At 61.2% G+C, this 57671-nt stretch carries 43 protein-coding genes (2 of these 43 only partly in view); 29 read left to right on the top strand and 14 right to left on the bottom strand.

The features are described from left to right. The 5 genes from GOQ28_RS10945 to GOQ28_RS10925 all read left to right on the top strand — a co-directional run. Positions 1-1468: the 3' portion of an amino acid permease gene (locus GOQ28_RS10945; protein ID WP_272898845.1), read on the top strand. The gene continues 26 nt to the left of window position 1, outside the view; 1468 of the gene's 1494 nt are visible here — the last part of the coding sequence; the start codon falls outside the window, past its left edge; its stop codon occupies positions 1466-1468. Between the two features lie 249 nt (positions 1469-1717). Beyond that, on the top strand, positions 1718-2890 hold the full coding sequence (locus GOQ28_RS10940; RefSeq protein WP_160356453.1) for an efflux RND transporter periplasmic adaptor subunit: 1173 nt from the start codon (positions 1718-1720) through the stop codon (positions 2888-2890). A gap of 9 nt (positions 2891-2899) precedes the next feature. Further along, a complete protein-coding gene (locus tag GOQ28_RS10935) occupies positions 2900-5998 on the top strand; it encodes an efflux RND transporter permease subunit (RefSeq protein WP_160356452.1) in 3099 nt (1032 codons plus the stop codon). After that, a complete protein-coding gene (locus tag GOQ28_RS10930) occupies positions 5998-9057 on the top strand; it encodes an efflux RND transporter permease subunit (RefSeq protein WP_160356451.1) in 3060 nt (1019 codons plus the stop codon). Before GOQ28_RS10935 ends, GOQ28_RS10930 begins: the two co-directional genes overlap by 1 nt. 94 nt (positions 9058-9151) lie before the next feature. After that, positions 9152-10147, top strand: coding sequence for a Bug family tripartite tricarboxylate transporter substrate binding protein (locus GOQ28_RS10925; protein WP_160356450.1), 996 nt, complete (start codon positions 9152-9154; stop codon positions 10145-10147). Between the two features lie 75 nt (positions 10148-10222). On the opposite strand, the gene GOQ28_RS10920 is transcribed toward GOQ28_RS10925, so the two are convergent. From GOQ28_RS10920 to GOQ28_RS10885, 8 genes are all read right to left on the bottom strand, one after another. Beyond that, positions 10223-11200, bottom strand: coding sequence for a threonine/serine dehydratase (locus GOQ28_RS10920; protein WP_160356449.1), 978 nt, complete (start codon positions 11198-11200; stop codon positions 10223-10225). Between the two features lie 30 nt (positions 11201-11230). Next, positions 11231-12517 carry an MFS transporter gene (locus GOQ28_RS10915; RefSeq protein WP_160356448.1) on the bottom strand — a complete coding sequence of 429 codons (1287 nt, stop codon included), beginning with the start codon at positions 12515-12517 and terminating at the stop codon, positions 11231-11233. Between the two features lie 100 nt (positions 12518-12617). Beyond that, entirely contained in the window at positions 12618-13010 is a 393-nt protein-coding gene (locus GOQ28_RS10910) for a RidA family protein (protein WP_236844305.1), read from the bottom strand. A 125-nt stretch (positions 13011-13135) separates the two neighbouring features. Continuing rightward, positions 13136-13819, bottom strand: coding sequence for a nitroreductase (locus GOQ28_RS10905; protein ID WP_160356447.1), 684 nt, complete (start codon positions 13817-13819; stop codon positions 13136-13138). Positions 13820-13898: 79 nt separating this feature from the next. Then, positions 13899-14330, bottom strand: a complete 432-nt coding sequence (locus tag GOQ28_RS10900) for a PaaI family thioesterase (protein ID WP_236844304.1) — start codon at positions 14328-14330, stop codon at positions 13899-13901. Positions 14331-14473: 143 nt separating this feature from the next. Continuing rightward, a complete protein-coding gene (locus GOQ28_RS10895) occupies positions 14474-16603 on the bottom strand; it encodes a TonB-dependent siderophore receptor (RefSeq protein ID WP_442862098.1) in 2130 nt (709 codons plus the stop codon). A gap of 258 nt (positions 16604-16861) precedes the next feature. Beyond that, positions 16862-17989 (bottom strand): zinc-binding dehydrogenase, encoded by a 1128-nt coding sequence (locus tag GOQ28_RS10890; protein ID WP_160356446.1) that lies wholly within the window; start codon positions 17987-17989, stop codon positions 16862-16864. A gap of 111 nt (positions 17990-18100) precedes the next feature. Next, complete coding sequence (locus GOQ28_RS10885; protein ID WP_160356445.1) at positions 18101-20272, bottom strand: malate synthase G; 2172 nt, start codon at positions 20270-20272, stop codon at positions 18101-18103. Positions 20273-20563: 291 nt separating this feature from the next. On the opposite strand from GOQ28_RS10885, the gene glcC reads away from it, so the two are divergent. Beyond that, positions 20564-21328: a transcriptional regulator GlcC gene (gene glcC / locus GOQ28_RS10880; RefSeq protein WP_160356444.1), complete on the top strand. Its 765-nt coding sequence runs from the start codon at positions 20564-20566 to the stop codon at positions 21326-21328. Between the two features lie 36 nt (positions 21329-21364). Here glcC and GOQ28_RS10875 read toward each other — a convergent pair whose 3' ends face one another. The 3 genes from GOQ28_RS10875 to GOQ28_RS10865 all read right to left on the bottom strand — a co-directional run bounded on the left by GOQ28_RS10875 (position 21365) and on the right by GOQ28_RS10865 (position 24018). Then, the gene (locus tag GOQ28_RS10875; protein ID WP_160349817.1) at positions 21365-21781 is read right to left on the bottom strand and encodes a DUF1090 domain-containing protein; all 417 of its coding nucleotides are present in this window, start codon (positions 21779-21781) and stop codon (positions 21365-21367) included. A 34-nt stretch (positions 21782-21815) separates the two neighbouring features. Beyond that, on the bottom strand, positions 21816-22739 hold the full coding sequence (ubiA, locus tag GOQ28_RS10870) for a 4-hydroxybenzoate octaprenyltransferase (protein WP_160356472.1): 924 nt from the start codon (positions 22737-22739) through the stop codon (positions 21816-21818). A gap of 79 nt (positions 22740-22818) precedes the next feature. Beyond that, positions 22819-24018, bottom strand: a complete 1200-nt coding sequence (locus GOQ28_RS10865) for an aminotransferase-like domain-containing protein (protein ID WP_160356443.1) — start codon at positions 24016-24018, stop codon at positions 22819-22821. A gap of 128 nt (positions 24019-24146) precedes the next feature. Here GOQ28_RS10865 and GOQ28_RS10860 point away from each other — a divergent pair, with 128 nt between their 5' ends. From GOQ28_RS10860 to clsB, 12 genes are all read left to right on the top strand, one after another. Then, a complete protein-coding gene (locus GOQ28_RS10860; protein ID WP_160356442.1) occupies positions 24147-24638 on the top strand; it encodes a GAF domain-containing protein in 492 nt (163 codons plus the stop codon). 345 nt (positions 24639-24983) lie between these two features. Next, complete coding sequence (gene dapA, locus GOQ28_RS10855) at positions 24984-25898, top strand: 4-hydroxy-tetrahydrodipicolinate synthase (RefSeq protein ID WP_160356441.1); 915 nt, start codon at positions 24984-24986, stop codon at positions 25896-25898. A 72-nt stretch (positions 25899-25970) separates the two neighbouring features. After that, positions 25971-26753, top strand: coding sequence for a sterol desaturase family protein (locus tag GOQ28_RS10850; RefSeq protein WP_160356440.1), 783 nt, complete (start codon positions 25971-25973; stop codon positions 26751-26753). A gap of 98 nt (positions 26754-26851) precedes the next feature. Continuing rightward, a complete protein-coding gene (locus GOQ28_RS10845) occupies positions 26852-27688 on the top strand; it encodes a fatty acid desaturase (RefSeq protein WP_370519922.1) in 837 nt (278 codons plus the stop codon). Positions 27689-27711: 23 nt separating this feature from the next. Further along, complete coding sequence (locus GOQ28_RS10840; RefSeq protein WP_160356439.1) at positions 27712-29652, top strand: 3-oxoacyl-[acyl-carrier-protein] synthase III C-terminal domain-containing protein; 1941 nt, start codon at positions 27712-27714, stop codon at positions 29650-29652. Beyond that, positions 29652-30557, top strand: a complete 906-nt coding sequence (locus GOQ28_RS10835; protein ID WP_160356438.1) for a DUF6999 family protein — start codon at positions 29652-29654, stop codon at positions 30555-30557. Before GOQ28_RS10840 ends, GOQ28_RS10835 begins: the two co-directional genes overlap by 1 nt. Positions 30558-30636: 79 nt before the next feature. Beyond that, positions 30637-31926 carry a putative Na+/H+ antiporter gene (locus GOQ28_RS10830; RefSeq protein WP_160349824.1) on the top strand — a complete coding sequence of 430 codons (1290 nt, stop codon included), beginning with the start codon at positions 30637-30639 and terminating at the stop codon, positions 31924-31926. A gap of 191 nt (positions 31927-32117) precedes the next feature. Next, complete coding sequence (locus tag GOQ28_RS10825) at positions 32118-32411, top strand: FmdB family zinc ribbon protein (protein WP_160356437.1); 294 nt, start codon at positions 32118-32120, stop codon at positions 32409-32411. A 20-nt stretch (positions 32412-32431) separates the two neighbouring features. Then, positions 32432-33073, top strand: a complete 642-nt coding sequence (locus GOQ28_RS10820; RefSeq protein ID WP_160356471.1) for a DUF502 domain-containing protein — start codon at positions 32432-32434, stop codon at positions 33071-33073. A 41-nt stretch (positions 33074-33114) separates the two neighbouring features. Beyond that, a complete protein-coding gene (gene aspS, locus GOQ28_RS10815) occupies positions 33115-34902 on the top strand; it encodes an aspartate--tRNA ligase (RefSeq protein WP_160349826.1) in 1788 nt (595 codons plus the stop codon). 122 nt (positions 34903-35024) lie between these two features. Then, on the top strand, positions 35025-35888 hold the full coding sequence (locus GOQ28_RS10810; RefSeq protein ID WP_160349827.1) for an endonuclease/exonuclease/phosphatase family protein: 864 nt from the start codon (positions 35025-35027) through the stop codon (positions 35886-35888). Then, positions 35885-37099: a cardiolipin synthase ClsB gene (clsB, locus tag GOQ28_RS10805; RefSeq protein ID WP_160349828.1), complete on the top strand. Its 1215-nt coding sequence runs from the start codon at positions 35885-35887 to the stop codon at positions 37097-37099. Before GOQ28_RS10810 ends, clsB begins: the two co-directional genes overlap by 4 nt. A gap of 30 nt (positions 37100-37129) precedes the next feature. Here the strand turns inward: clsB and GOQ28_RS10800 are convergent, their stop codons facing one another. The 3 genes from GOQ28_RS10800 to GOQ28_RS10790 all read right to left on the bottom strand — a co-directional run bounded on the left by GOQ28_RS10800 (position 37130) and on the right by GOQ28_RS10790 (position 40160). Next, positions 37130-38038 carry a DMT family transporter gene (locus GOQ28_RS10800; protein WP_160356436.1) on the bottom strand — a complete coding sequence of 303 codons (909 nt, stop codon included), beginning with the start codon at positions 38036-38038 and terminating at the stop codon, positions 37130-37132. A 7-nt stretch (positions 38039-38045) separates the two neighbouring features. Then, a complete protein-coding gene (locus GOQ28_RS10795; RefSeq protein WP_160356435.1) occupies positions 38046-39488 on the bottom strand; it encodes an MFS transporter in 1443 nt (480 codons plus the stop codon). A gap of 102 nt (positions 39489-39590) precedes the next feature. Next, entirely contained in the window at positions 39591-40160 is a 570-nt protein-coding gene (locus tag GOQ28_RS10790; RefSeq protein WP_160356434.1) for an SRPBCC family protein, read from the bottom strand. A gap of 410 nt (positions 40161-40570) precedes the next feature. Here GOQ28_RS10790 and GOQ28_RS10785 point away from each other — a divergent pair, with 410 nt between their 5' ends. The 11 genes from GOQ28_RS10785 to GOQ28_RS10735 form a co-directional block, all read left to right on the top strand. Beyond that, on the top strand, positions 40571-42610 hold the full coding sequence (locus GOQ28_RS10785) for an acyltransferase family protein (protein WP_160356433.1): 2040 nt from the start codon (positions 40571-40573) through the stop codon (positions 42608-42610). A gap of 167 nt (positions 42611-42777) precedes the next feature. After that, positions 42778-43797, top strand: a complete 1020-nt coding sequence (waaC, locus tag GOQ28_RS10780) for a lipopolysaccharide heptosyltransferase I (RefSeq protein ID WP_160356432.1) — start codon at positions 42778-42780, stop codon at positions 43795-43797. An 18-nt stretch (positions 43798-43815) separates the two neighbouring features. Continuing rightward, positions 43816-45261 (top strand): 3-deoxy-D-manno-octulosonic acid transferase, encoded by a 1446-nt coding sequence (locus tag GOQ28_RS10775; RefSeq protein WP_160356431.1) that lies wholly within the window; start codon positions 43816-43818, stop codon positions 45259-45261. 298 nt (positions 45262-45559) lie between these two features. Beyond that, positions 45560-46666: an MraY family glycosyltransferase gene (locus GOQ28_RS10770; protein ID WP_160356430.1), complete on the top strand. Its 1107-nt coding sequence runs from the start codon at positions 45560-45562 to the stop codon at positions 46664-46666. Between the two features lie 153 nt (positions 46667-46819). Then, positions 46820-48241: a mannose-1-phosphate guanylyltransferase/mannose-6-phosphate isomerase gene (locus GOQ28_RS10765; RefSeq protein ID WP_160356429.1), complete on the top strand. Its 1422-nt coding sequence runs from the start codon at positions 46820-46822 to the stop codon at positions 48239-48241. Next, on the top strand, positions 48241-49053 hold the full coding sequence (locus GOQ28_RS10760; RefSeq protein WP_160356428.1) for an ABC transporter permease: 813 nt from the start codon (positions 48241-48243) through the stop codon (positions 49051-49053). Before GOQ28_RS10765 ends, GOQ28_RS10760 begins: the two co-directional genes overlap by 1 nt. A 2-nt stretch (positions 49054-49055) precedes the next feature. Further along, positions 49056-50348, top strand: coding sequence for an ABC transporter ATP-binding protein (locus GOQ28_RS10755; protein ID WP_160356427.1), 1293 nt, complete (start codon positions 49056-49058; stop codon positions 50346-50348). Beyond that, positions 50348-51982, top strand: coding sequence for a hypothetical protein (locus GOQ28_RS10750; protein WP_160356426.1), 1635 nt, complete (start codon positions 50348-50350; stop codon positions 51980-51982). Before GOQ28_RS10755 ends, GOQ28_RS10750 begins: the two co-directional genes overlap by 1 nt. Then, complete coding sequence (locus tag GOQ28_RS10745) at positions 51983-56077, top strand: glycosyltransferase (protein ID WP_160356425.1); 4095 nt, start codon at positions 51983-51985, stop codon at positions 56075-56077. It abuts the gene before it with no gap. Positions 56078-56160: 83 nt separating this feature from the next. Further along, positions 56161-57294: a glycosyltransferase gene (locus GOQ28_RS10740; protein ID WP_160356424.1), complete on the top strand. Its 1134-nt coding sequence runs from the start codon at positions 56161-56163 to the stop codon at positions 57292-57294. Beyond that, positions 57291-57671 carry the beginning of a glycosyltransferase gene (locus tag GOQ28_RS10735; RefSeq protein ID WP_336603763.1) on the top strand. 750 nt of this gene lie beyond the right edge of the window, so only the first 381 of its 1131 coding nucleotides appear in the window; it begins with the start codon at positions 57291-57293; its stop codon lies off the right edge, out of view. Before GOQ28_RS10740 ends, GOQ28_RS10735 begins: the two co-directional genes overlap by 4 nt.

Here is a 57671-nt window from a genome sequence, read left to right as displayed (position 1 = left end):
CGTTGATACCCCCGCCGATCCCGCACCCACCGGATTGCGCCGCACGCTTGCCGCCCGTCACCTGACCATGATCGCCGTTGGAGGATCGATTGGCACGGGTCTGTTCGTGGCCTCGGGCAGCACCATCGCTCAAGCGGGTCCCGGTGGCGCGCTGCTGGGTTATGCCTTTATCGGCTTGATGGTGTATTTCCTCATGACCAGTCTGGGCGAGCTGGCGGCGGCGATGCCGGTGTCGGGATCGTTTGCCAGCTATGGCGCCCGTTATGTAGAGCCCGGTTTTGGCTTCGCCCTAGGGTGGAACTATTGGTACAACTGGGCGGTGACGGTCGCGGTGGATCTGGTTGCCGCGCAGCTGGTGATGGCGTATTGGTTGCCGGATGTGCCAGGGGTTTATTGGAGCGCGCTGTTTTTGCTGGTGATCGTGGGGCTCAATGCCTTATCGGCACGCGGCTTTGGCGAAGCGGAGTTCTGGTTTGCCTTGATCAAGGTGATTGCCGTCATTGCGTTTATCGCTATGGGCATATTGATGCTGCTCGGGATCATCCGGGGCGGCGAGACCGGAGGCTGGCATAACTGGACAATTGGCGAGGCCCCCTTTGCCGGGGGCTTTGCCGCATTGATTGGCGTGGCCATGGTGGTGGGATTTTCGTTTCAAGGAACGGAGCTCATCGGCATCGCTGCCGGCGAATCGAAAGACCCCGCGCGCAATCTGCCGCGCGCGGTGCGCAGTGTGTTCTGGCGCATCCTGCTGTTTTACGTGTTGGCCATCGGCGTGATCGGCTTGCTGATTCCCTATACCGACCCGCAACTCTTGCGTAACGATGTTTCCGATATCAGTGTCAGCCCGTTCGCGTTGATATTCGAGCGTGCAGGATTGCTAGCGGCGGCATCGATCATGAATGCCGTGGTATTGACCTCGGTGTTGTCTGCCGGGAATTCGGGCATGTATGCGGCTACGCGCATGCTGTACGCCTTGGCGAGCGAAGGCAAGGCTCCGCGCATATTCAGCCGGGTTGCCGTCAATGGCGTGCCAGTGCTGGCCTTGTTGGCCACGACCGCAGTGGCGGCGTTGTGTTTCTTGTCATTTCTGTTCAGCCCGAAGGCGGTGTATATCTGGCTATTGAACACCTCCGGCATGACGGGGTTTATCGCCTGGCTGGGGATTGCAATTAGTCATTATCGATTTCGGCGGGGCTATGTCGCGCAAGGCGGCAAGCTTAGCGACTTGCCTTATGTGTCGCCGTTTTTCCCATTCGGCCCGATCTTTGCCTTTGTCGTGTGTTTGATCATCACGCTGGGACAGAATTACGAGGCGTTCCTTTCCGATCACATCGAATGGAGTAGCGTCGCGGCGACTTATATTGGCATCCCACTGTTTCTGCTGATTTGGGCGGGATATCGTGTATTGCAGAAATCGCGTTTCGTGCGGTATGCCGATATGACGTTTCCGCTGCGAAAACGGGGCTGATCTGCTCCCCCCGGCGCGCAACCGTCCGCGCCGTCATGGCGGCATTTAGGGGACTGTCCACATAGGACCCGCCTGATTTGTAGTGCGTTGTCGAGACGGCGCGCGTTCCGGGAGGCTACGAGCTGTAGCCTCCCGGAACGGCTAGTGGAAGGGCTGATTCGTCACCCGGTTTCGCGCCACGGCCATCAACGGTATCGCCACTTTTCCAAGTGCGCGGTGATTTTTGGTCGTGTACGGATTCAGACTGGGATGCTTCTCTCATTCTCTGCGGACAAGCTGCGCCATCGACATCTGTGGTGGCTGATGGCCGTCATCGCCATCGCGATTGTCACCGCTATGACGCTACGAACGTTTCGCCCGCTAAGCGAAAGCGCGGGTGACGATAGCAGCAGCGGGCCGCCGCCGGTTCCTGTCCGAGTCATCCCGGTGGTCTCCGGGGCGGTGCAGTCCGAAATGTACGCCGTCGGCACCGTCACGCCGCTTGCCAGGGTCGACATACGCGCCCAGGTCGACGGCGATCTGGTGCGGCTGCATTTTCAAGAGGGCCAGCATGTGTCGGTCGGCGATCTGCTCGCCGAAATCGATGACAGGCCCTATCGAATACGTCTGAACGCTGCGGAAGGCGAGCTGCAGGAAATCCAAGCGCAATGGAACAACGCGGCAGCGGATCTAAAGCGGTACGAACGTCTGGATAAGCAGGACTCCGTCGCCGCCAAGCGTCTGGATGCCGCACGCGCCAAGGAGCAGCAGGAAGCCGCGCGTCTGCGCCGGACGGAAGCCAAGGTCAAAGAGGCGCGGCTGCAGTTGGCGCATACTCGTATCACCGCACCGGTGACGGGGCGTGTCGGCATGCGAGGCATAGATAGGGGAAACCATATCCGCGCAGCCGACCACCGGGCGCTCGCGACGCTCGTGCAGACGGCGCCCACCTCGGTGCTATTCACCATCCCGGCGACACGGTTGAAATGGCTGCAGCAAGCCTGGGAGGCCGAGGAGGATGCAACCGTCGAGGTACAGGCCTGGGATGCCGAGGAACGCCGCCTGCTGGCGCGCGGCACGCTGACCAGCCTGGATAACCGTATCGACACCCGCAGCGCCACGCTGCAGCTACGCGCGTACTTCGACAACGCCGACGAGACGCTGTTTCCGAATCAGTTCGTCAATATCCGCATGGTGCGGGCCCGCCCGATACAGTCGCTGGTCATCCCCGCGGCGGCCGTGCAGCAGGGGCCGCATGGTGCGTACGTTTTTGTCGTGGGCACAGACAATCGTGCGCAGAAGCGGTCCATCGCACTGGGGCCGGATAATGCCTCGCGTGTCTGCGTGGAATCGGGCTTGCAAGCCGGTGAAAACGTGGTGCTCGAGGGGATCGAGGAGCTGGATGAGGGACGCGAGGTATTGATCGTTGCGCCTTCGTATTAAGGGCCGTCGGTGAATCTGTCTCGTCCGTTTATCCTGCGGCCCGTCGCCACGACGTTCTTGATGCTCGCCATCATGCTCTCGGGCTTGCTCGCCTGGCGGCTACTCCCCGTGGCAGCGTTGCCGCAGGTGGATTTCCCGGTCATTCAGGTCAGCACGCAGTACCCCGGCGCGAATCCCAGCGTGATGGCCCGGGCAGTCACCGCGCCGCTGGAGCGGCTATTTGGCAGGATCTCCGGTCTGAAGCAAATGTCTTCGACCAGCGCGAGCGGATTGTCGCTCATCACATTGCAGTTCTCGCTCGATGTGCCGCTGAGCGTGGCGGAACAAGAAGTGCAGGCCGCGATCAGCGCGGGCGCTGCATCGCTGCCGCCAGATCTGCCTGCGCCGCCGGTGTATCGCAAGGTCAATCCCGCGGATGTGCCGATCATCACCCTGGCGGTGAGTTCGGATACCTTGCCTGTCCCGCGGGTGTACGACCTGGTCGATACGCGTATGGCACAGCGCCTGGCGCAGTTGAGCGGCGTCGGCATGGTCAGTTTGGCGGGCGGACAGCGGCCGGCGTTGCGAATACAGGTGAATCCAATGGCTCTGACGGCGTATCAGCTGTCCCTGCCGGATTTGCATGCGGCCATTCGCAAGACCAATTCCAATCTGCCCGTCGGAGGCTTCGACGGCGCATTGCGCACGTTGTCACTGGAACTGAACGACCAACTCCAAAGCGCGGACGAGTACCGCGACCTGATCGTGGCGTGGCGGGGCGGTGCTCCGGTCAGGCTCGGCCAAGTGGCGCACATCGAGGATGGCGCGCAAGATCGCTATCTGGCGGCTTGGGTGAACGATAAACCCGCTGTGCTCATCAATATCCAACGGCAGCCGGACGCCAACGTGATTGAGGTGACGGATCGCGTCAAGGCATTGCTGCCCGAGCTGACGGCCAGCATGCCAGCATCGGTCGACGTGACTGTCTTGACCGATCGCACGCAAAGCATCCGCGCCTCGGTCAAGGGCGTGCAGCGCGAATTGATACTCGCCGTGGCGCTCGTGGTGGTTGTGACCTGGGCGTTTCTAAAGAAGATATCGCTCACCTTGATTCCAAGTGTCGCGGTGCCGTTGTCGCTGATAGGCACATTCGGCGTTATGTATATGGTGGGCTATTCGGCGAATAATCTGACGCTCATGGCGCTCACGATAGGCGCGGGCTTTGTGGTGGATGATGCGATTGTGATGCTCGAGAATATCGCGCGCTATCGCGAACAGGGACATAGCCGTTTGCAGGCAGCGTTGTTAGGTGCCGGGCAAATTGGATTTACCTTGGTGTCGTTGACCGTGTCGCTGATCGCGGTGCTGATACCGTTGCTGTTCATGCAAGACATCGTCGGCCGGCTGTTTCGCGAGTTCGCGGTATGTCTGGCCGTGGCGATTCTGATCTCGCTGGCCGTGTCGTTAACGCTCACTCCCATGCTGTGCGCGCGTTGGATGCCGCCGCTGGGGGAGCATGGCGCCGCCGCGACTGCGACGGCGGCTTGGATGCGCCGTCTGGTGCATGGATATGAGCGCCTCTTGGACCTGACCTTGCGGCATCAACGCCTGACCTTGACGGTGATGCTTGCCACCATTGGCGTGACCGCGCTGCTTTACTGGATCATTCCAAAAGGCTTCTTTCCCAATGAGGATAGTGGCTTATTGCAGGCAATCGTACAGACGTCCGACGATGCCGCGTTCGCGACGGTGGCGCAGCGTCAGCAGGCGATCGGGCGCGCACTGCTGGAAGACCCATCGGTACATAGTCTCGTGTCATTTATCGGCGTGGACGGCGTCAACACCACGCTCAACAGTGGCCGCATGATGATCAATCTCGTGCCCTTTGAGTCGCGTGACGCGTCGCTGGATGTCATCATGGCCAGACTGGCATCGCGTGCGGCGACGGTTGCCCATACCAGCTTGTTTTTGCAGCCCGTACAGGAGTTCAATCTCGAGGACAGGGTGAGTCGGGGGCAATACCAGTTCACGTTATTCGCGCCTGACACTGCCCTGTTGCACGGGTGGGCAGACGCGTTGGTGACCGACTTACGGCAACAGTCCGCTATGGCAGACGTGGCCCTCGATGCGCAGCGCGAGGGCCGGCAGGTTTTTATGTCGGTGCAGCGCGATGTCGCGGCGAGCCTGGGCGTCAGCATGGACGAGATTGTTCAAACGCTCTACAGCGCCTTTGCACAGCGCCAGATTTCCACGTTCTTTACCCAATCGAATCAGTATCGCGTGGTGTTGGAGATCGACGCCCGGCATGCGCCTGACCCCCGTGTATTGGACCGCTTGACCGTGCGCTCTTCGCGTGGAGACTTAGTGCCCTTGTCCGCGATGGCGACCCTGAGCGAACGCAGCTCACCCTTGGCCATTCATCAGGTGGCCCAGTTTCCTTCCGTGAACGTATCGTTCAACCTCGCGCCGGGTCATTCGTTAAGCGAGGCGGCGCGTGTCATCGAAGACGCGCGTACGCGGATCGGATTGCCCGCGAGCGTTGCCCTGCGATTGCAAGGCGCGGCAGCCGGATTCGAGGCCTCGCTGCACCACACGCTTTGGCTGATGCTGGCTTCGGTGATCACGATGTATCTGGTGCTCGGCATGTTGTACGAAAGTACGATCCATCCCATCACGATCCTGTCCACGCTGCCCTCGGCCGCAATGGGGGCGTTGCTGGCATTGTGGTTGACGGGGCGACCCCTGGACCTGATCGCGGTCATCGGCATTATTTTGCTGATCGGTCTGGTCAAAAAAAACGGCATCATGCTGGTCGATTTCGCATTGGAGGCCGAACGCACGCGCGGTGTGTCGCCCGAACAAGCCATCCGCGAGGCGGCCCTGCTACGCCTGCGACCCATATTGATGACGACGCTTGCCGCGGTGATCGGCGCGATCCCGCTGATGCTGGCTACCGGTATGGGAGCGCAGTGGCGTCAGCCTTTAGGTTGGGTGATGGTGGGCGGATTGCTGGTCAGTCAGCTGCTGACGCTGTTCACGACACCGGCCGTGTATCTGTTCTTTAGCCGATTAAGCGCGCGCCGCAAGGGTTCCCTGACGCGCGTGCTATCTGAATCGGGCATCGGTTGATGCTACGCACGTGTGTACGCAGGCCAGTGGCTTGCACCTGTTTTGCGGTGGCGCTTTTTTTGATTGGCGCCTTAGCTTGGTGTTTGCTCCCTGTCGCGGCCTTGCCTCAGGTGGAGCTTCCGCTCATCCAGGTCAGCGCGAGCCTGCCGGGCGCGAGCCCGGAAAGCATGGCCAAAACGGTGGCGGCGCCGCTAGAGCGGGCACTGAGCAGCGTGTCCGGTGTGACAGACATGGTGTCGTACAGCACGCAGGGCGCGACCCAGATCGAATTGCTGTTCGAGGCAGATCGCGATGTGAACGACGCGGCGCGCGCGGTCCAGGCAGCGATCAATATCGCGCAAGCCGAATTGCCGGCGGGGATGCCTGAGAGCCCGACTTATTCGAAGCGCAGCTCCGCGCGTGCCTCGATCATGGCGATTTCGCTCAGTTCGTCGACATTGCCATTGCCCGCGCTCTACGAGATTGCGGCCACGGTGCTGGCACCAAGATTGTCGCAGGTCCAGGGGGTAGGTGGCGTAGAGGTGCAGGGCAGCTCCATGCCTGCGCTGCGCGTGCAAATGAATCCCAAGGCCTTGACGCATTATGGCGTTGCCTTGGATCAGCTGCGAGATGTCCTGGTCCGGGCCGTGCCACTGGCGCCCTCGGGGGCGGTGCAGTCAGATGGCCAACGTTGGGAGCTGGATCTGCAAGACGAAGGTCCCGTCCGTGCGTCCGAGCTGGAGCAATTGACGTTAAAGCATGAGCAGGGGGCGTCGCTGCGCCTCGGTCATGTCGCGCGCGTCAGTGAATCCGTCGAGGACCGCTATACCGCGGGCTTTCATAACTCGCAGCCTGCCGTGATCATGGTGGTGACCCGGCAGGTAGAGGCAAACATTATCGAGACCATCGATGCGCTGTATGAGCTCTTGCCTGCGTTGCGCGCCATGTTGCCGGGCGAGGCAAACCTGACCGTGGTAACGGACCGATCGCCGGGCATACGCGCAGCAATGCGGGAGGCGCATCTGACCTTGGGTATCGCCACGGTGCTAGTGGTTCTAGTGGTGTGGTTCTTTGTCGGTCAGATCCGCGTTGCCGTCATTTCGTGTGTGGCCATCGTGGTGTCCTTGGTCGCGACATTCGCGGTGATGTATCTGTGCGGATTCTCGCTGAACAACCTGTCCCTGATGGCGTTGATCGTCTCGGCGGGTCTGGTCGTTGATGATGCCATCGTGGTGCAGGAAAACATCGCGCGGCATCTGGAGCGCGGGCTCAGTCCGCCACGCGCGGCATTTCGGGGCGCGAGCGAGGTCGGCTTTACCCTGGTGGCCATGACGGTCTCGCTGGCGATCGTATTCGTGTCGGTGCTCTTCATGGGAGGCATGGCCGCGCGGCTTTTCAAGGAGTTCTCCATCACGCTGATAGCGGCAACGCTGATCTCGCTCGTGGTGTGTTTGACTGTCATTCCGAGCCTGTGTGCGCGATGGCTGCGCGCACCCGCGAGGATGCGGCACGAGCACCATGCCCAGCGACTCAGCGGCGCGTTACAGCGGGCGTATGGCAACACGCTGAGCTTCGCATTGCGTCACCCTTGGCTCATGCTGGCCGTGCTGGCGTCAGTGATCTGCGCGAACGTCGCTTTGTATATCGTCGCGCCGAAGGGCTTTCTGCCCTCTCAGGATACGGGTCACATCATGGGCTTTGTTAAAGGCGAAGGAGGCGCATCGTTTGCGCTGATGCAGCCCAAGATCGACACGTTTCGCCGTCTGGTGCAAGACGATCCCGCCGTGCAGGACGTGGTGGGCTATAACGGCGGCAGCTTCGGTGTGGGCAACGCGTTCTTTATGATACGGCTCAAGCCACTAGCCGAGCGTGGTGTCTCTGCGGAGTCGGTGATCGCGCGACTGCAGTCGAACATGCCGCAGGTGCCAGGCGCGACGTTGTATCTCACGCCGGTCCAGGACTTGATAACGACGATCGAAATTGGCGCCTCGGGCAGCTATGGTCTGCGAGTGCTGGCCAGCGATGTATCGCTGTTGCGAGAGTGGACGCAGCGCATCGCGAGCGCCTTGCGAGCGTTGCCGGAGATCAGCGGTGTCGTCACCTCGGGCGATGAGTCGGCGCGGCGGGTAAGGGTGCAACTCGACCGCGAGGTCGCCGCACGGTTGGGCGTGGACGTGAATACGGTGGCGGCGGTGCTTAGCAACTCGTTTAGCCAGCGTCAGATCGCGACGCTATACGACCACACACGTCCTTACCGGATCGTGTTGGAACTCGACGGCGAACGCGCCCGGAGTGCCGACATGTTGGAACAGGTCGAGGTCATCACGGGCGATGGTCGTCGCGTGCCCTTGAGCGCGCTGGCGACCTACGAACAGGATTTCGCCAACGACTATGTGATGCACATCGGCTTGTTTGCCGCGACCAACGTGGGATTCATGTTGGCCGAGGGCGTGTCGCTTGAACGCGGCTTGCAGGCGGTGGACCAGACATTGAATGGATTGATGCTGCCCACCGATATCCAGGCGCGCTTAGGAAATGGCGCCGACGATTTTCTGACTGCCGTGCAAGCTCAGCCGACCTTGATCCTGGGTGCGCTCGCTGCGATCTATCTGGTGCTGGGTATGTTGTACGAAAGCCCTTGGCATCCGTTGACGATCTTGTCCACTTTGCCCTCGGTGGGGATAGGCGCGTTGCTGGCGCTGCGGGTGGCCGGGATGGAATTCACGCTTATCGCCTTGCTTGGTTTGTTCCTGGTGTTTGGCGTGGTCATGAAAAACGCGATTTTGATGGTTGATTTCGCGCGCGTGCTGCAACGCCGCAAAATGATATCTGCCGCGCAGGCCGTCCATCAGGCGGCGGTATTGCGCTTGAGACCCATCCTGATGACGAATCTGGCGGCCTTGCTGGGTGCGTTACCGCTGGTTCTGGATGGCGGTGACGGAGGGGAGTTGCGTCGGCCCTTAGGCGTCGCTATCGTGGGTGGGTTGCTGGTCAGTCAATTTCTCACCTTGTACACCACACCTGTGGTGTACTTGATGCTTAGCCGCTTGCGCGGCGATAACAACAACAACAACGGTTAGTCAGCACATCTGGAGAGCCGGGTTTCGGTCGGCGGCCACGTCGCACCGAAGGCATGATTCTTTGCGGTGACACAACTTGTGAGGAGATCAAAGCATGAAGGGATTCAAGGCGAGTCTGGCCTCGGCGGTAAAACTGAGTGCGATAGGAGCCGCCGTGGCGGTGTGCCTGTCGGCCGGCGCCTATGCGCAGGCCACGTACCCGGATAAACCCATTACGCTCATCGTGGGCTCTTCGCCCGGCGGGTCGAACGATGTGTTTGCCCGCGCACTTGCCAAGCATATGGGCGACGCGCTCAAGCAATCCGTGGTCGTCGAGAACCGCCCGTCCGGCGGCGGCGTGTTGGCGAATTCGCTGGTGTCCAAGGCCGACCCCGATGGCTATACGCTGGGCATGGTGTCCTCGACCTTTACCACCGGTGCGGCGATCCGGGACAACCTGGGCTATGACGCGGTAAAGAGCTTCACCCCCGTGGCCATGATCGCCAAAGGCCCGCTGCTGGTCACCGTCAACAACGACCAGCCCTTCAAAACGATTCAGGAACTGGTCCAATACGCCCAAGCCAATCCCGGCAAACTGAACTACGGGACCTCGGGCATCGGCAGCATCAACCAGTTTGCGACGGAGGTGTTTCTCCAATCCGCCGACGTCAAGATGACCCACGTGCCGTACAAGGGCATGGGCCCGGCGACCAACGATTTGATCGGTGGCCAGATCCAGGTGCTGGTGGCCAGTGCGCCCTCGATCGGTGGACAGGTCAAAAGCGGCCACGTCCGTGCGCTCGCCGTGACGACAGCGCAGCGTTCGCCGGTGGCGCCGGATCTGCCTTCACTGGAGGAAGCCGGCTATAAAGGCAGTACGGCGGACTTGTGGTGGGGCGTTATCGGCCCCGCGGGCATGCCCGCGGATGTAACGGCCAAACTGAATCAGGTGATCAATAATGCGCTTGCCAGCGACGAGATGAAGGCGTTCCTGATCAAGGAAGGCGCCGAGGCCGCACCGATGAGTTCGGCCGCATTTGGCAAGGTCATCGCCGACGAGCTGGCCAATTGGAAAGCCGTGGCCGAGAAGTCCGGCATCAAGCCGGAATAGGCCGACCCGTTCTAGCGTTCTTCAGATGCATCATGGGCCCCTTAATTTCGAGGGCCATGATGCGTCTGGCAGCCCTCAAGCCAGATGGCGGGCGAACGTCGCCGGGTCGGTGTTGGTGCCACACAGCAGCACGCCCACGCGTTTGCCCGCGAATTCATCCTTTAGCGGGCCCACCAGTGCCGCCGTGGCGGCCGCACATGCCGGCTCCGTCGCCAGCTTGAGCTGGTCGAAAAGCAAGCGCATGGCGCCGCGCAACGCGTCGTCCGTCACACTGACCAAACGATCCACGTTCTTGCGACACAGATCGAGGCTGTATTGCTCAGTATGCGGGGCGCTCAGACTATCGGCGATGCTGTGCATCGGCCCCATTTTGATCGGGCCGTTCGCCGCGAAGCTGCGATGCATGACATCGGCTCCCTCGGGTTCCACGCCGATGACCTGGCATTGCGGCTGCATGAGTTTGATGGCTGTGCTGACACCCGCCATCAGACCGCCGCCGCCAATGGGCACGATCACGGCGTCCAGCTCGCCCGCCTGACGCAGCCATTCATATCCCAGCGTCGCGGTGCCGAGCACGGTACGGTAGCCATTAAAGGGGTGAACAAAGAACTTGCCTTCTTCGCTTTCGATACGCCGCACCGTTTCAAAAGCGGAGGCCCCGTCTTCGGCCAGCACGACCTCGGCGCCATACTGTCGGCATAGCGCCACGCGTGCCGGGCTGGCGGTTTTGATCATGACGACCTTGGCGGGAATCTGCAACCGCATCGCCGCATACGCCACCGCCACGGCATGATTGCCCGCCGACACGCAGGTCACTCCCGCGCGCCGCTGCGTGTCGTCCAAGGCGAACAAGTTGGAAAACGCGCCGCGGGCCTTGAACGTGCCGCTGGCCTGCAATAGTTCAAACTTAAAGAAGATTTCCGTGCCTGGTACCGGATCGAAATCCGACTTCGCCATCATGGGCGTCGTGCGTATCCAGTGCTGGAGCTCTGCGTGCAAGGTTTCAATCGCGGCAAGGTCCGGAACGGGCAAGGTATCAGCAGGCGAGGTCATAAGGTATCTCTTCAGAATGCAAACGCAACATCAACGCAGGTTCAGGCGGCGACGGACGACCAGCAGCGAGATCAGGCTGACCACCGCCGCGAAAATCACGTAAAAGCTGGGGGCCAGGATATTGCCACTGCTCGAGATCAGCCAGGCCATGATGAACGGCGCGAATCCACCAAAAATCGTGACGGCGATGTTATAGCCAAGCGACATACCGGTCGTGCGCGTTTGCGTCGGGAAGAGATCCGTCAGCAACGCCGGCAGTACGCCGAAATAGCTGGCCAGCATCACGCCCAACACGAGCTGCACCAACATCATGGTGGCGAACGTGGGCGAGGCCTTCAGCAGCAGGAATAGCGGGTACATCACGATGATAAACAACACGGCGGCGATCATCATGATGCCGGTGCGACCGTGGCGGTCCGACCAATGACCCACGATGGGGGCAATGATGAACTGCACGATACCGGTGACGAGAATCGCGGCAAAAGCAGCCGAAGACGGGATGCCCAATTGCTTGACCGCATAAGTCGGCATGTACAGCACGAGATAGGTGGCCACCGTACCCAGCACGACGGAGCCGATCGCCAGCACCAGACGCATGCGATGGTGGGTAAACGTGTCGGCCAGGGGCGTTTCGGTACGCTCGGCGGCGAGAAACTCGGGCGTCTCGTCGATCTTCGTGCGGATGTAATAGGCGACAGGACCGATCAACAGACCGAAGAAAAACGGCACACGCCACCCCCACGACTCGAGCTGCTCGGTGGTGAGCCAGGCGCTCAAACCCGCGCCAAAGCCGGCCGCAAGCAGCGTGGTGAGCCCTTGGCTGGCGACCTGCCAACTGGCGAAGAAGCCGCGACGGTTGGGGCTATGCTCGGCCAGGAACGCCGTGGCGCTACCGAATTCACCGCCTGCCGAAAAGCCCTGGATCAGGCGCGCGAGAACGATGCCGATGGGCGCCCAGATACCGATGCTGGCATAAGTAGGCATGACGGCGATCATCAGCGTGCCCAGCATCATCAGCATGATCGCCAATGTCAGCGTGGCACGCCGCCCCACGCGGTCGGCGTATACGCCAAGCACCAGCGCACCGAGCGGGCGCATGAAGAACGATACGCCGAACGTACCCAGCGTAATGAGCAGGGAGACTGTTTCGTTTTCGTTCGGAAAAAACAGGCGCGAAATCGTAGCGGCGAAAAAGCCATACACCACCAGATCGAACCATTCCAGCGCGTTGCCGATCGAGGCCGCCGCGATAAGACGTTTCGCTGAAGGCGCTATCTTTTCAGGAGAGGATGGCGCGGGAGTCGCTATTGTTGCCATGGAAAATCCGGTTTAAGCAAACATTGATAAGAAGAGCGGCAAAGCACTAGGCCGCAAGAACGCAACGTCGTTGGGCCTGGAAAAATCAGCATGGGGCTGGTCAGCCCTCGTCATCGCCGATCTGAGCAATCGCTTCGATCTCGACTAACGCCCCAGGCAACATCAAATCGGCGCGCACGGTCGAGCGCGCGGGCAGTTTCGTCGTGCCAAAGAATTCGCCATAGGCGGCATCGAACGCGGTGAAGTCATCGACGCGCGTAAGCCATACCGTGGTCTTGACGATGTGGCCCGCGGTGAGGCCCACCGTTTGCAGGTGCCGTTCGATGTTCTCCAGGCACACGCGGGTTTGCGTGCTGACGTCATCGCCCACGATACGAAAGCCCTCGTCAAACGCCATCTGGCCCGACACGAATACCAGATTGCCGGCGCGTCGCACCATGGAGAATTTGGGTTGGCGTCGCGTCGGCGCGGAAGAAGGCGTGGAGCTTTGCATAACGGTTTCCGTGTGTGGTTGAGGCGCGGGCCGCTATGTTGGCAGGCCGGGCGCCGTGGCAAAACAACGGACAACATTATGCTTTGATAACGCCGATCACGCATGAAAGCCCCTATACGTGGGCCTTAATCGTCGTGGAACACCGTGAAGCTGTCGACCTCGACGCGCGACGGGCGATAGCGGTTCACCCGGGCATCGGGGTCGCGATACCCGATCGATATGCCGCAGATCACCACCTGATGATCGGAGATGCCCAGGTGTTCCCTGACGATATCGGGGTAGTTGGCTAACGCCGCTTGTGGGCAGGTATCGAGCCCCAGGGCTCGTGCCATGATCATGATGTTCTGCAAGAACATGCCGTAGTCCAACCAACTGCCGGTTCCCATGTCGTCGTCGATGGTGAACATCATCACACAGGGCGCGCCAAAGAACTCATAGTTGTGCCCGCGCTGCTCGTCGGCGGCCGCGCGGTCACCCTTTCCGATCCCCAACCATTGGTATAAACCCCAACCTGTTTCGCGGCGTCGTTGCAGATAGGGTTCGCGCCATTCTGCCGGGTAATACTGATATCCACGGCGCTCTGGCTCTTTCGCACGATGCGCATTCAACAAAGCCTGCGATAGCGCATCACGCCGTTTCCCAGTGAGCACATGCACTTGCCAGGGTTGAATATTGCTGCCGCTGGGCGCGTACGTGGCGGCCTCTAGAATGCGGCGAATGATGGCTGGCGGCACCGGGTCTGGCAGAAAGCTGCGGATGCTCTGGCGCGAGCGAATTGCTTGTTCAACTGCGTTCATGGAATCGTGCATAAAGGGTGGCTCCTTGATGCGCCGTCAAAGCGGTGCAATTGGCTTCAGAGGGCTGATGTTCAGACGGTCACGCGGTGGCTTATGTGCTCGTCCCGGCGCTTACGGCGGGCGCATTCGCCTCTACGCGCGGGCGGCCGTGTTTAAACGAGCCTTGTGCCGTGGCGATCACGCGACCATCCGGCGTGCGCACTTCGGCTTGCGAGAAATAGATCTTGCGCCCGCGTCCGGTCACCGTGCCGATGGCCAGCACATGGCCGCTCTTGACCGAGCCGATGAAGTTGATCGCCAGCGAGATCGTGACCGAGTTGCTGCGTTCAGGGTTGTCCTGCTCGATTCCGGCATAACCGCACGCAGCATCCAGCAAGGCACTGACCACGCCGCCTTGCAGCGCGCCCTGACGATTGAGATGGTTCGGTTGCACCGGCAAGTGCAGGACGACGCGGCCGTCGCCCCAGCTCTCGATCGAGGCGCCTAGTGAATGCAGAAACGGGTTGTCTTCGAAACGGCTCATAAGGGAATAGCGATGGAGGTTAAGGCAAGCGCACGCGCTCGCGACCATCGATATTACCGTTGTTGGACCGATCTGTCGGAGGCATCATGGGCGGCGCGGCTGGCCACGCCGCGCCAGCGCATGGGCATATCGGATCTACCCGGTTAAAACGCCACGCTGGCGCTGAGGCTGAACGTTCTGGGATCGCCGGCCTTGATGTAGTTCTCCGACTGATAAAGCCAATAGCGTTTATCGGTCAGATTGTTGATCGCCGCTCGCAGTGTCGTGTTGTACCCATAGATGCGCGTGTCATACGTCGCCCCGATATTAAAGATGGTGTAGTTATCCACCTCGATCTGGTTCGACGCGTCCAGCATGACGTTACCGGTGTATTTCGCATCGGCCCGCAGCCGTAAACCCGGGACCTGTGGCACATCGTAGGCCAGCTGCGCGGCGGCAATGAATCGCGGTGCGCCCGCGACGCGGTTGCCGGTGTGATCGGCGCCTCTCTTGTATTCGGTGTCAAGCAACATGATGCTCGCGCCCGCATGCCACTGCCGCGCGATACGCGCGGCAGTGGCCAACTCCAGGCCTTGATAGATCGACTTGCCATCCTGCACGAGTTCACGTCCGCCGGATTCGAGCTCGCGCCCATATTCCGACTTTCTTTCGATGCGAAACAGCGCGGCGGTGGCGGACCAGTCTTCGCGTTCGGTCTTGATGCCCAGCTCGTACTGCTTGCTCTTTAACGGACTGAGCAAAGCGCCTCGGTTTTCATAGGTATTGCCCACCACAGAGCCCGGCTCGAGCGATTCGATGTAGCTGGCATAGGCCATGGTCTGCGGCGTGAAGTTGAACATCAGCGCCACGGTAGGGGTCAGTACACCGTTTTTCTTATACGTGGGCGCGGCCTCGTCGCCGCTGGGCAGAAAGCTTCTCTGCTCGTAATCGGTATAACGCAGCCCGGCCAGAACGGACCAGCCATGGGTCAGATCCACGGTATCGCTGGCGAAAATCGCTTTCTGCGTGATGTCCGCGGAGCGATAGAGCGACAGCTGGCCTACGCTGTAATAGGTGTTGGGATTGGGTTCGTAAAGGTTGCCCGTGCCCTCTAGCTGATAAATGCTGTTGGCGCTGAGATCGGTTTTTTGTTTTTGCCACGATGCGCCAAACACGACTTGGTGCTTGAGCGGGCCGGTATCGAAACGGCCTTCAGCCGCGGTTTCCCACTGGTTATACGAGTGCGCTTCACCGTAATCCGATCGATAGTCGTCGTAGTTCCCGCTGCTGTCGGTTAGTGCCAAGACGCTTTCATTGCGACGCGTGCGCGTGGTGTTGTAGGTGTAGTGCGACCGCAAGCTCCATTGATCATTGAGTTGGTATTTCAGGCCCGTGGAATAAAAGCGAAACGCGTTATCGGCATACAAGCCTTCGCCTTGCAGATTGTGATTGTCGGCCCGCACAGGCGAGGGCAACGACGTTCCCGACATGCCGGAGGTCGTGATGGTGGCATCCATCCCAATCGCGTTACGGTCCTGGTAGATCGATTGAAAATCCCAGGTGAGCTTATCGGTCAGCCGCGCGTCCAAAGCCAGCGAGACGGAGTCGCGATACAGCGAGCCGTCGTTATAGGTTTTGCCTTCTTCATGGGTCGCATTTAGCCGGTAGCCGAACCGCTCGTCCTCGCCCACGCGTGCGCCGAGATCGACCGATTCACGCCACAGGCTCTTGGAGGTATAGCCCAGCGTGAAGCTGCGCACTGGCTCGCTGGGCGGTTTCTTCGTCACATAGTTCAGCATGCCGCCCGGCGCGCCGAAGCCGTACATAAATCCCGATGCCCCTTTTAACAGGTCGATCCGTTCCATCTGCTCGTAGGGCAGGGTAGTGACATAGCTGACAAAGGGCTTGCCATCGATGCGATAAGAGTTGCGCCAATCCAGCGCCAGTCCGCGCACGGTGAGGTAACTGGACCATGCGCCATTGGCGGCGCTGTTGTCCGATACGGAAGCATCGAGGGCGAACACATCGCCGAGCTTATTGATCTGCCGGCTCTCGATATGTTGCGCAGTCACGACCGTGCTGGAAAAGGGCGTCTCGATGGCGCTGCGACTGCCCAGCGCACCCATATCGACCGGCAGTTCCAGATGCTGCAGCGTGGATTCCAAAGGCTCGGCCTGAACAGTGACCGACGGCATCTGCGCGACATCGGATGATGACGTCGTGTCCGTAGCAACTGTCTGTGCATGCACGAGGGGCGACCCCAGCGCCGGTAAGCCCACCAGCAGGGCGGGCAGGTAGCATGGCAGCGCGCGATGTCGCGTGACACGCCGCGCGCAATAGTAGGGATAGCCGAAACGAGCCACTCGCGTCTCCAGGAGCAGGGGGAAAGCCTGAAGTTGTATTGGAAATGCGAGTGATTCGCAATTACTGTTTCGCTTCGAAAGATTTGCACAAAGTGCGTCGCAACGGCCCTTTGGCTGGGATGCCAGGCTGGCGGCATCTTATGTACCGCCAACGTGGCCGCGTTTTTAGCGTGTTGAAAGGCGTCGATGTCAGCCCTGACTTGGGTCGATCAAGAACTTTTCACCCGTGGCCTTGCGTTCAATCGCGCGTAGAACGTCTGGCCGCAGTATCTCCGCCAGACCCACGGTGCGCGTGTAATGGCTGGCAAAGGTCGTGGTCAATTCCCTGACCACGCGCTGGCGCAATCCCTGCACGACCTCGGGTTCGAACGTGGCCAGTTTGTTGAACAACAGCCATCCCGATACGCTCCATCCAAAGCCCAGGGTGCTGCGGTCCAGCACACTCGGTGAGAGATCCAGGCGGCCGTAGACGTACACCTGCTTGAACACGTTGCTACCGTATTGGTTATACGTAGTCGAGGTACGGGCCGCAGCGCGTTCCATGGCGTTCAGAATGTCGCTGCCGAGGGTGCCGCCGCCAATCGCATCAAAGGCAATGGTGGCGCCGGTCTCTGCGATCGCCTCGGTGAGCTGCTCGTGAAAGGCCTCGTCCTTGCTATTCAGAACATGGCTTGCCCCGATGTAGCGCAGCAACGCCGCTTGTTCCTCGGAGCGCACGATGTTGATCAACGGGATGCCATCGGCCAGGCAAATCCGTTGCAGCATCTGGCCCAGGTTCGATGCCGCTGCCGTATGGATGATGGCCTTATGCCCTTCGCGGCGGGCCGTCTCGACAAAGCCCAACGCAGTCAGCGGGTTGATGAACATCGACGCGCCCGCCGCGGCACTGACACCGTCGGGCAATGGGATGACATCCTTGGCCGCGATCTTGCGGTAATCGGCATACATAGCGCCGCCTACCATGCCGACTCGCTTGCCCTGAAGCGCGCTGACGTTTTTACCTGCCGCAATGACGGTGCCGGCGCCTTCGTTGCCGACGGCCAATGGTTGGCCGATCCGGCCGGCGACGGCAGCCATTCTTGCGGATGGTACCGACACCGTCAGCCGCGGGCCGTCGGCCGCGTCGATCGCGTCGATGGTCGCGAGGTCCGCGGGCCCCAACAGCATGCCGATGTCGCTCGGGTTGACGGGTGTCGCCTCAATGCGCACCACCACTTCGTCATCCCCAGGTTCCGTGATCTCGATGGGGTTCAGTGACAGCGTCAGCGTGCCCTGTTTGTCGATCGTGGAGCGTAATTGTCGTCCGGTCCAGGCCATGTCTTTCTCCGTTCGCATGTGTGCAGACTTAGGCTAGCACGGAGTGATCCGGCTCCGATAACGAGATGAAAAAGGCCCCTCTCGGGGCCGTTGTGCTGCGGCATCGGAGGATCAACGGGCGGCTTTATAGGCCTGCCGATACTTGTGCAGCAGAGGTTCCGTATAGCCGTTTGGCTGCTCCAGCCCTTCAAAGATCAGCGCGCTGGCTGCCTGGAATGCGATCGACTGTTGGAAGTCATCGGCCATCGGGCGATACAGCGCATCGCCCGCATTTTGTTTGTCGACCACTCGCGCCATGCGTTCCAACGTGGACTGCACTTGCTCGCGGGTGACAATGCCGTGCAGCAGCCAGTTGGCGATGTGCTGGCTCGAAATACGCAGCGTGGCGCGGTCCTCCATGAGGCCGATGTCGTTGATATCGGGAACCTTGGAGCAACCCACGCCTTGATCGATCCAGCGCACCACATAGCCCAGGATGCCCTGCGCATTGTTGTCCAGTTCGCGTTGGATGTCGTCGGGCGACCATTGCGCGGGATCGCCCACCGGGATCGTGAGGAGACCTTGTAGCAGGGCGTCCTGCTCAGTGGTCAGTGGCGTGCTCTCCAGGGCTTGCTGGACGGACGCGACATCGACTTGGTGATAATGCAGCGCATGCAGCGTCGCGGCGGTGGGCGAGGGCACCCAGGCGGTGTTTGCCCCGGCCTTGGGATGGGCGATTTTCTGTTCGATCATGGCTGCCATCAGATCCGGCATGGCCCACATGCCCTTGCCGATCTGCGCACGCCCGCGCAGGCCGCAGTTCAAGCCCACCAGCACATTGCTGCGTTCGTAGGCGGCGATCCAGGCACTGGATTTCATATCGCCCTTGCGCAGCATCGGGCCGGCTTGCATCACGGTGTGCATTTCGTCGCCGGTGCGATCCAAAAAGCCCGTATTGATGAATGCGACGCGTCCGGAGGCGGCCCGAATGCACGCCTTCAGGTTGACGCTGGTACGACGCTCTTCGTCCATGATGCCCATCTTGATCGTATGACGGGGCAGACCCAGCAGGTCTTCGACGCGATCAAACAGTTCGTTGGCAAAGGCGGCTTCCGCCGGGCCGTGCATCTTCGGTTTGACGATATAGATCGAGCCCGTGCGCGAGTTGCATTGACGCTTGCGGTCGGGCAGGGCGGTCAGCGTCGTCATCACCGCGTCCAGAACGCCCTCGGGGATTTCCGCGCCTTGGGCGTCCAGGATGGCCGGGTTGGTCATCAGATGACCCACGTTGCGCACGAACAGCAGCGAGCGCCCGTGCAAGGTCAGCGTGCCGCCATCGGGGGTACGGTATTCGCGATCCGGATTCATGCGGCGCGTGAAGGTCTTGCCGTTCTTGGTGACCTGTTCCGTGAGATCACCCTGCATCAGCCCCAGCCAGTTGCGATACAGCAGGACTTTGTCTTCCGCATCGACAGCGGCCACCGAGTCTTCGCAGTCCATGATGGTGGTCAGCGCTGCCTCGACCACCACGTCTTTCACGCCGGCGGCATCGGTGGCGCCGATGCTGTGCGTGCGATCGATCTGGATTTCGATATGCAGGCCGTTATGCTTGAGCAGGATGGCTTGCGGGGCGTCGGCTTGGCCTACATAGCCCACGAATTGCGCGGGATCCTTCAAGGCGAGCTTGCCCTGTGCCGAGGCGATAACCAGTTGACCGTTTTCGACCGCATAGCCCGTGGCGTCGGCATGCGAGCCCTGCGCGAGCGGAGCGGCTTGATCCAGCACCTCGCGCGCCCGCGCGATAACCGCCTTGCCGCGTTCCGGGTTGTAGCCCGTGCCGGTATCGCCCGGGGTGGGCGGGATCGCATCGGTGCCGTACAACGCGTCATACAGGCTGCCCCAGCGCGCATTGGCGGCGTTCAAGGCATAGCGTGCGTTGGACATCGGCACGACCAACTGGGGGCCGGCCTGTTCGGCGATTTCCGCATCGACATTGGCGGTCGTGACGCGCACGTCCTCAGGGATGGGCTGCAGATAGCCGATTTGCTCCAGGAATGCGCGGTAGGCGTTCATGTCCTGAATAGGGCCTGGGTGTGCGCGATGCCAGGTGTCCAGCTCCGCCTGCAAACGGTCACGCTCGGCGAGCAGCTCGCGATTCTTGGGAGTCAGATCGCTGACCAACGCAGCAAAGCCGGGCCAGAAATCCTGCGGCGCGATGCCGGCTGCCGGCAAGGCCTCGCTCTCGATGAATTGATGGAGCACGGTCGCGACTCGCAGACCGTTTTGCTCAATACGTTGTGTCATACCTGTCTCGCCTGATTCTCTGACTGGCGCCATACGCGCTACGGTCCTACATCATGGCCGCTAAGTCCGTCGTCTGTCCAGCCTTGAGACTACTGGTCATACCAGTTTGTGCAGTGCCGCGAGGTGAACAGCATGAGTTTTCGGTAGGATATTCAATTACTTGGCGCGAGGCCTTGGTTCGCGGCGTATACACTGACTGACTGGTCATACCAGTAGGTCGCGCGGCCCGTAGGCGCAAACCACGCGACCCACATGTACGCACGCATGCCCCTTCATAGACGAGAGCAAAGAATGGAACCCGAGGTCGCCTCCCCTGGCCAACAGATCGCTGACAGCGTCGCCGCCCGAATCGAGCGGCTGATCATGGATGGCGTTTTAAAGGCCGGGCAGGTGCTGCCATCCGAACGGCGGCTCACGGAAAAACTCAACGTATCGCGCAGCGCATTGCGGGAGGGATTAAGGATCTTGCGCGCGCGGGGCATCATTCATACCGCGCAGGGCAAGGGTTCTTTCGTCGCACCGATATCGCAAGTCGATGCCGGGCCGCTCGTTCACTTGTTTCATTCACAGCCGCGCACGCTGTATGACCTGTTGGAAGTCCGCGCGCTGCTCGAAGGCGAGGCGGCACGCCTGGCCGCGATCCGTGGCACCGACGCGGATTTCATTCTGATCCATCGGCGTTATCAGGCCATGGTGGATGCGCAGGCGCGCGACACCGACGCCGCGACCCATGCTCATCTGGATCACGCTTTTCACCTGGCCGTGTGCGAGGCCTCGCATAATCCGGTGTTGACGCACACGCTGCAATCGCTGACGGATCTGATGCTGGGGTCCGTGTTTGCGTGTGTGAATAACCTCTATCACCGCCAGCCGCACAAGCAGCAGATCGACCGGCAACACGAGGCGGTCTACGACGCCGTGATTGCGCGCTTGCCCGATGAGGCGCATCAAGCGGCGACGGCGCACGTCAATAGCGTGCGCCAGAGTCTGCGCGAGATCGAACAAGAAGAGCAGCGTCTGGTGCGCGCGACCTTAAGGCTGGAAGGCTGGACATAACCCGCGCTCGGATCGGGTTCGCGCGCCTGCCCCGCGCTATTGCAGCAATTCAGCTTGCGCGGCGCTGAGTTCGGCGCGGGCTTCTTGCAGTTTGCGCTGAGCGCGCTTGATTTTTTCTTCACTGCCCCGATCACGGGCCTCGGCGAGCTCTTCTTCGCGCTCGGCGACTTTGGCTTGGGCTTCCTCGATCGCCTTCTGGCGGTCGGCTTCCAGCGTTTCGTCGGTGCAGGCCTGCCGGGCCTTGGCCAATGCGCGGCGCAAGCCTTTTTCCTGGGGCGCGTTGCCATTGGCCTGCGCGGCGGCGATCCTGTTCTCGATATGGCAGAACTTCGCCGCGCATCCAAGTTTCGCGCTGCAGTCTCGCAGCGCGGATGGCGGGGGCTCTGTCGCGATCGCCGATCCCGTGAGCAGGGTGCCAGCGAGGATCAGTACCAGTCGGGGCGTTCGGATCATATCGGCTCCAGGGTGCTACGCCCGCGCCCGGGCGTCAGATGAGCGTACCGGCCAGCGCGGCCGCAATCAGCAATACGCCAGTCCAAAGATTGGCGCGAAACAGCATGAAGCTGCGTTCAGGCCGCTGCAAATCAAAGATGTAAAGCTGCCAGGCCAGGTGCAGCGCGACAGCGGCGACACCGACCTGATAGGCCCAGTGCAGGCCCATGGCATAGCCACCCCAGGCCCAGAGCACGATGGTGGCGACATAGAACCCGCCTATCCAGGCCTTGCCTCGGTCACCAAAGCGCAACGCCGTCGAGCGCAGGCCCAGTTGCTTATCGTCGCGTACATCGGTGTAGGCATAGATGCTGTCATAGCCCACCTGCCACATCACCGCGCCCAGCCACATCGCGATTGCGCTCAGCGGCAAGACGTCCTGCGTATCCGACCAGGCCATCAGCATGCCCCAGTTAAAGCAGATGCCCAGGACGACCTGCGGCCAATAGGTGATGCGCTTGCACAGCGGATAGATGAAGACGAAGGGCAGCACCGCCAGCGCCAGCCAGCGGCTCATTTCGTTAATGAAAAACAGCAGCGATCCGCAGACCAGCAATTGCCCGAGCAAGAACCACCAGGCCTGTCGCATGCTCAGCTGACCGCTGGTCAGCGGCCGGAATCGCGTGCGTTCGACGTGTTTGTCGATATCCCGGTCGCACATGTCGTTGACGGTGCAGCCGATACCGCGCATCAACAGCGCGCCCAGCGAAAACACAATCAGGCGGCCCAAGTCGGGCAAGCCGCCCGCCGCCTGGATCAACGCGGCGATACAAGGCAGCAGCGTCAGCCACGTCCCGATCGGCCGGTCGAGCCGGCACAGGCGCGCGTAGGGGCGCCATGATTTGGGTAACCACCGCTCTACCCAGTCGGTAAAGACGATGTCGCTGAGATCGGGGGAAGAGGTCTGCTGCGCGCTCACCATAAGGACAATGCGATGGGTAGGCGTGAGTGGAAAAGGAACGGGCGGCGGCGCGATGCCGCCGCCCGCGATGGGACCGTCAGGCGTATTGCTTGATCAGCTTGCCCAGGATGGCGACGCCCGCGCGAATCTTTTCCTCGGGCACCGTGACAAAGCTCAGACGCAGGGTGTTGGTCTGCGCCTTGCCGGCATAGAACGGCGCACCCGGCACAAAGGCAACGTTCTGCTCGATGGCCTGCGCCAGCAGCTTGGTGCTGTCGATATGGTCGGGCAGCGTCACCCACAGGAACATGCCGCCTTCGGGCACGGTCCATTTGACGGTATCGGGGAATTCGCGGGCCAGCGCATCCAGCATGCAACGGCCTTGCACGCGATAGAGTTCGCGCACGGTCGGCAGGTGCGTGGTCAGAAAGCCGTCCTTGACGACCTCGTACACGGCCATCTGCGTGAGCGTGGGGGTGTGCAGGTCGGTGGCTTGCTTGGCCTGGACGAGCTTGTCGATGATGCTGCGATGAGCGGCGATATAACCGAGGCGCAGGCCCGGGGCCAGCACCTTGGAGAACGAACCCAGGCGGATGACATTGGCGCCACAGTCTTTACCCAGCGCCAGCAACCCGGGCTGGGGCTCACCGGCGTAACGCAGTTCGCCGTAGGGATCGTCCTCGACGATGGGCAGACCCAATTCGGCGGCGCGTTGCACCAGAGCCTTTCGGCGCTCCAGGCTCAGCGTGCGGCCCGTGGGGTTCTGGAAGTTGGGCAGCGCGTACAAAAAGCGCGCGCCGGCGGCCAGTTCCGGCGTGATGGCTTCGGGCACCAGGCCGCCATCGTCGGTCGGCACCGGCACGAAGGTGGGTTGATACAGGCTGAACGACTGCAACGCGCCGAGGTAGCTGGGGTCTTCGACCAGGACCTTGCTGCCGTCATCGATCAGCACCTTGCCCAGCAAATCCAGCGCCTGCTGCGAACCCGAGACGATCAGGATCTGATCGGGCGTGACGTTGGCGCCAGCGCGGTTCAGGTCTTCAGCCACCCATTTGCGCAAGGGGGCGTAGCCCTCGGTGGGGCCATATTGCAGCGCAGCACGACCATTCTCGGCCAACACCTTATCGAACGCGGCGCGTACGACCTCTACCGGGAATCCGCTGGGCGCGGGCAGGCCGCCCGCGAAGGAGATGACCTCGGGACGCTCGGTGACTTTGAGGATCTCGCGGATCGCGGAGCTGGTGAGTTGTTGAGCACGCTGGGAGAACGTGCACACGGGTTGCAGAGGTTGGTCCATGGAAAGCTTTGCCAGAAAGAACGTAAGAAAGAACAATTATTGTCCCACAACGCCGGGTTGTCGCCGTGTCCGTCCATGCCTGGGCCTAAAATCTTTTTGTTTACGAGATTCAGAGACACTTTTTCCCCATGTTCACCGCCGCAGAACTCCCTACCGACGACAAACCGCGCTTTTATGCCGAGCTGGCCGCCCAGGCGCGCGCGCTGCTGTCGGGCGAGACGGATCGCATCGCCAACGCCGCTAACCTCGCTGCCCTGGCGTATCAGGCGCTGCCCACGATCAACTGGGCGGGGTTTTACTTTTATGACGGCCGCGAGCTGGTGCTGGGTCCGTTCCAGGGCAAACCGGCCTGCGTGCGCATCGCGCTGGACCGGGGCGTCTGTGGCGCGGCCGCCAGCCAGCGGCGCACGCAGGTGGTGGCCGACGTACATGCGTTTCCCGGACATATCGCCTGCGATGCCGCCTCGCGCTCCGAGGTGGTGGTGCCGCTGGTGCGTGACGGCCAACTGATTGGCGTCTGGGACGTCGATAGCCCCGAGCCGGGCCGTTTCGACGAGGAAGACCGCCAGGGCATGGAGGCGTTGTGCGCGGTGTACCTGGAAAGCCTCGAAGCTGCTTGATTTACCGTATGCTCGCCGTGTCGGTTGACAGCCTGATGCGCGGCCAGTAGATTTTCAGTTCCTGCGGCTCGCGCCGTTTGTCATCCGGTCACGACCGGCACCTTTACTGTTTTATGCCCTCAGCCATACGCTCCTTCGTCGATCACCGCGCCTCGTGCGCGACGACGTCCTGCGTGTGCCTGAAATCCAAAAAACAGCCGCTCATCTGACCGGAGCTGCTGTTCCGTCAGATGGGCGACGGAACAGCGGCCAAAGCCGGGCCCCGATGCGCGGCGACACTCCCTCCTGACATCCCAGCTCCTCTGCACGGTTCCTTTCACGGTCTGACTGCATCAGGAGAGCATCATGTCGGAAACTTCATCAACCGGTTTTCAAGGCGTCTGGATCCCGCTGGTCACGCCATTTCGCGATGGATATGTGGACGAGGCCGCACTGCGCGGTCTGGTCCGGCATTACGTGGAGCAGGGCGTGGATGGATTCGTGGCCTGCGGCAGCACGGGCGAGGCCGCCTCGCTCGATCAAGACGAGCAACTGACCGTGCTGGACACCGTGCTGGCGGAATGCGGAGGCATTCCAGTCGTCATGGGCTTGGCCGGTAATCACCAAGGGCATGTGCTGCGTCGGCTGGCGTCGTTAGGCACGCGCCCATTGGCCGGCGTACTCACGCCCGCGCCTTATTACGTGCGGCCGGGGCAGGCAGGCGCGCTGAGCTATTTCCAGACGTTGGCGGACGCATCGCGTGTGCCGCTCATTTTGTACGACATTCCGTATCGCACGGGTGCGACGCTCGAGACCGGAACGCTGCTCGCCTTGGCGCGTCACGACAACATTGCCGCGATCAAGGACTGTGGTGGTTCGCTGGACAAGACGGTTGCGTTGATCGCAGACGGTGGCTTGCAGGTGATGGCGGGCGAGGATCTGCAGGCCCTGTCTACGTTGTGTCTGGGCGGCAGTGGCATGATCGCGGCGGCCGCGCACATTCGGCCGGATCTCTTTGTTGCGATGCACCGGGCGGTGCAAGCGCAGCAGATCAGGCGCGCGCGCCAGCTGTTTCACGCGTTGGCGCCCGTGATTCGTTTGTTGTTTGCCGAGCCGAATCCCGGTCCGGTCAAAGCGATGCTGGCGCGGCAAGGGCTGATCTCGCCGGAACTGCGCGCCCCAATGCCAGCGGCAAGCGCGACCCTCGAGGCGCAGCTGCATGCCTGCCTCTCGGTTTTGAACGAAAACTTTGCCCGAGAGCGCATGATGATCGCCGCCTGACGCTTGCGGCCGGGCGCATATTGCTATGATGCGCCCATCCTGGATCGCCCGTATCAGGCTGATGGAAGTTCCATGGCACAAACCTTTGAGTCCTTGTCAGTGTGGCAGGTCATCGTCGCGGGTCTGCTGTTCTTTGGCGGGATCTATCTGTTGTTCGGCGCGGTCACTTGGCTGTTGACGCGCTATGTGCTGCCGGCCCTGGGCATAGGCGCGGTGCTGGACCCGCGCCCGTTGCGTCCCGGGCAACTGCGCCATGAGTTCATGCAGTCTGGCGTATCGATCCTGATCTTCGGAGTCGGCATGGTGTTCCCATGGGGACTCGTCAAGCTAGGATGGGCGCGGCTGGATCCGGATGCCGGGGCCGTGCAGATCCTCTTGGAAATCCTGTTGCTGCTCGTCTGGAACGATGTCCATTTCTGGATCAATCACCGGCTCTTGCATACACGCTGGCTGCGGCGGTTTCATCTGCCCCATCATCGATCCGTGGTGACCACGCCGTTTTCCACGTACAGCTTTCATCCCATCGAAGCGCTGATGCTGGGCAACGTCATTCTGTTGCCCATGGTGCTGCACGAGTTCAGTTTCTGGTCATTGTTCTCGGTGCCGTTATTCAGTTTGTTTTTTAACTGCGTCGGGCATGCGAACTACGACTTCTTTCCTCGCGTGTCGTATGCGCATTGGTTTGCGGCGAGCCGGCGGCATCATTTGCATCATGCGTGCTACCACGGCAATTACGGTTTCCAGTTCACGTTCATGGACCGGTTGTTTCGCACCCGCCTGAAGGCCGATGCGGCAGCGGCGCAGCTGGACGCCAGTGCCCGCCGCGTCGGCGTCGCGGTACGGGCTTCGTCATGATGGGCGTAACCGGGGCTGCCCGGTGCGTATCGCGCCTCAAGGGCAGGATAGGATTGCCTGCGCTGCATAACTGGCGAGACGTGCAAAGCCTGGCCTATATGGCCGCCTTGCCTGGTTTGATGGCCTGGCAATGGGTATACGGGTTGAACTGGCTGCTCTATGGCTTGACGCTGTTCTTAACGCTGGGCATCGGTGTGGTGCATCACAATCACACGCATCGGCGTATGTGGCGGCATCGCAGGGCCAATCGCGTAACAGATATGTGCTTGACGTTGCTGCAGGGTCATCCTACTTTTGTGTTCTTTCCCGCGCATATGGGTAACCATCATCGGCACACCCATGGACGGCGGGATCTGGCGCGGACGTACCGGTATGGTGGGGGCGATACCAATCACCTCGCGGGCTATCTCTGGCATCCGTTTCAGGCGGTGGGGAGCTTGTACCCTTTATTCTGGCGGTGGCTCGCAAGGCTGCGGCGTTATCGGCCTGGCGCGGCGCGCTACTGTTATGCGCAGTATGCGGCGTGGTTGAGTCTGTGGGGAGGCCTGCTGGTGATCGATCCCGTCAAAGCGTTCGTCCTCGTGATCTTGCCGCAACTGCATGGCCTGCATTGGCTGCTCGCGACGAACTATCTTCAGCATGCTCATGCGGATGGAGGGCCTCATCGTCGCGCCCGCCTTACCTACGCACGCAACTTCGAAGGTTGGGTCAACCCGTTGCTCTTTAACATCGGCCTGCATACCGCTCATCACGAGCACGGTCGTGTGCACTGGTCCGAGCTTAAGAGCTTGCACAGGAATCTTTACCGTGACCGCATCGACCCGCGCCTGATCGAGCCTGGCCTGGTGTCGTATATGCTTCGCGTGTTTGTGTTGTCGTTGATCTGGTCACGCTACCGTAGCGAATCCTTCATGGAGCCGCAGCACATTGTTTAAAAAGAGCCGAGGAGTCGCTTTTCATGCCAGTTGCCTTTGATCGCGTGTATGTGCAAAGCGCCGGGTACTTCATGCCGGGCGAGGCCGTGACCAATGAAGACATGGATCGCTATATCGCCCCCCTGAACCGTATATCGGGGAGGATCAAGCAACGCATCCTTGCCGAGAACGGCATCAGGCAGCGCTATTACGCCATTGACGAGGCGGGCAACACACGGTGGACCAACGCTGCGCAAGCCGCGCATGCGATAGGCGATTGCCTGCGGCGTCAAGATCGGCCGCTGGCTGATGTGACGATGCTGGCTTGTGGATCATCGGGCGGCGATGTGCTGATGCCCGGGTTTGCCAACATGATTCAGGGCGAACTTGCCGCACCGCCCATGGAGACGCTCTCCGTGCACGGTATCTGCGCGGCCGGCGTAGCGGCCATTCAGGCGGCCGCACAAGGGATAGAGCTCGGCGCGCATCAACGCGCGCTGGCAGTCGCCAGCGAGATGCCGTCGCGATTATTCAAGCGTTCGCGTTTTTCCTCGCGTGCTTATGACGCGGATTTTGATGCGCACTTTTTGCGATGGATGCTCTCCGATGGGGCAGGTGCCTTGTTGCTGGGCAATAGCGGTGAGGCATTGCCCGGGCCATCGTCCGGCGTGCGGCTGCGCTTGAAATGGATTCATCAGCGCGCGTTTTCCGGTGACTACCCCGTCTGTATGCAGCTGGGCCTGCCGGCCGAAGGCGGGCAAGGGCATCTGGATTACGCCTCGTGGACCGAGGCCGAGGAAGCCGGCGCGCTATCTCTGCGGCAGAACATCCGCTTATTGCCCCATCTGTTCGATATCGGCATACACGAGTATGTAGCGCTGGTGCGCGATGGCTGGGTGCATCCAGATCGGGTCGATCATTTTCTGTGTCATTACTCGTCCGAAAAATTCATGCCCATCGTGGCGGATTTGATGGAAAAGGCGGGCCTGGCGATTCCGCGCGAGCGCTGGTTCAGCAATCTGGCCTGGCGGGGCAATACCGGCGCGGCGTCGATTCTGATCATGCTCGCGGAATTTCTGGAGACGCATACGCTCGAGCCTGGTCAACAAGTGTTCTGCTATATCCCCGAATCGGGGCGCTTTATGACGGCGTATATGCTGTTCGAAGCCGAGGCGGTGGGCGCGCCATCGTCCGTTGCGGTAGCCGCGGCGACGCCAGCGGCGAGCGACGCCACCGCACCCGTGGTCGCCTCGGTGCATAGCGAGGATGCCGACACGCTCGCGCCGCCGCACGATCCGGATCTGGCCCCGCAGGGTTTGCGGCCGCTATTAGTGGAGCTCGCGTCGATCTGGCATGCCTATCGCTCACGAGTCTGGCGCACCGCCGTGGTGCGCCGCTTGCGCGAGGGTCGCTTCACCTCGGCCGACTATCTTCAGTGGATGGAGAACTGGATCCCTCAAGTGCGTGAGGGCAGCAAATGGATGCGCGAGGGCGCGGCGTCGTTAAGCGGCCCCTATCTGGCCTTGGCCGATCTGATCGGCCTGCACGCCAGCGAAGAGCAGAACGACTTTCAGATTCTGTTCGAGGACTACCGTAATGCGGGTGGCACCATCAGCGACATCGAGTCCTTGCGCCGCAATCCTGGCGGCGAGGCATTGAACGCCTACCTGCATGCGCTGGCCGGGACGCCGAATCCCATAGGCTTGTTGGGCGCCATCTACATTATCGAAGGCACCGGCCAGCGTATCGTCCCGGCGCTTTTGCCGCTGTTGAAAGCCAGCCTCCATTTGCCGCCCGATCGTTTTCGGTTCCTGGAGTATCACGGTCATAACGACCAGAATCACCTCGCCCGCTGGCTGATGGCGGTGGAAATGGCGCTAGACGTCGATGATCGGGGCACTGCCGAGCGGCAAATCGTCGACACCGCGCGCCGCACGGCGGCGCTGTATCTGATGCAGTTCCATCATGTGATGGAGTCGGAATAATGGCGTCTGAACGCACGCCCGAGTTTCTGACTCGCGAGCATGATCCGGCCGACCCGAGCCCCTGGCTCGCCCTGTACTTGGATCGCAGCACGCCATTGCCCGATGCGGTCAAGGCCGCATGGCTGGCCGATTCCAGTTGCGCATCGCGGCAGTATCTGTTGCCCTTTCTGAGGCCACTGGCACGCGCGTTCATCATCCTGATTCAGGTGATCAAGACGTTCCTGCCGCGCAAGTGGTCGCATTCGAAATTCCTGCACCGCTTCCTGGCCTGGGGGCTTGAGCACTTCGTCTCGCCCGAGGCCAATTGGCTGATCCTGCGTCACTTTCATCTCGGGGCGCAGGTGCTCGCCTTCATCGGTCGCAACGCGCCCGTTCGCGTCGAGACAACGCCGCTCACGCCGCAGTGCATTGCGGACCTGAAGGACGAGATGTTCGTCAAGCATGACCTCAATCTGTTTAACTTCGTGATTCGGTTGAACGGGGCGTTGCGCGAGGCGGGCGTCGACATGCAGGCCCCTGAACGCGTCGACTTTTCAATGATCCGCGATCCCGGGCTGCGTCTGGAGGATATGCCGCAACGCAAGCGCAACTTCCTCGATTTGCAAAGCGCCATCGAGTTGTTCACGCCGCTCTATCAGCTGCTGCTGACCGATAACGATTTCTGGCGCGCGGCCAATTCACTGCAGCTCGATGAGACGATCGGTATTTACGCCGCGCAGATACTCGGCGCGCCTCAGCACCTGATTCTGGTCAACAATAAGCATCCCTTGGTACCCATGTCGACCTTGCGCGCCGGATATCGGTTGGTGCTGCATGGTTTGTCCACCGAGATGTTGCATAGTCTCTTGATGCAGCTAAAGGCCGAGTCGCAAGCGCAGGCCGCTGCCGACGCCGCGATTATCTGATCATGGCGGGTTATAGTTCAGATCGTTTTTCTTGAGCGCGTCGTTTACCGACGCGCTGCTTCGTTGTCAGGTCCTGTTTATGCCACATACCACTGAGGTTTTGGCCACCATTTTGTTCGCGGTGGCGGTGATTCATACGTTCTCCGTCTCTTTCTTTGCGCGTCTGGCGCATCGCAATGGCCCGCACGCGGGCGTCTGGCACATGTTGTCCGAGGTGGAGGCGGTGTTTGGCGTGTGGGCGTTCGTGCTGATCGCCTGTATGGCGCTCATGAGCGGCGGTGGGACGGCGATCGAGTATGTGGATTCGCGCAACTTCACCGAGCCGCTATTCGTATTTGCCATCATGGTGGTGGCCGCGAGCCGGCCGATACTCGAACTGGTGGGCATGGTGGTGCGCGCGATTGCACGGATACTGCCCATGAGCCGAGAAGTGGCGACCTTCTTCGTCGTGATGTCCTTGGTGCCCTTGGCCGGCTCATTTATCACCGAACCGGCGGCCATGACCCTGGCGGCCATCCTGCTGCGCGATGGTTATTTCCGTCAGGCGGGCAATACGCGCTTTAAGTACCTGACGCTCGGCGTGCTGTTCGTCAATGTGTCGATTGGCGGCGTACTGACGGCCTACGCCGCTCCGCCGGTGCTGATGGTGGCCTCGACGTTTGGCTGGGATTCGGCCTTTATGGCGACGCACTTTGGCTGGCGCGCCATGGTGGCGGTGTTCCTCAATGCCGCCGTACTGACCTGGATCTGCCGCGATGCGTTAAAGAGCCGCAGCGTGGGCACCGGCGGCGGCGTCAATGCTGCGGAGGACGAGGCCTCGCGTCGTCCGCCCGTGCCGTGGCCCGTCATTATTGTGCATATGCTCTGTCTGGTGGGCGTTGTGCTGACCGCGCACCATCCCGCCGTGTTCCTGGGCATTCTGATGATGTTCATCGGTTTCGCGCATGCCTATGAGCGTCACCAGAACCGTCTGCTGATCCGCGAGGGTCTGATGGTCGGCTTCTTCCTGGCGGGGCTGGTCGTGCTGGGCGGGCTACAAAAATGGTGGCTGCAGGATCTGCTGGGGGGACTGGAGCCCACCGTTTTGTTCTTCGGCGCGACCGCTCTGACCGCGGTGACGGATAACGCGGCGCTGACCTATCTGGGTTCGCTGGTCGAGGGCTCCAGCGCGGCCTGGCAATACATGCTGGTGGCCGGCGCGGTGACCGGCGGCGGTCTGACCGTGATCGCCAACGCGCCTAACCCGGCGGGTTACGCAATCTTGCGGCCGTTCTTTCCGGATCAGGCCATTTCGGCGGGCAAGCTGTTGATATCCGCACTGGTGCCCACCGCGGTCGCGGCGGCGATGTTCCTGTTGCCGGTGGGTTGATTCGCTGGGCGCGGGGGCGACGGCGGGTGACCCCGGCGGGTGACCCCGGCGGGCGCCCCGTCTCTCGTCAGCAAAACCCGCTAAAATTCAATACTTTCCCGTATTGGATCCGGCGCCGCCAGGCAGCCGCCCGCTTGGCCGGGTGGCAAGACGGCGGTTTTTGATGCCGGTGTGCCTGGAAGTTCCCAACCATGCCTATCTATGCTTACCGATGCAGCGCCTGCGGCCATGCCCAGGACGTGCTGCAAAAAATGTCTGACGCGCCGCTGACGGTTTGCCCCGAATGCGGCCAATCCACGTATACCAAGCAGGTCACTGCGGCTGGATTTCAGCTCAAGGGCTCTGGCTGGTACGTGACGGATTTCCGCAATAACGGCTCGAGCGGTGGCGCTTCGTCGTCCTCGGGCACTAGCGCACCGGCCACGGCCGCTAAGACCGAGAGTACGCCCGCCGCCGCTCCGGCTGCCCCGGCTACGACAAGTTGAGCGGCGTACCCGCGATGAGCATGCGCGTCATCAAGAAGTTTTTCATCACCGGCCTGCTCATCTGGGTACCGCTGGCGATCACCGTCTGGGTGCTCGGGCTGCTGGTGGCCACGCTCGAGGGCTTTGTGCCCAGCTTCTTGTCGTCGCAGGCGCTCTTTGGCGTCTATATCCCTGGCTTTCGCTTTGTACTGGTGATCACGGTCGTCTTGCTGACGGGCGTGTTCGCCGCGAATCTTTTGGGTCGCTCGTTGCTCGAGCAGTGGGAATCCCTGCTCGGGCGCATTCCGCTGGTGCGTTCCATCTACAATTCGGTCAAGCAAGTCAGCGACACCGTGCTCGCGCCCAACGGACAGGCGTTTCGCCAGGCCGTGCTGGTGCAGTATCCGCGCGCCGGGTCATGGACTATTGCGTTTCTGACGGGCGCGCCGGGCGGCGAGGTAGCGGAACATCTGCCGGGCGAACATGTCAGTGTCTATGTTCCGACCACGCCGAACCCGACCTCGGGCTTTTTTTTGATGATGCCGCGTGACCACGTGATCGAACTGCAAATGAGCGTGGACGCGGCATTGAAGTACATCGTATCCATGGGCGTGGTGGCGCCGCCGGCTCCGAATGCCGTCTCCGCCACCCCCATCCCGGCGGCCCCAGCCGCCGATCTGTAAACTTTTTACGCTGACACACAGCACCTAGGAGTCATCCCGCAATGCGTACCTGCTACACCGGCGAGGTTTGCCGTGACCATCTCGGCCAGACTGTCACCTTGTACGGCTGGGTGAACCGCCGCCGCGACCACGGCGGGGTCATCTTTATCGACCTGCGTGACCGCGCGGGGCTGGCCCAGATCGTGTTCGATCCGGACAATGCCGCCTTTGCCACCGCCGAACGTCTGCGCAATGAATTCTGCATCCGCGTGACCGGCCTGGTGCGCCTGCGTCCGGAAGGCACGGCCAATCCGGAACTGGCTTCGGGTGAAATCGAAGTGCTGTGCAAGGAAGTCGAAATCCTGAACGCGTCGGTCACCCCGCCGTTCCAGCTCGATGACGACAACCTGTCGGAAACCACGCGCCTGACGCACCGGGTGCTGGATCTGCGTCGTCCGCAGATGCAGCGCAACCTGATGCTGCGCTATCGTGTCTCGATCGAGGTGCGCAAGTTCCTCGATCAGCTCGGGTTTATCGATATCGAAACGCCGATGCTGACCAAGAGCACGCCCGAGGGCGCGCGCGACTATCTGGTGCCTTCGCGCGTTCACGACGGCCATTTCTTCGCGCTGCCACAATCGCCCCAGCTCTTCAAGCAGATGCTGATGGTCTCCGGTTTCGACCGCTACTATCAGATCACCAAGTGCTTCCGCGACGAGGATCTGCGCGCCGACCGTCAGCCCGAATTCACCCAGATCGATTGCGAAACCTCGTTCCTGACCGAATTCGAAATCCGCGAGATCTTCGAAAACATGATTCGTCATGTCTTCAAGACCGTGCAAAACGTCGAACTGCCGGCGCCGTTCCCGCAAATGACCTGGACCGAAGCCATGCAGCGCTTTGGTTCGGACAAGCCTGACCTGCGCGTGAACCTGGAATTCACCGACGTCGCCGACATCATGCGTGATGTGGACTTCAAGGTGTTCGCCAGCGCCGCCACCACGGCCGGCAGCCGCGTCGTGGCACTGCGCGTGCCCCACGGCGGCGAACTCTCGCGCAGCGAGATCGACGCGTACACGCAATTCGTCGGCATCTATGGCGCCAAGGGCTTGGCCTATATCAAGGTCAACGAAGTCGCCAAGGGTCGCGAAGGCCTGCAATCGCCCATCGTCAAGAACCTGCACGACGCCGCGCTGACCGAGCTGGTCAAGCGCACGGGCGCGCAAGACGGCGACATCATCTTCTTTGGCGCCGATCGCGCCAAGGTGGTCAATGATGCGCTGGGCGCGCTGCGCGTGAAGATCGGTCACAGCGAATTCGGCAAGAAGCACGGCCTGGCCTCCAGCGACTGGAAGCCGCTGTGGGTGGTCGATTTCCCGATGTTCGAATACGACGAGGAAGAAGGCCGCTACACCGCTGCTCACCACCCGTTCACCAGCCCCAAGGACGGTCACGAGGACTTCCTCGAAACCGACCCGAGCAAAGCCTACGCCAAGGCCTACGACATGGTGCTCAACGGTTGGGAAATCGGCGGCGGCTCGGTTCGTATTCACCGCGAAGAGGTCCAGAGCAAGGTATTCCGCGCGCTGAAGATCGGCGCGGAAGAGGCCCGCGAGAAGTTCGGCTTCCTGCTCGATGCGCTGCAGTATGGTGCGCCTCCGCACGGTGGTATCGCTTTCGGTCTGGACCGTATCGTCACCATGATGACGGGCGCCGAATCGATCCGCGACGTGATCGCCTTCCCCAAGACGCAGCGTGCGCAGTGTCTGCTGACCCAGGCGCCGTCCACCGTCGACGAGAAGCAATTGCGCGAGCTGCACATCCGCCTGCGCAACGTTGAAGTGAAATGAAGTAAGCTGCGGACAGAGGGTGGTGTGCGTTGCGGTTAGACGCATGCCACGGATCCGTCAGCCAGGAGGAGGGCAGCTTTAGGCTGCCCTTGTCCGTTGCATAGAGGGGCGTCATTCGGTTCATGTCGCTAATCCGCGTCGTCAGCTACAACATCCACAAGGGACGCTCGTCCCTGGGACATCGCGAATCGCTCAATGGTTTGCGATTGGGTCTGTACGGGTTGCGCCCCGACCTGGTGTTTCTGCAGGAAGTACAGGGCCGCAATGACCAGCGTTCCATGCTCGATGCGCAGCATGAGTCCCTGGCCGCAGCCCTGCATTTGAATGTCGCCTATGGCTGTAATGCCGTACGCGACCGTACCGAGCACGGCAACGCATTGCTGTCGCGGTACGACATTCTGGACCACGAAAATCAGGACATCTCCGATCATCGCCTGGAGCAGCGCGGGTTGCTGCATGCGCGCGTGCGCATTCAGGATCGGGATGTGCATTGCTTTGTCGTGCACCTCGGGCTCTTTGCCGGCAGTCGCACGCGGCAAATCTCCGCCCTGACCGAGCGCATCTCGCGTCTGGTGCCCGATGGCGATCCGATTCTGATCGCCGGCGACTTCAACGACTGGAACGACAGGCTTGCCCCCTTGTTCGTGCAGCAGTTGGGCGTGGTGGAGGTCTTTGCCAACGCTCCCCGCAGTCATGGCGGCGACCTGCCGAAACTGCGCGACTCCGTGCGGCGCCTGAGCAATGCGCTGCGCGGCGTGCCCAATGCCTTTGCCGTGCAAGAGCGCAGCAATCAGTTGGGTATGGATGGCGCGGTGTGTGCGCTGGCGCCCCCACCTCGCACCTTTCCGGCCTTGTTCCCCTGGTTCCGCCTGGACCGCATCTACCAGCGCGGTTTCGCCGTGCGTAGCGCGCGCGTGCTGCGTGGACGTCAGTGGGCGCGCCTGTCGGATCACGCGCCGCTGCTTGCGGAGCTCGAGCTGCCGTGAAGGGCGATATCGTCAGGCTGGACTGGACCGACGATAACGTCATCGAGCTGCTGCAAAATGGCGCCGACTTTTTTCCGGCGCTCTGTCAGGCAATCGATGCCGCGCGCGTCAGTGTGCACCTGGAAACCTATATCTTTGTGCTGGATCGAACCGGCGTAAAGGTCATGCAAAGCCTGGAGCAGGCGGCGCGTCGTGGGGTGAAGGTGCGTGTGGTGCTCGATGGCTTTGGCTGCGCCGATTCGGCGCAGGCCGTGCACGACCGGTTGCGTGCGGCCGGTGCGTATTGCCGTGTTTTTCGTCCCGAGCCACCGTGGTATCGACGGCTGGTTCCCTCGCGCAGCCGACTGCGGCGTCTGCACCGCAAGGTGACGGTGGTCGATGGCGAGGTGGCCTTCGTGGGCGGTATCAATGTGGTCGATGACTACGACGATCTGGACCCAGACGATGGCATCGCCACGCCGCGCTTTGACTTTGCCGTGCGAATCAGAGGGTCGTTGGTCGCCCGGGCCGTGCATGCCCAAGAACTCCTGTGGGTGCGTTTGAACTGGGCACGCCTGCGCCGGCATCCGCGTGAATGGGGCAGGTTTCGGCTGGGCGTACCCGCCAGGAAGCCCCCGGTCGCCGCAGTGGGCGCTCAGCGTGCCGCACTCGTGCTGCGTGACAACGTGCGGTATCGGCAGACTTTCGAGCGCGCGTATCTCTATGGCATCGAGCATGCGACACGCGAGATCTTGATTGCCAACGCTTACTTCTTTCCCGGCGGTCAGTTTCGTCGCGCACTGCTTGACGCGGTCAAGCGGGGAGTGCGCGTACGACTATTGCTGCAGGGCAAGGTCGAATACCACTTGCAGTACCACGCCACGCGGTCACTGTACGATCAGCTGCTTGAGGGCGGCGTCGAGATCTATGAGTACATGCCGAGCTATCTGCATGCCAAGGTAGCGGTGATCGACGACGTGGCGACGGTGGGCTCGTCCAACCTGGATCCGTTTAGCTTGCTGCTCGCGCGCGAGGCCAATGTCGTGGTGGACGATGCAGCGTTCGCGCACGAACTGCAAGAACGCTTGGAGACCGCTATTCGCGATGGAGGCCGCCTTGTGCGCCGTTCGGACTATGACAAGCGCGGATGGGGCAAACGCTGTGTGGATGCGGTGGCTTATCGGATGCTGCGTATTGGTGTGGCATTGACGGGGCGCGCTGGCGACTATTGATCGCCGCGAATTCCCTGAGGGGTGGCACCGTTACTCGCTGCGCGTGGTTGTGTTGGGCTTGGCCTCTCGCTTGGCGCCGCCGATTAAACCCAACGCGAGGGCTGTGCCCAGCATGATCACGCAGGCGCCCGCCAGAATCGAAGGCGTCACGCTTTCGTTAAGCAGCCACACGCCCCACAACACCCCGAATACCGGCACCAGCAAAGTCACGCTGACCGCGGCCGTCGGGCCAATGCGGCTGATGAGACGAAAGAACAGGATATAGGCGAAGCCGGTGGAGCCCACGGCCAGCGCCAGCGTCGCCAGCCATGCCAAGCCTGACACCGGCGTCTGCGGCCAGTGCAAGACGGCGAAAGGCGAAAGAATCAGAGCTGCCGCCAGCATGGACCCCGTGGCGCTCGAAAGCGCATCGACATGGCTCAGGAATCGTTTGGTCCAGTTGGCCGCGATGCCATAGCAAAGCGGCGCGCCAATAGCGGCCAGAATCGCGGTTCCCCCGGCATCGCCGCCGCGAAAATCCAGTTTGTCCCAGACCAGAACGACGATACCCACCACCGCGATACCCAGGCCGATCGTACGCGACATCGGCAGGCGATCTTTGAACCATATCCATCCGATGACCGCGCCCCAGACGGGTGTGACGGCATTGGCCACCGATAGAAAGCCCGCTCCCAACGACTGCGCGGCATAGGTGTACAGGATGAAGGGAATCGCTGAGTTGAGCGCGCCCACGCCCAGAATGGCTCTCCAATGTCGCGCAATGACGGGCAGCCGGCCGCGCATCAGAGCGATGGGCAGCAGCGTCAAGGCACCGAAACTCACCCTCAGAGCCGCAAGCGGGCCGGGACCGAATTCGGGTACCGCGACACGCATGAATAAAAAAGACGCGCCAAACAAGGCGGCCAACGTGATCAGGTCCAGCAGATCGCGACGTCGCATGGCGGGCTCAGGCGTTGCGACGTGCGGCCTGACGGGTCAACACGTTTTTCATTTTCACGCGATGCGCGAGATAGGCGCAGATCAACGCCAGCACGGCGGAAAACACCAAGCCCATGCGCACGCCATCGAGCACCGAACTGCGCGCGATGGCGATGCCCACCAATGCCGTGCCGGCGGCGCTGCCAATGGCCCGCGTCGTCTGCACCAGCGCGGACGCCACACCCACATCGCGCCGCTCGCTCAGCATCTGCATGAATAGCGTCAGGTTAGGCAACAAGAATCCCAATGCTGTGCCATTGACGAAAAACGCCGCCAGGATCCAGATCACGGGCGAGTCGGCATTGAAGGTCAGCACCATCAATGAACCCACGGCCAACAAGCAGCCGCCAAACACCATGAGCCGTTGCGGCTCGGTCTGTTTCGGAAACAGATAGCCGCTGACGATACTGCCCACCGGAATCGCCGCGACCAGCGGCGTCAGGAGCAGCCCCGCCTCGCTGGGCGTATAGCCCATCTGCGTCTGCAGCAGCAGGGGACTGAAGAAGATCAAAATAAACATCACCGCACCGACGGCCAGTGACGCGATGTTCAGCAACTGCGGCTCAGGCTGCGCGATGACGCGTAATGGGAATATCGGCCACGCAATACGCCGTTCATACGGAATCAAACACGCGATGGCCGCGATCCCCGCGACGGCCAAGGCCAGTGCCGCCATGGGATGCGCATGTCCGCCAGGAGCGAAGCCTAATTCCATCGCGGCCAGCGGTGCACTGACCGCGATGACTAACAACAAAGCGCCCAGCCAATCAATGCGCCGTCCGCCGCTTTGTGCGCCGGCCGGCCGCATGCGAGGGAAATAACGCACCAGCAAGAACATCGCCACGATCGCGGCGCAAGGCGAAATAAAGAATGCCGCCCGCCAGCCCAGCGCCTGGGTCGCGGCCCCACCCAGCAAGGGTCCGATGCCACTGGCCATCGCGAAGGTGGCCGACACCAGCGCCAGCCAGCGCACGCGTTCCTTGGCATCAGGAAACAGGTCGGCGGGCGCGGCGAACGCCGTGGCGATCATCATGCCGCCGCCTACGCCTTGTAGCGTCCGAAACGCGATGAGCTGCTCCATCGACTGCGATAGCCCACAGGAAATCGAGCCTAGCGCGATAATGGCGATGGATAGCAGCATCCACGGCTTGCGACCGAAGAGGTCGCCCAGCCGTCCAAAGATCAAAATCGACGCGGCCGTGGCGAGCAGATATCCCGTACCCACCCACGCGTAGAGCGCCATGCCATTGAGCGCCTCGGCCACGCGTGGCAATGTGGTGCTCACAATGGTGGAATCAAACGCAGCCAGTACCACGGTCGCCGACACGCCCGCCATGGCCATCAGCAGATCACGTTTAGTTCGAGGCGGTTCGGCGGGCGATTCGGCGGGAGGCGTGGCGGCTGCGTTCATTGCACCAAGGATATCATTGACCGATCAGAGAATTAAACATCATTAGCGTGCCCGGTGCCATGGCATCGCACGCATCGCGTCCGAAAAGGCAAGGTGCGCGGTTTATTTGAAAAACGCGTGGTACCCCACGAGCGCCACCACCACGGCGATGACAACCGCCCAAGACCAGCGCGACGCCGCCAGCCCGCGCTCGGGTGGGCCGGCAGGCGCGGGAGGGGGCGCGGTGCGTGGCAACTTGGCCATGTGGTCGATAAAAGCGGCGAAAAACTGCGACACCACTTTGTTGCCGGCCTTTAGCAATAGCGGTTCACCGACTTTCGCGAGGCTGCCACCGGCCATGGCGGCTACGGTATAGGCCAGCCGCGTGCCATCGTCTTTGTCGGCAAGCTGGATCTGTGCCGTGCCAATGGCAAGGCTGGCGGTTTCGCTTTTGCCCTCGAACGCCAGTGAGCAGCTATGGGGCGGGTTTAATTCCGAGAGCAAGACTTCGCCTTCATATCGGGACTCCACGCCGCCCACCTGGCTTTGCAGGCATAACGCGTACTCCGTCGGTGAACGTCGCTCGATGTGGACGCACCCCGGTAAGCACTTTTGCAGCACGGCGGGATCCATCAACGCATCCCAGGTCTGATGCGGGGTGGAGGGAATCCATTGGGCATCGGCAATGCGCATGGCGGTCTCCTCGATCTATGGGATAGATCCATTGTGGACCTGGCCGTGGCGCTTGTCACTGATTTGAGGTCGGCGCCGCCCGGGTGACGCCCTGGTGCGACATCTCAAGCCGTTCGCCACTGGTAGCCAAACGGCATAATTAGATGCAGGTAAACTGCGCATACACCCAATATCATCAGCGGCTAGTATTGGGTCTGGCCTGTATGGATGGAGTCATTTTGCTATTGTCGAATTTGAGTTGGGCCGCAGTCCCCATGCGCGTGTGCGCGGGACTATCTCTTTTGCCGGCCGTCGTCCAGCAGACGGCGCTGCGTGGCTTTCGCAATCCGATGCAAACTGTCGAGGTTGAACCGATGCGCTCGCGCACGGTCCGACGCGAGTCATTGTGAAACCGGGCAGTCTTGGGCCGTATGTCTTCCTATTCCTATTCCCCCGCCTATCGTCCTGATATCGACGGGCTGCGGGCGCTGGCCGTTTTAGCGGTATTGCTCTTTCATGCCGGGGTGGCCGGTTTTGGCGGGGGCTATGTCGGTGTCGATGTTTTCTTTGTCATCACAGGCTATCTGCTGACTGCAAGCTTGTTGTCGAGCCTGTACCAAGACGATTTCTCGTTCTTGGCGTTCTATGCGCGGCGGGCATGCCGGGTCATGCCGGTTTTGACGGTCGTGCTGGTGGGTACGCTGGTGGCAGGGTTTTATGGCCTGATGCCAGACGCTTTCAGCGCTGCGGGCCAGGCGGCACAGCACGCGGCTTATTTTGCCGCCAATTTCTTTTTCTGGGACGATGCCAACAACTATTGGCAGCAGGTATCGCTGGCGACTCAGCCTCTATTGCTGACGTGGTCAGTGGCGGTTGCCGCGCAATTCGTCGTGTTGCTGCCATGTCTCTTGGTATTGATTTTCCGCGGTTGTCGGCGCAGCGCCGCCCACGCTAGCGATGCCGCCCCTCCCATCTGGGTCATCGCGGGGTTGCTGGGGGGGCTGCTGCTGGTGTCGTTAGGGGTCAGCGGTATACAGCTGAGCAGCGATCCCGCCGGGGCGTTTTATCTGTTGAGCAGCAGGGCGTGGGAATTCTTCGCGGGTGGGCTTATCGCGTCTTTAGCTGGCTCGCGGCTGGGCCAGCCCCCGCGCTGGTTGGGTGACATTGTCTCGGTAGTGGGTTTGGTTTGCGTGCTATGGGGCGTATTGACCTACGATTCCACGACCCCTTATCCGGCCGAACATGCTCTGGCGCCCGTTATTGGCACGGCGTTGTTGTTGCTTGGCGGCTGTGCGCCCGAGCGCACGCTGTTAGCGAGAGCCTTGTCCTGGCGTCCGCTGGTGTGGATCGGTGCCATGTCCTTGTCGCTGTACCTGTGGCAATGGCCGCTGCTGGTATTGACGCGGTCACCGGTGTGGACGGTGCATGGATGGCCAGAGATCCCGGGTTGGATGACCCTGTTCGTGACCTTTGCCCTGTCCTGGCTGACGTGGTGGGCCGTCGAACGTCCCTTCCAGGGGAATCGCGACCGCTCGCGTCGGCCTGTCCTTATCCTGACAGGCGCATTGCTATTGACCGCGCTTTCTCTGGCGGCCGGCACCTATGCCGTGCATGCCAGCCGTAGCGATCAGCAGCAGTTGCCGCCCGTATTGACGCAACTCGAACAGGATACGAGCGTCCCGCCAGGATTGGATTGCGAAGGCAAACCTGAACTTGGCCTGATCCGTGCCGGACAATCCGGATGCCAGTTGGGAGAGCCGCCCAAGCCCGATGCCGTGCCTGACTACGTCCTCATGGGCGACTCGCATGCGCGGATGTGGGTCAGTGCATTTGATTCGGTGTCGCGTGATTTGGGTATTCATGGCGTGGCGATGACTTACGCGAATTGTGTGCCGCTGCGTGGCGCGGTCTCTGCCGTTCGGCCGGAATGCGCGCAGATCACACAAGAAGCGATGGACTACGTTGTGCGTTCGCCGATTCAGCAAGTGATCTTGGCGGGCTACTGGATAGGCGCGGCCGAATCGCCGGCCGCACCGACGGACTCCAATCTGGTGTCTACCCCTTTGACGGATTTCAGCAGCTCGTTGCGTGACACCATTCGCTATTTGCAGCAGGCCGGCAAAGCGGTGACGGTGATTCTGGATGTGCCCGAGTTAGAGAGCGACGACGCGCCGCGCGAATTGGCTTTATTGAGCGTGAGCCAGCAGGGTGCGGATGTTTTTGGGCCAACGCTTGCGCAGCATCGCGCACGGCAAGCACCGGTGATCAAGGCTATCGAAGAGGTATGGCCGAAGGTCAAACCGTTCGGGATCGTGGATCCTGTCGTCGATCTATGCGCCGGTGACCACTGCCTCGCGGCGCGCCAGGGGCGCACGTGGTATAGCAGCAAACATCAGCTCACCGATGATGCCGCGCTGGGGTTGAAAGCGGTTTTTGTCCCCTTGTTGCGATCGGTGTCCGCTCCCCGATGACGCACGGATATCACACCTTGTCCGTCATGAAGCGGTGGTTTGTTGTAAATTGCCAGAATTCTGGTTCGGGACCGGGCCGCAGCAGGCCCGGATTACCCCGCAAATAACGCGCGAAGGCCTGCTGGGTTTTTGCATAAATACACCCCGAAGGTTTCTGCTAGTAATTAATGGCAACTCGCATTCTTATCGTTCGCACGTCATCGCTTGGCGATCTCGTGCACATGCTGCCGGCGATTTCCGACATAGCGCGCCACGTCCCCGATGCGGTCATCGACTGGGTGGCGGAGGAAGCGTTCGCGGAGATTCCTAGCTGGCACCCCGCCGTGCATGAGGTGATCAAGGTCGCCCATCGCCGCTGGCGCAAGGCATGGTGGTCGCCCTCGGTGAAAGCCGAGCGTCACGCGCTGGCCGAGCGGCTGCGCTCGGTGCAGTACGACGTGGTGCTCGACATGCAGGCACTGATGAAGTCCGCCTGGTTGGTGCGTCAGACGCGCGGCGTGCGTCATGGGCTGGATTGGCGGTCCGCGCGCGAACCGCTGGCGTCCTTGTTTTATCAGGTGCGCCATCGCGTGGAGTTCTGGCAGCCCGCCGTGACCCGGCAGCGTGAACTGGCCGCTCAGGCCTTTGGCTATAGCTATAGCGGCGCGCCGGACTTTGGACTGCAGGCGTTCGTGGAACAGGCACAGGCCGAGGCTCAGTCGTGCGTCACCGCCGAGTGCTGCGCACGCCCGCATCACCATGTGAATAACGATCGCGGCTATGCCGTCATCATGCCGTCGGCGAGCCGCGAGGATAAGCTGTGGCCCGCGGAAGACTGGCGCGCGGTATTTACCCGGCTGCGCGAGGTGGGATGCACGCTGCGTCTGCTGGCCGGCAATGCCCAGGAATCTGAGCGCGCGCAGGCGCTGGTGCAAGGATTCGACGGGGTAGAAGTGCTGCCGCGGATGGATCTGACGGCGATTGCCCGCCAGCTTGCCGGGGCGCGCATTATGGTGGGATTAGATAGCGGATTGACCCATTTGTCGGCGGCTTTGGGGCGGCCCACGATCGGGATTTATCGTGCTTCGACGCCGGTGCGCACGCCGCTGGTTGGGTCCAGTTTCACCGCCAGCTTGGGCGATCGCGGCGCGCCGCCTTCGCGGGCCGCGGTGCTGGCTTCGGTCGATCAAGCCCTCGCGGCTGGCTAGATATAGGAATCTGCTGACATGCGGCGCGGTACTTACACGCTGGCGTTGTATGTTCTCGCGCCCTTGATCTGGCTGTGGATGCTCAAGCGTGCGCGCCGCGCGGGCGGCGAGTGGGGTATTTGGTCGCCGGCGCGGTTCGGGCGGCCGGTTGCCCAGGACGATATTACCTTTAGCGAGTCGCCAGTGTGGGTCCACGCGGTCAGTCTGGGGGAAACGCGCGCGGCCCAATCGCTCATCCAGGCATTGCTCGACCGGGGACTGCCGGTGCTGCTCACCCACACCACGGCGACCGGCCGTGCGGAAGGGGCGCGTTTGTTTTCCCAAGCGATTCAGTCGGGCCAATTGCGCCAGACTTGGTTGCCGTATGACTTTCCCGGGGCGGTGCGTCGGTTTTTTTCCCATGTCCGCCCGCGTTGCAGCATGTTGATCGAGCGCGAAGTCTGGCCGAATCTGCTGGCCGAGGCTCGGCGTCAGAACATACGCATGGCGCTCGTGAGTGCACGGTTTTCCGAGTCGTCGTTGCGGCAGGCGAGCTGGCTTGGGCGCGCGTTGCGCGAGGCGTTGGGGGGGCTGGATGCCGTCCTGGCGCAGACATCCGAGGATGCAGAGCGACTGCGGCAAGCGGGTGCGCGGGCGGTCACGGTGACAGGCAACTTGAAGTTCGATATGCGCCTGCCCGAGGATCAGCTTCGGGCTGGGCGGGCGTATCGGCAGGCGTTAGGGCGGCCGGTGGTGGTGATCGCGAGTACCCGTGAAGGCGAGGATGCGCTGTTTGCGCGGGCGATACGGGAATGGATAGGGCGCGAGCCAGCGGGTGGCGAAACAGCGGGCGAGTCTGCGACGTACGGTACGGCGACGAATGCGCGGGTTCAAGCGCGGAACAAGGAAACGACACCTCAACCGCCGGTGCTTTTTATTTTGATCCCCCGTCACCCACAACGTTTTGACAGTGCGGCAGAGGCGTTGCACCATGCCGGTCTGTCGTGGTGCCGCCGGTCGCAGTTGGGTGCGCAGTCCTGCGGGTTGGGGCATGGCTGTGCGGCGTCGCTCGGGCATGCCGAGGGTTCTAAGCATGAGTTCGCCATGCCGCCGGCGTCAACCGCCGTCCTACTGGGCGACTCACTGGGCGAGATGACGTCCTACTATGCCATGGCGGATGTGGCCATCGTGGCGGGGAGCTTTTTGCCCTTCGGAGGGCAGAATCTCATCGAAGCCTGCGCGGCGGGTGTGCCCACCATCGTGGGGCCTCACACGTTCAACTTCAAACAGGCTGCGGACGACGCCATCGCAGCTGGGGCGGTTTGCCGGGTCGGTGACGCGGCAGAGGCGTTGGCGTTGGCGTGCGACTTGCTGACCGACGAAAGAATGCGTGCTGACAGAGGGCGTTCGGCTAAGGCATGGGCCTCAACTCATAGAGGAGCCACTGAGCGCACTATCGCGGCACTGGAAGTTTGGTTAGTTTGAGTTGCGTTGTAATTGTTACTCATAAAACGCGAAGTTGCTCATTTATCTCGAATAAAATGACAAGTTTTAGGAATTTCCTTTTCTCTTAAAATACGCGGCACGCCTTTGTGTTTACAGCGACCGGCGATCCTGATTTGTCCCTTGCGAACGCGCAGTCGTGTTTAGGAGGAGGGTCGATTGTTGCACGGTGCATCCTCTTCCAAGGCCAGGATCAGGAAATCGACCCCATACTCCCATTTGGATTCCGGCCTATACAATCCGCTCGGGCTGCCCTTCGGCGGTTTATACAAGTTACATTATGCAATACCTGTTGACCGCATTTCTCACTTCGCTCGTGCTGACCGCATTAATCGTGCGCTGTCGGTTTTGGCATATTGGACATATCTTCGACTCCGAACTGGATAGTGTCCAAAAGTTTCACGCCAAACCCGTGCCGCGGGTAGGCGGGGTGTCCTTGGTGATTGCCATGCTCGCCACCTGTATCGTGGCTGCTTTTCGAGAAACCGCCGAGCTGCCGGATTTGTTGTTGCTCCTGGTTTCGGCCATGCCGGCGTTTCTGGGTGGCTTAGTGGAGGACCTCACCAAGCGTGTACGCGTGGTGACGCGGCTTGGGCTTGCTATGGCGTCAGGTGCACTCGCATATTTTCTCCTCGATGCAGCGGTAGTGCGCGTGGATATCATCGGACTGGACTGGCTGTTGCAGTACACCGTGATTTCGTTTTTGTTTACGATTTTCGCGATAGGCGGCGCCGCTAATGCCTTGAACATCATCGATGGCTATAACGGGCTTGCCGCGGTGGTCTCCGCCATGATTTTCGCGGGGTTTGCCTACGTGTGTTTTTACTTGGGCGACCGGATGCTGCTCATCGTGGCTCTGGGCATGCTGGGCGGCGTCGTCGGCTTTTTGTTTTGGAATTATCCCAAGGGACACATATTTCTAGGTGATGGTGGGGCGTACTTTCTAGGCTTTATGGTCGGTGAACTGTCCGTGCTTTTGCTTGTACGGCATCCTGAAGTTTCCGCATGGTTCCCATTGCTGTTATGTATTTACCCCGTCTTTGAGACCTTGTTCTCCATCTATAGGAAACGCTGGTTGCGCGGAAGCTCGCCGGGCGCACCTGATGGCGTGCACCTGCACATGCTGATCTACAAACGGGTGGTGCGGTGGGTAGTGGGCTCGCGCGAGGCTCATCATCTTACCTGGCGCAATTCGCTGACTTCACCCTATTTATGGTTGCTGTCATCGCTGGGCGTGATTCCGGCGGTGCTGTTCTGGCAGATGCCGGTCATGTTGATGATATGTGTGCTGGCATTCGCCACGGGATACGTCATGTTGTATCGGAAACTGGTCCTATTCCGAATTCCCAAATGGATGGTTGTTAGGCGAAAACGTCATGGGCGGTAACCGTCGCGTTGTAAGTTGAATATTTAAGTTTCCGACTGCGAGCCGAGCGTGACGTCATTGAGCCACAGACTAAAATCGTTATCGTTTTACCATCGAAAGCTCCGTTTTACGCTTAGAAGCCGCCATTACCTTTAACGCTATCAAGGCACCTTCATGCTGATCTCTGTTGTCCTGTCTGGTGGGGCGGGTACCCGTCTCTGGCCCGTATCGCGCGAGGGTTATCCCAAGCCATTCATGAAGCTCGCGGATGGCGAAAGTCTGCTGCTAAAAACTTACCGGCGCGCGGCTACCGTGGGTTCCTCGGAGATCTTGACGGTCACGAATCGCGATTATTACTTTATGAGCAAGGACGAAATGGCCTTGGCGCAGCTTGACGTGTCCAGCCGTTTCCTGCTCGAGCCGGCGGGCCGTAATACAGCGCCGGCCGTGGCGATGGCTGCGCGTCTAGTGGCTGAGCGCCATGGGCCTGATGCCTTGATGCTGGTGCTCCCGGCCGACCACCTGGTCCAGGATCAAGCGAGTTTTGCCCAAGCGGTGTCACGCGCCCAACGCTTGGCCGAACAAGGCAAATTGGTCACCTTTGGCATTATTCCCACCGGGCCTGAAACCGGCTTCGGTTACATCGAGACCGGCGCGGATCTGGGAGAGGGTAAGCAGGTAGTGCGCTTTGTGGAAAAGCCGTCGCTGGATAAGGCGCGCGAGTATGTCGACTCGGGACGCTTTGTCTGGAACTCAGGCATGTTCTGCTTTAAGGCGGGCGTTATCTTGCAAGAGCTGGCCGCGCACGCTGCCGATGTGGATGCCGCCACGAGTGTGTGCTGGAATGCCGCCTTGGCTCAAGCTGACAAAAGCCTCGCCATGGTGGAGATCCCCGCTAACGAGTTCGCGGCGGTGCCAGATATCTCGATTGATTATGCGGTGATGGAGCGATCGGCCAACGTGGCCGCAGTGCCCGGCGATTTTGGGTGGAGCGATATCGGGTCGTGGTCGGCTGTGCGTGATTTGACCGCACCGGATGCTGATCAGAATCGCGCGGCCGGCAACGCGATGTTCGTCGATAGCCGTAATGTGTATGTGCAGAGTGCCGATCGCCTGGTGGCAGCCGTGGGCGTAGAGGACTTGCTAGTCATCGATACGGCCGACGCTGTGCTGGTAGCGCATCCGGACAAGGCACAAGAGGTCAAGCAAGTCGTCAAGCGTCTTAAGGACCAAGGTCACGAAGCCTATCGCGTGCACCGCACTGTGACTCGGCCCTGGGGTACCTATACGGTGCTCGAAGAAGGTCCGCGGTTTAAGATCAAACGCATCGAAGTCAAGCCCGGCGCCAGTCTGAGCCTGCAAATGCACCACCATCGCAGTGAGCATTGGATCGTGGTTTGCGGGATGGCACGCGTCATCAATGGCGATCGCGAGCTGCTCGTCGGGGCCAACGAATCCACCTATATCCCTGCAGGCCACAAGCATCGTCTTGAGAACCCCGGCGTGCTGGATTTGGTCATGATCGAAGTCCAGAGCGGGGAATACTTAGGCGAAGACGATATCGTGCGGTTCGCGGATATCTATGGGCGGGCGTGATGGTTGGCAAGTTGAAGAACCTGGCCTATCTGCGGCCGATCTGGCGTTACCGCGGATTCATTCTGCAGACGGTCAAGCGAGAGTTCCAGGCGAAATACCGTAATTCCACGCTGGGCGCCGCCTGGAACATCATCCAGCCGTTGGCGATGATTCTTGTCTACACCCTTATTTTTTCGCAGGTCATGCGTGCGAAATTGCCGGGTGTGGACAGTCATATGGCATACAGCATTTATTTGTGTGCCGGCATTCTTACCTGGGGGCTGTTCGCGGAAATCAGTGGTCGATGTCTGAATGTCTTTCTTGATAATGCCAATCTGCTCAAGAAGGTCAGTTTCCCACGCATCTGCCTGCCGGTCATCGTCGTGCTGGGCGCGTTGATGAACTTTGCGATCATCTTCCTGCTGTTCACAGTGGTGCTGGTCATCACAGGCAATTTCCCTGGGCGTGCGCTGCTGGGACTTGCCCCTCTGCTTGTTATTCAGGTGTTGTTCTCCATGGGGCTGGGGATGATGCTGGGTGTGATGAATGTCTTTTTCCGGGACGTGGGGCAGTTCTTCACGGTCGCAATACAGTTCTGGTTCTGGTTTACGCCCATCGTGTATCCCTTCAGCATCCTGCCGCCGACCGCGCAACACCTCATGCAATGGAATCCCATGGCGCCCCTGATCGGCGGCTATCAGAAAATCATGGTGATGGGTCAATGGCCTGACTGGTCGGCGCTCCTGCCGGTCTTTGTGCTTTCCCTTGTGCTGTGCGCGGGTGGTTTATATCTGTTTCGTCGCCATGCAGGTGACATTGTCGATGAGCTTTAAACATGAGCAGCATCTCGGTCAAAGGGTTGGGTAAAGCCTACAAGCAATACGCCAATCGATGGAGCAAGCTGGCAGACTGGGTGTTGCCGTGGGGAGGCCCGCGCTACACGCCCAAATGGATTCTGCAGGATGTCAGCTTCGAGGTGGCGCGGGGCGAAGCCGTCGGCATCGTGGGCGTCAACGGCGCCGGCAAAAGCACGCTGCTGAAAATGATCACGGGCACGACCCAGCCCACCACTGGTTCGGTCCAAGTGAACGGGCGTGTGGCGGCCTTGCTGGAACTGGGCATGGGGTTTCATCCCGAATTCACCGGGCGCCAGAATGTGATGCTGACCGGGCAGATGCTCGGCCATTCCGCGCAGGAGATGGAAGCTCTGATGCCCAGCATCGAGAAATTCGCGGATATTGGCTCGTATATTGACGAGCCCATTCGCGTCTATTCCAGCGGAATGCAGGCCCGCCTGGCCTTTTCCGTGGCTACCTGCAGCCAACCCGACATCCTGATCGTCGACGAGGCGTTGAGCGTGGGTGATATCGCGTTCCAGGCGAAATGCATGCAGAGAATGAACCAGCTCCTGGAAGCCGGCGTTACGATTTTGTTCGTCAGCCACGCGCTCAACCAGATCAGGCAATTCTGCCAGAAGGCGGCCTATATAAAAGATGGCCGATTACGGGCATATGGACCGGCCTCTGAGGTGTCGGACCTCTACCAGAATGACCTGGTGTCCGGAGGCCATATTGATGAGCCGGCGCCCGGCCCGGCTGCCGGACCGCCATCGTCGGCGCCCGTCAAAGCCTCGACTCAGCGCGATCCCGACTTGCGCAAATATTCCGTCGCCAGTGACGCCGGGTCGCTGGACCTGGAGTTCATGTGGTTCAAAGTGTTCGACGCAGCGGGCAGGCAGGTGTCGGTCTGTCGCAAGGACGATGAACTGACATTCCGGGCATGCATCACTGCGAACAAGGCGGTGCCTGCAGGGGCAGCGGTGGGTCTTCTGATCGCGGATAAATCCGGCTATCACCTGTTTGCCTGCAATACGAACTACTACGACGTGTTTTTGCCGGCGATGCAGGCAGGCGAAAGCATTCTCGTGAGCTGGTCGTTCAAGATGCCCCTGGTGGCGGGGGAATTGCGGATCGATAGCGGTATCAAGCCCGATCCTTTCTCGGGTGAATTTTATGACCGGGTGTTCTGCATCCAGACGTTGACGCTGGCCACCAGTCCCGCCTTATTGAAGAAAAACTTTGGTGGCTATCTGTATGTCGATGCGGATGTAAAGGTGGACAAAATCTGATGGATGCCGATCGCATCATTAAGCGCGTTCTGTTTGTGGGGGATCCCTTCCGGGGCGACCAGGCAGAGAACGTACGCAAGACGCGCCAGCTTTTTTCCGCGGTATGTGTCGAGCTGGGGCTTCAGACCGAAGAGCTGGTCACGGAGGTCAACTGGCAGACCGAGGTCGAACAATGGTTGCCCGGCTGGCAGCGGTCAATGGGTCAGCGAGCCAGCGCGTTGGCGGACCTCGATCTGTCCGACAGCGCGGTCATCGGTTTCGAGTTGCCCAGCGTCGAAAGAGCAGACTTGACGGCGCGAGGGGTCCCCTGGATGGCCGTCGATATACATCCCCTGCGGTTTCTGGACGATCTATACCTGAACGTCACGACCTCGTTCCCCTGCGATTTGTCCGCGCTTGCCGCGAGCCCCGGCGCGCTGAGTCTGCAGGTGCAGGCCCTGAAGTTGCGCTACGGCCTTTCGATGCCGGCGCCGCATCCGAGTACGCTGGCCATCTTTGGGCAAACGCTCATCGACAAGAGCATCTTCTACGACGGCAAATTCTGCACCTTGCTGGATTACCTGCCCGCGCTCGATGCCCATGCGCAACGCTATGATCGGGTGTTTTATCGTCCCCATCCCTACATGCGGGACGACAAGCTCGACCAGTTCATCCTGGATCGTTACCAAGCGCAATCTCACGATGATCGGGACGTGTATCGCTGGCTGCTGTCCGGCGAGGTCGACGCGGTTTGCGCGATCAGTTCTTCGATTCTTGAAGAGGCGGACTGTTTCGGTCTGGACACTTTCGCGCTGGAGCCGCGCGCCGCGCGCGCCGGACATGCGGTCAGTCTGCGCGCATTGATCGCTTCCACGCAATTATGGGCGGCGTTTTTGCCCGGCGTGGCCATTCCTCGCAGTTTAAAAGCGCTTGGCGATGCCGTCCCCGCCAACTTTGTCCGCAGCGTTTTCTCCTCCTGGAGCTTCGTCAGTGAAAAAGACGAACTGAACGCCAGACTGTCTGCGACCGAAGCCGAGATTCACCAGGTCCGAGCAGAGTTGGCGCAGACGCAGTCGGACCTGCGGCAAGCACAGCGCGTGCAAAGAATTCAGGTTCTGCGTCAGGCGCGGCGGATGCGGCGCCTGCAACGCGTGGTGCAGCGGGACACCCACGACATGCGGGCCGAGATACACCGGTCTCAGGACGAACTGCATAGCGTCTATACAAGCCGTTCATGGCGTATTACCGCGCCTCTGCGGTGGGCGGCAAGGCGGTGCAAGGCCTTGTGGGCGAGGGCCAAGACCACGCCTGGGCATGAGTCGGCTGGAGAGCAGGTAATGAAAGAACGGATCAAGGGGGCCGCGTCCCGCATGCTTGGACGCGTCAACCGGATGCTGTTGAAGCATCCGGAAATGAGAAGAAGGGTGCTGGCCAGCTTGAGCCGGTTTCCGAGCCTGGAGAGGCGGCTGCGGATTCTGTTTTCCCAGCAATTTCGGCAAGAAACCCATACCCGTTCCCCGGCGTGGGACCAACCTTCTGCTGCGGCGGACGGTCAGCTTGGCCTGCCCGACGCTACGTCGGAGTTCGGGGTGGCGAATAACGCCCACAAGTCGCCCCTGGAGCGTGAATTTCGGCGTTATCGCAACCTAAAATAAATGAACATACTCGCCTTTTGCTTTTTCCCCGCTTACACGCCCCCCGGCAGTGGCGGCGAGTCGCGGCTCTTCAATTTTTATCGCGCCTTGAGCCGACATCATCAGGTGACGCTGATCACCTCGGCGGGGCCGCACGACGCCGAGCAGACTATAAATCACGGCGTGAATTTCATTGAACGCCGCGTGCCGAAGGATGGCGCGTTCGGGCAGCAGTGGCAGGCGTTGTTGCCTAGCGGCAGCGGCGGTGACCTCTCGGCGCCTTGTCTGGCGAACTGCGCGAAGTATCCGTCACGGCTGCATGAGGTTTATCTAGAGGAATATGGGGCCGCGGACGTCATCGTTCATGATTTTCCCTTCATGATCGACTATGACATTTTTTTGGGTTTGGACGAAAAGCTGCGCGTCTACAACGCCCATAACTGCGAGAGCAAGCTGTACAGGTCGCTGCATCCCTCAGCGCAGTCGGCCACGATTCACGCCATCGTCGATGAGGCAGAACGCCGGCTTCTGACGCATGTCGATCTGCTGCTGTACTGCGCTGCTGAAGATCTGGACGCTTTCCGCGAAATGGCGCCCGAGGCCACTTATAAAGCGGTGTATGCGCCCCACGGCATTGAGCCGGCACAAAGGCGCGCTGCGGCGCGCCAGGCCTCTCAACCTATGCGCGCTTACTTTATCGGTAGCGCACATCCGCCTAACGTAGCGGCGGCCAAGTTCATCGCCGAACAGCTTGCGCCCGAGCTGCCTCAGGTGCAGTTCGATATTGTTGGCCAATGTCTGCCCGAAGGAAGCTACGGCCGAAACGTGCGGCGTCACGGCATGGTGAGCGAGCCGGAGAAGGTCCGCATCATGTCGGGCGCCGATATCGCTCTCAACCCCATGACCGAGGGCAGCGGCGCCAATATCAAGGTGCTGGATTATTTGGCCTCGGGATTGCCGGTGATGTCCACGACGTTCGGCATGCGCGGCGTGAACGCCATCGCGGGCCGGGACTATATCGAGGCACCGCTTGCGCACTTCGCCGACGAACTCAGGGCCTTGGCCGGCGATGCTGAACGGCTGGCCGGGATCGCCCGGGCAGGCCATCAGCTCGTGCTCGATTCCTACACCTGGAATCGGATCGCCGAACAGATCTCCGGGGTCTTCGAAAGCGCGCGTGAAGACAAGGGCGCCGTTCCGTTTGAACGCTTCGTGTTGGCATTGAATGACTATGACTCGTTCGGCAGTGTGGGCGGAGGCGGCACGCGCAGCAAGGGGCTATACCAGGCCGTGAGCTGCGAATTCCCCGTCGTCTTCCTGTGTTATTCCAACGACGATCGTCTGCAACTGCGCCGCGAAGGCGCCGGCATCGTTGTCATCGCGGTGCCCAAGAGCGACGCGCAAAAGAACAAGCAGGCCTGGTTTTCGGCCCGGTTCCATATGTCGGTGGATGATGTGGTGGCCAGCCACCACTGTGCCGAGCAGAACCTCTTTCATGCCCTATATCGTGTGCTGAGAACCCGTGCGCGTATCGTGGTCCTCGAGCACTGCTATCTGGTGCCCTTGCCAGCCCGATACGGGGACCGCTACATCTACTCCTCGCATAATGACGAAGCGAGTATGAAGGCGTCCATCCTGCGGGGACATCCGGATTATGAAGCACTGATGCAGCGGGTGGAGCTGCTTGAAGGTCATGCGGTCGAGAATGCGGCCATGACATTGTGTGTCTCCGAGGACGATGCGCATGGCCTGCTAAAGGGCAAACAGGCCGGCGGACCCATGCTCGTCATTCGCAATGGGGCGTCCGAGCCCGCGCCTGAAGAGCAGGTGCAAGCCGCACGCGCCTCGGTCGCGGCGCTGATCGGTGAGCGGTCCGTGGTGTTTTTGGGGTCCGCGCATGGCCCCAATGTGGACGCCGCCAACCATCTGGTCCGTCATGTTGCGCCCCGCTGTCCCGATGTGCAATTTCATCTGGTAGGGTCCGTTTGTGATGCGGTGCCGGACCGCCGCGACAATGTGCACGCCTGGGGGGTGGTGGACGACGCGCGAAAATGCGCCATTCTCGGCGCCTGCAGCGTGGGCCTGAATCCCGTGGTGTCGGGCGGCGGCTCGAACATCAAGATGGCCGATTACATTGCCAATGGCCTTTATGTGATTTCGACAGACTTCGGGGTACGGGGTTACCCCGAAGCCGTGCAGCGCCACATCATGCCCGCCACGCTGGAAGACTTCCCCGCAGCCATACGGCGCAGCCTCGACGATGCCGGCTTGCATAGCGCGGCCGCCAAAGCGAGCCGTCGGTTGGATTTTTCTCAGCACCTGTCAATGAAAGCGCTGGGTGGGCAGCTCACCCACGCGTTGCGCGAGTTGGAGGTCCCCAAAAAGCGCATCCTGTTCGTCGCTTATCGCTACACAGCTCCCGCTCTTGGTGGCGCGGAGGTCCATATGGATACCTTCTTGCGCGCGTTGGGCGAGAGTGGCCGCTTTATGGTCGACGTGGTCGCGCCCGAGGTGAGCGAGATCCGCAACCACTTCAGATTCACTGAGCGATACGGTTTCGACGCCGAATGCTCGGCGCCTTACGGTGTGCCCAATCTACGTTTCGCCCGATTTGCGGCGTCAGCATCGGCGCCCGTTGATTCGGACCGTCAGCTCGCGCGGATTTGGCGGGCTCAGCCACGTTTCGAGCAGGCGCTGAGCGATCTGTTGGCTCCGCGCTACCGGCAGGCCGGTCTCACCTGGGGCTGGGCCGACCCGGAAGGGCAGGGCGAAACGGCCATCCGTTGGGCGATGACGGAGTGCGCCCTCTATGCGCCGCAGGATACCGAGATCACGGTGCGTGGCCGTGCCGGGCGACCCTTGTCTGTTGCCGTCACGAACGAGGGAACGCTGATCGATCATCGGGCGATCACAGGCACGTTTGAACTGAAGTTGAACGTCAATGCCGGCGAGGTGATATTTAACACCTCGGGTCCGCAAGTCGACGGCGATCCCCGGCCGCTGGGTTTTTTGCTGACGGATTTGTCCATCGGCGGGCAACGCGTGGACATCGGAGCGGACACGCTGATGAAAAAAGCTGTCGCCGCCCTGGACGCGTTCGAAACCTTCAGTCTGATGGACCGCGCAGCAGGGGCTGGCCGAGGCGGGCGAGACCTCAGCCTGACCGATTCTCGGGGGCCCTGGAGCCGGGGGCTCGAGGCGTTCGTCCGCGAACAGGTTTCTGCCTACGATCTTGTCGTGACCAACAACAACGTCTTCCGACCGGCCGTCCTCGCGATCAGCGAGGCGCGGCGTCAGGGCGTGCCATCTATCCTGATTCCGCATGCTCACCTGGATGACGATTTTTATCATTTCCCGGACCTGCGGGAAAGTGAGCAGCAGGCCAGCCTGGTCCTGGCCTCGCCTTCGGTAGCCGCCGATTTCCTGAGAACGAAAGGCAGTAACGCCATCTACTTGCCCGCCGGGTGCGACACGACGGAGCAGTTCAGTGAGGCAGACGAGCTCGCCTTTAGAGAAATCCATAGGTCCGACAGACCCTTTGTCCTGGTGTTGGGGCGCAAGTCGGGCGCCAAAGGCTATGTCTCGGTCATCGACGCCGTCGGACAACTGAATGCGCAGGGCGTCGCACTTGACGTCGTGCTCATCGGGCCGGATGACGACGGCCGGCTCGTAAGCGCGTCCTACGCGAGCTATCTGGGACGGCAGCCACGCAACGTGGTGCGAGGGGCACTGCGCTCAAGTCTTATGCTCTGCAACATGAGCAGCAGCGAGAGTTTCGGCATTGTGCTGCTTGAGGCTTGGCTCGCCGGCACGCCTGTGGTCGCCAATCAACAATGTGCGGCCTTCCGTGACCTGGTCGAACACGAGCGCAATGGTCTGCTCGCCGACAAGGACAGCCTTGCGCCCGCCATCCGACGTTTGTATGACGATCCGGCGCTACGCCATGCGCTGGCCGAGCAGGGGGCCCAGACGGCGCAGGCCCACAGCTGGGCGGTCATCCAGGAAAAATTCGTTAGCCTGTGTCTGGAGCTTGCTCATCCAGAGGGTGCGCCCGCTCAGCCGACCGGTGCGGCTCGCGTGGCCACGCCGGTCTCGCAGGGCGCCAGCGGTGCGTGAGGATGCAGCGATGAGCCGAGTCATGAAGGTATGTCCCCCCGTGCCTGCCGTACACGGCGACCGCGCCATGGAGGGAGGCTGACGTGCGCGTAGGGATTGATGCCAGACTCCTGTCCCAACCCATCGCCGGGATCGGGCGTTATTTGTGGCAACTGTCGCGTGAACTGATTACCCGTGAGGCCGAGTTCCGCCTGTACATGCCCAGTCGGCCTTTGGTGGGCGACTGGGACACGGCGAACACTCGAGTAAGGGCGGGCGCCATTAGCGGCCGAGCCGGCCGCATGCTATGGTCGCAAACCGTTCTGCCATGGCAGGCGGCAAGGGACGGGGTAGATGTCTTCTGGGGGCCAGCGCACCGCCTGCCCCAGTATCTGCCCGCACGAATCGCTCGCGTGGTCACCATCCACGATCTGGTGTGGAAGTTTGCGGGCGAAACGATGCGGCCCCTCAGTCGCTGGATGGAGGCCCGCTTGATGCCGCAGGCCATCGCCCTGTCGGACCGCATCATTGCCGTATCGCATAGCACGGCTCAAGCCATTGAGGAGGAGTTCCCCTCGGCACGCGGCAAGGTGCGCGTTATCCCTTTGGGGGTCACCCCGATGGCGGCACCAGGAAAGCGCAGTGCGCTCGCCCCGTTAGGCGTGGTCAGGCCTTATTTTCTTTTCGTGGGCACGCTTGAACCACGCAAGAATCTGCATCGCTTACTCAAGGCCTATGCGCGCCTGCCGGCGTCGCTGCGGCAGAACACGCAATTCGTGTTGGTCGGCGCCAAGGGCTGGGGCGGGGTGGATGTGGCGCAACTTGTCAGCCAACTCGGCGTGGCTCGCGATGTTGTCCTACCAGGATATGTTGATGACGCGCAGCTGGCTACCCTGTACGCTCACGCACAGTTTCTGGCCATGCCTTCACTCTATGAAGGCTTTGGCTTGCCGCTGATAGAAGCGATGTCTTGCGGCGTTCCGGTCCTTACGTCGAATCTCTCTTCAATGCCCGAAGTAGCCGCCGATGCCGGCTTTTTCGTCGATCCCCTCGATGAGGTTTCCATCGCCGATGGATTGGCGCGCCTTCTTGCAGAGGATGCCTTACGTCAGAGCTTGGCTTCCCGGGCGCGCTGCATTGCCAGCCGGTACTCGTGGGAGCAGGCCGCGCGCTCGACCTGGCAGGTCTTCGAAGAGGCGCAGCTGGAAAGACAGGCGCTGCGAGGAGAACGCGTGTGAACGGACCTTTGCGTGCTCTGCACGTCTACCGCTGCTATTACCCGGATCCTCCGGGCGGCGTCGCCGAGGCGATCCGGCAGATCTGCCTTGCCACATCGGAATACGGCGTAGAGAGCGCCATATTTGCGCTTTCGCCCAATGCCAGGCCGGTGCAGCTGCGCCAGCCCGAAGGCACGGTGATCCGATCTCACTCCTGGGCCGCGCCCGCTTCCTGCGATATGGGCGGCGCTGTTGCATTTAGCCGTTTTGCGCGAGCGGCGCGCCAGGCGGATGTGGTTTGCTATCACTTTCCCTGGCCCTTCGCGGACCTGCTGGATTTGGTCGCGCGCCCGCGTGCGCCTCGGGTGCTGGTTTACCACTCCGACATCGTGCGGCAG

Origin of the sequence: Bordetella sp. 02P26C-1 (genome assembly GCF_009763255.1) — a bacterium.
In the GTDB taxonomy this organism is placed as follows: domain Bacteria; phylum Pseudomonadota; class Gammaproteobacteria; order Burkholderiales; family Burkholderiaceae_B; genus Bordetella_A.
The sequence above is the reverse complement of the archived record's forward strand: the minus strand, read 5'-3'. Positions and strand labels throughout refer to the sequence as shown.

Coding starts and splice junctions, on each gene's coding strand:
- GOQ28_RS10875 (WP_160349817.1), bottom strand. CDS start 21,781: ATGATCCGAACGCCCCGACTGGTACTGATCCTCGCTGGCACCCTGCTC.
- dapA (WP_160356441.1), top strand. CDS start 24,984: ATGTCGGAAACTTCATCAACCGGTTTTCAAGGCGTCTGGATCCCGCTG.
- GOQ28_RS10825 (WP_160356437.1), top strand. CDS start 32,118: ATGCCTATCTATGCTTACCGATGCAGCGCCTGCGGCCATGCCCAGGAC.
- GOQ28_RS10890 (WP_160356446.1), bottom strand. CDS start 17,989: ATGGCCTGGACCGGACGACAATTACGCTCCACGATCGACAAACAGGGC.
- GOQ28_RS10900 (WP_236844304.1), bottom strand. CDS start 14,330: ATGAGCCGTTTCGAAGACAACCCGTTTCTGCATTCACTAGGCGCCTCG.
- GOQ28_RS10820 (WP_160356471.1), top strand. CDS start 32,432: ATGCGCGTCATCAAGAAGTTTTTCATCACCGGCCTGCTCATCTGGGTA.
- GOQ28_RS10940 (WP_160356453.1), top strand. CDS start 1,718: ATGCTTCTCTCATTCTCTGCGGACAAGCTGCGCCATCGACATCTGTGG.
- GOQ28_RS10850 (WP_160356440.1), top strand. CDS start 25,971: ATGGCACAAACCTTTGAGTCCTTGTCAGTGTGGCAGGTCATCGTCGCG.
- GOQ28_RS10790 (WP_160356434.1), bottom strand. CDS start 40,160: ATGCGCATTGCCGATGCCCAATGGATTCCCTCCACCCCGCATCAGACC.
- GOQ28_RS10845 (WP_370519922.1), top strand. CDS start 26,852: ATGGCCGCCTTGCCTGGTTTGATGGCCTGGCAATGGGTATACGGGTTG.
- GOQ28_RS10920 (WP_160356449.1), bottom strand. CDS start 11,200: ATGACCTCGCCTGCTGATACCTTGCCCGTTCCGGACCTTGCCGCGATT.
- GOQ28_RS10745 (WP_160356425.1), top strand. CDS start 51,983: ATGAACATACTCGCCTTTTGCTTTTTCCCCGCTTACACGCCCCCCGGC.
- GOQ28_RS10755 (WP_160356427.1), top strand. CDS start 49,056: ATGAGCAGCATCTCGGTCAAAGGGTTGGGTAAAGCCTACAAGCAATAC.
- glcC (WP_160356444.1), top strand. CDS start 20,564: ATGGAACCCGAGGTCGCCTCCCCTGGCCAACAGATCGCTGACAGCGTC.
- GOQ28_RS10795 (WP_160356435.1), bottom strand. CDS start 39,488: ATGAACGCAGCCGCCACGCCTCCCGCCGAATCGCCCGCCGAACCGCCT.
- GOQ28_RS10840 (WP_160356439.1), top strand. CDS start 27,712: ATGCCAGTTGCCTTTGATCGCGTGTATGTGCAAAGCGCCGGGTACTTC.
- GOQ28_RS10750 (WP_160356426.1), top strand. CDS start 50,348: ATGGATGCCGATCGCATCATTAAGCGCGTTCTGTTTGTGGGGGATCCC.
- GOQ28_RS10910 (WP_236844305.1), bottom strand. CDS start 13,010: ATGCAAAGCTCCACGCCTTCTTCCGCGCCGACGCGACGCCAACCCAAA.
- GOQ28_RS10770 (WP_160356430.1), top strand. CDS start 45,560: ATGCAATACCTGTTGACCGCATTTCTCACTTCGCTCGTGCTGACCGCA.
- GOQ28_RS10925 (WP_160356450.1), top strand. CDS start 9,152: ATGAAGGGATTCAAGGCGAGTCTGGCCTCGGCGGTAAAACTGAGTGCG.
- GOQ28_RS10765 (WP_160356429.1), top strand. CDS start 46,820: ATGCTGATCTCTGTTGTCCTGTCTGGTGGGGCGGGTACCCGTCTCTGG.
- GOQ28_RS10810 (WP_160349827.1), top strand. CDS start 35,025: ATGTCGCTAATCCGCGTCGTCAGCTACAACATCCACAAGGGACGCTCG.
- GOQ28_RS10860 (WP_160356442.1), top strand. CDS start 24,147: ATGTTCACCGCCGCAGAACTCCCTACCGACGACAAACCGCGCTTTTAT.
- GOQ28_RS10905 (WP_160356447.1), bottom strand. CDS start 13,819: ATGCACGATTCCATGAACGCAGTTGAACAAGCAATTCGCTCGCGCCAG.
- GOQ28_RS10775 (WP_160356431.1), top strand. CDS start 43,816: ATGCGGCGCGGTACTTACACGCTGGCGTTGTATGTTCTCGCGCCCTTG.
- GOQ28_RS10930 (WP_160356451.1), top strand. CDS start 5,998: ATGCTACGCACGTGTGTACGCAGGCCAGTGGCTTGCACCTGTTTTGCG.
- aspS (WP_160349826.1), top strand. CDS start 33,115: ATGCGTACCTGCTACACCGGCGAGGTTTGCCGTGACCATCTCGGCCAG.
- waaC (WP_160356432.1), top strand. CDS start 42,778: ATGGCAACTCGCATTCTTATCGTTCGCACGTCATCGCTTGGCGATCTC.
- GOQ28_RS10865 (WP_160356443.1), bottom strand. CDS start 24,018: ATGGACCAACCTCTGCAACCCGTGTGCACGTTCTCCCAGCGTGCTCAA.
- GOQ28_RS10760 (WP_160356428.1), top strand. CDS start 48,241: ATGGTTGGCAAGTTGAAGAACCTGGCCTATCTGCGGCCGATCTGGCGT.
- GOQ28_RS10915 (WP_160356448.1), bottom strand. CDS start 12,517: ATGGCAACAATAGCGACTCCCGCGCCATCCTCTCCTGAAAAGATAGCG.
- GOQ28_RS10830 (WP_160349824.1), top strand. CDS start 30,637: ATGCCACATACCACTGAGGTTTTGGCCACCATTTTGTTCGCGGTGGCG.
- GOQ28_RS10785 (WP_160356433.1), top strand. CDS start 40,571: ATGTCTTCCTATTCCTATTCCCCCGCCTATCGTCCTGATATCGACGGG.
- GOQ28_RS10800 (WP_160356436.1), bottom strand. CDS start 38,038: ATGCGACGTCGCGATCTGCTGGACCTGATCACGTTGGCCGCCTTGTTT.
- GOQ28_RS10885 (WP_160356445.1), bottom strand. CDS start 20,272: ATGACACAACGTATTGAGCAAAACGGTCTGCGAGTCGCGACCGTGCTC.
- GOQ28_RS10835 (WP_160356438.1), top strand. CDS start 29,652: ATGGCGTCTGAACGCACGCCCGAGTTTCTGACTCGCGAGCATGATCCG.